51 protein-coding genes, 1 pseudogene and 1 riboswitch (2 of these 53 cut by a window edge) are annotated in these 57,671 nt (G+C 47.3%); of the genes and pseudogenes, 26 read left to right on the top strand and 26 right to left on the bottom strand.

Features of this window, described 5'->3' with window-relative positions; all coding sequences use genetic code 11:
• Together IEY09_RS03710 and IEY09_RS03705 are read right to left on the bottom strand one after the other, a co-directional pair.
• Nucleotides 1-755, bottom strand: the start of a protein-coding gene (locus IEY09_RS03710) for an ABC transporter permease (RefSeq protein ID WP_188869899.1). The gene continues 1,936 nt to the left of window position 1, outside the view; only the first 755 of its 2,691 coding nucleotides appear in the window; it begins with the start codon at nucleotides 753-755; its stop codon lies off the left edge, out of view.
• Between the two features lie 154 nt (nucleotides 756-909).
• Nucleotides 910-1,431, bottom strand: a pseudogene (locus tag IEY09_RS03705) (ABC transporter ATP-binding protein); the annotation flags it as partial.
• 378 nt (nucleotides 1,432-1,809) lie between these two features.
• A riboswitch (glycine riboswitch) is annotated at nucleotides 1,810-1,932 on the top strand.
• Between the two features lie 153 nt (nucleotides 1,933-2,085).
• Between IEY09_RS03705 and IEY09_RS03700 the strand changes: the two are divergent.
• The 3 genes from IEY09_RS03700 (at nucleotide 2,086) to IEY09_RS03690 (ending at nucleotide 9,937) form a co-directional block, all read left to right on the top strand.
• Nucleotides 2,086-3,444, top strand: coding sequence for an alanine/glycine:cation symporter family protein (locus IEY09_RS03700; RefSeq protein WP_144345424.1), 1,359 nt, complete (start codon nucleotides 2,086-2,088; stop codon nucleotides 3,442-3,444).
• Nucleotides 3,445-3,574: 130 nt separating this feature from the next.
• Nucleotides 3,575-8,860 carry a PAS domain S-box protein gene (locus tag IEY09_RS03695; RefSeq protein ID WP_188869897.1) on the top strand — a complete coding sequence of 1,762 codons (5,286 nt, stop codon included), beginning with the start codon at nucleotides 3,575-3,577 and terminating at the stop codon, nucleotides 8,858-8,860.
• Nucleotides 8,861-8,920: 60 nt separating this feature from the next.
• A complete protein-coding gene (locus IEY09_RS03690; protein ID WP_037414530.1) occupies nucleotides 8,921-9,937 on the top strand; it encodes a response regulator in 1,017 nt (338 codons plus the stop codon).
• A 55-nt stretch (nucleotides 9,938-9,992) separates the two neighbouring features.
• Here the strand turns inward: IEY09_RS03690 and ygfZ are convergent, their stop codons facing one another.
• Together ygfZ and serA are read right to left on the bottom strand one after the other, a co-directional pair.
• Entirely contained in the window at nucleotides 9,993-10,946 is a 954-nt protein-coding gene (gene ygfZ, locus IEY09_RS03685) for a tRNA-modifying protein YgfZ (RefSeq protein WP_055648171.1), read from the bottom strand.
• 135 nt (nucleotides 10,947-11,081) lie between these two features.
• Nucleotides 11,082-12,311: a phosphoglycerate dehydrogenase gene (gene serA / locus IEY09_RS03680; RefSeq protein ID WP_037414534.1), complete on the bottom strand. Its 1,230-nt coding sequence runs from the start codon at nucleotides 12,309-12,311 to the stop codon at nucleotides 11,082-11,084.
• 156 nt (nucleotides 12,312-12,467) lie between these two features.
• Between serA and IEY09_RS03675 the strand changes: the two genes are divergently transcribed.
• Nucleotides 12,468-13,076, top strand: a complete 609-nt coding sequence (locus IEY09_RS03675) for a DUF2238 domain-containing protein (RefSeq protein ID WP_188869895.1) — start codon at nucleotides 12,468-12,470, stop codon at nucleotides 13,074-13,076.
• A 365-nt stretch (nucleotides 13,077-13,441) separates the two neighbouring features.
• The gene (locus tag IEY09_RS03670) at nucleotides 13,442-14,113 is read left to right on the top strand and encodes a helix-turn-helix transcriptional regulator (protein WP_188869893.1); all 672 of its coding nucleotides are present in this window, start codon (nucleotides 13,442-13,444) and stop codon (nucleotides 14,111-14,113) included.
• A gap of 165 nt (nucleotides 14,114-14,278) precedes the next feature.
• Here IEY09_RS03670 and IEY09_RS03665 read toward each other — a convergent pair whose 3' ends face one another.
• On the bottom strand, nucleotides 14,279-15,784 hold the full coding sequence (locus IEY09_RS03665; protein WP_037414540.1) for a curlin: 1,506 nt from the start codon (nucleotides 15,782-15,784) through the stop codon (nucleotides 14,279-14,281).
• A gap of 14 nt (nucleotides 15,785-15,798) precedes the next feature.
• On the bottom strand, nucleotides 15,799-16,218 hold the full coding sequence (locus tag IEY09_RS03660) for a curlin (protein ID WP_037414543.1): 420 nt from the start codon (nucleotides 16,216-16,218) through the stop codon (nucleotides 15,799-15,801).
• Nucleotides 16,219-16,617: 399 nt separating this feature from the next.
• Between IEY09_RS03660 and IEY09_RS03655 the strand changes: the two genes are divergently transcribed.
• Nucleotides 16,618-19,125, top strand: a complete 2,508-nt coding sequence (locus IEY09_RS03655; protein WP_188869891.1) for a S8 family serine peptidase — start codon at nucleotides 16,618-16,620, stop codon at nucleotides 19,123-19,125.
• Between the two features lie 101 nt (nucleotides 19,126-19,226).
• Here the strand turns inward: IEY09_RS03655 and IEY09_RS03650 are convergent, their stop codons facing one another.
• The 8 genes from IEY09_RS03650 to sfsA all read right to left on the bottom strand — a co-directional run bounded on the left by IEY09_RS03650 (nucleotide 19,227) and on the right by sfsA (nucleotide 26,248).
• The gene (locus tag IEY09_RS03650) at nucleotides 19,227-19,754 is read right to left on the bottom strand and encodes a DUF4124 domain-containing protein (RefSeq protein ID WP_188869889.1); all 528 of its coding nucleotides are present in this window, start codon (nucleotides 19,752-19,754) and stop codon (nucleotides 19,227-19,229) included.
• A 299-nt stretch (nucleotides 19,755-20,053) separates the two neighbouring features.
• Nucleotides 20,054-20,899 (bottom strand): pantoate--beta-alanine ligase, encoded by an 846-nt coding sequence (gene panC, locus IEY09_RS03645; protein WP_188869887.1) that lies wholly within the window; start codon nucleotides 20,897-20,899, stop codon nucleotides 20,054-20,056.
• Between the two features lie 77 nt (nucleotides 20,900-20,976).
• On the bottom strand, nucleotides 20,977-21,771 hold the full coding sequence (gene panB, locus IEY09_RS03640; protein ID WP_069453503.1) for a 3-methyl-2-oxobutanoate hydroxymethyltransferase: 795 nt from the start codon (nucleotides 21,769-21,771) through the stop codon (nucleotides 20,977-20,979).
• A gap of 56 nt (nucleotides 21,772-21,827) precedes the next feature.
• A complete protein-coding gene (folK, locus tag IEY09_RS03635; RefSeq protein ID WP_088586095.1) occupies nucleotides 21,828-22,316 on the bottom strand; it encodes a 2-amino-4-hydroxy-6-hydroxymethyldihydropteridine diphosphokinase in 489 nt (162 codons plus the stop codon).
• Nucleotides 22,316-23,617, bottom strand: a complete 1,302-nt coding sequence (locus tag IEY09_RS03630) for a polynucleotide adenylyltransferase PcnB (protein WP_229777689.1) — start codon at nucleotides 23,615-23,617, stop codon at nucleotides 22,316-22,318. The genes folK and IEY09_RS03630 overlap by 1 nt, the downstream gene beginning before the upstream one ends.
• A gap of 283 nt (nucleotides 23,618-23,900) precedes the next feature.
• Nucleotides 23,901-24,797, bottom strand: coding sequence for a tRNA glutamyl-Q(34) synthetase GluQRS (gene gluQRS / locus IEY09_RS03625; protein WP_188870078.1), 897 nt, complete (start codon nucleotides 24,795-24,797; stop codon nucleotides 23,901-23,903).
• A gap of 139 nt (nucleotides 24,798-24,936) precedes the next feature.
• Nucleotides 24,937-25,380 carry an RNA polymerase-binding protein DksA gene (gene dksA / locus IEY09_RS03620; RefSeq protein WP_037414555.1) on the bottom strand — a complete coding sequence of 148 codons (444 nt, stop codon included), beginning with the start codon at nucleotides 25,378-25,380 and terminating at the stop codon, nucleotides 24,937-24,939.
• Between the two features lie 163 nt (nucleotides 25,381-25,543).
• Nucleotides 25,544-26,248, bottom strand: a complete 705-nt coding sequence (gene sfsA, locus IEY09_RS03615; RefSeq protein ID WP_188869885.1) for a DNA/RNA nuclease SfsA — start codon at nucleotides 26,246-26,248, stop codon at nucleotides 25,544-25,546.
• A 230-nt stretch (nucleotides 26,249-26,478) separates the two neighbouring features.
• Here sfsA and pepB point away from each other — a divergent pair, with 230 nt between their 5' ends.
• From pepB to IEY09_RS03600, 3 genes are all read left to right on the top strand, one after another.
• Nucleotides 26,479-27,771 carry an aminopeptidase PepB gene (gene pepB, locus IEY09_RS03610; RefSeq protein ID WP_188869883.1) on the top strand — a complete coding sequence of 431 codons (1,293 nt, stop codon included), beginning with the start codon at nucleotides 26,479-26,481 and terminating at the stop codon, nucleotides 27,769-27,771.
• Between the two features lie 210 nt (nucleotides 27,772-27,981).
• Nucleotides 27,982-28,479 (top strand): GNAT family N-acetyltransferase, encoded by a 498-nt coding sequence (locus IEY09_RS03605; protein WP_047540746.1) that lies wholly within the window; start codon nucleotides 27,982-27,984, stop codon nucleotides 28,477-28,479.
• 215 nt (nucleotides 28,480-28,694) lie between these two features.
• Nucleotides 28,695-28,874, top strand: coding sequence for a hypothetical protein (locus IEY09_RS03600; protein WP_188869881.1), 180 nt, complete (start codon nucleotides 28,695-28,697; stop codon nucleotides 28,872-28,874).
• Between the two features lie 200 nt (nucleotides 28,875-29,074).
• Here the strand turns inward: IEY09_RS03600 and IEY09_RS03595 are convergent, their stop codons facing one another.
• The 3 genes from IEY09_RS03595 to IEY09_RS03585 all read right to left on the bottom strand — a co-directional run bounded on the left by IEY09_RS03595 (nucleotide 29,075) and on the right by IEY09_RS03585 (nucleotide 31,285).
• Nucleotides 29,075-29,962 (bottom strand): phosphoribulokinase, encoded by an 888-nt coding sequence (locus IEY09_RS03595; RefSeq protein WP_011071167.1) that lies wholly within the window; start codon nucleotides 29,960-29,962, stop codon nucleotides 29,075-29,077.
• 84 nt (nucleotides 29,963-30,046) lie between these two features.
• A complete protein-coding gene (locus IEY09_RS03590) occupies nucleotides 30,047-30,292 on the bottom strand; it encodes a YheU family protein (RefSeq protein ID WP_188869879.1) in 246 nt (81 codons plus the stop codon).
• A 9-nt stretch (nucleotides 30,293-30,301) separates the two neighbouring features.
• Nucleotides 30,302-31,285 (bottom strand): hydrolase, encoded by a 984-nt coding sequence (locus IEY09_RS03585; RefSeq protein ID WP_037414562.1) that lies wholly within the window; start codon nucleotides 31,283-31,285, stop codon nucleotides 30,302-30,304.
• A gap of 111 nt (nucleotides 31,286-31,396) precedes the next feature.
• Here IEY09_RS03585 and IEY09_RS03580 point away from each other — a divergent pair, with 111 nt between their 5' ends.
• Together IEY09_RS03580 and IEY09_RS03575 are read left to right on the top strand one after the other, a co-directional pair.
• Nucleotides 31,397-31,903, top strand: a complete 507-nt coding sequence (locus IEY09_RS03580; protein ID WP_047539290.1) for a hypothetical protein — start codon at nucleotides 31,397-31,399, stop codon at nucleotides 31,901-31,903.
• 46 nt (nucleotides 31,904-31,949) lie between these two features.
• Nucleotides 31,950-33,545 carry a GMC family oxidoreductase gene (locus IEY09_RS03575; protein ID WP_188869878.1) on the top strand — a complete coding sequence of 532 codons (1,596 nt, stop codon included), beginning with the start codon at nucleotides 31,950-31,952 and terminating at the stop codon, nucleotides 33,543-33,545.
• Between the two features lie 116 nt (nucleotides 33,546-33,661).
• Here IEY09_RS03575 and IEY09_RS03570 read toward each other — a convergent pair whose 3' ends face one another.
• Nucleotides 33,662-34,321: a cupin domain-containing protein gene (locus IEY09_RS03570; protein ID WP_188869876.1), complete on the bottom strand. Its 660-nt coding sequence runs from the start codon at nucleotides 34,319-34,321 to the stop codon at nucleotides 33,662-33,664.
• Nucleotides 34,322-34,388: 67 nt separating this feature from the next.
• Nucleotides 34,389-35,171, bottom strand: coding sequence for an SDR family NAD(P)-dependent oxidoreductase (locus tag IEY09_RS03565; protein ID WP_188869874.1), 783 nt, complete (start codon nucleotides 35,169-35,171; stop codon nucleotides 34,389-34,391).
• 102 nt (nucleotides 35,172-35,273) lie between these two features.
• Here IEY09_RS03565 and IEY09_RS03560 point away from each other — a divergent pair, with 102 nt between their 5' ends.
• Together IEY09_RS03560 and IEY09_RS03555 are read left to right on the top strand one after the other, a co-directional pair.
• Nucleotides 35,274-35,609, top strand: a complete 336-nt coding sequence (locus IEY09_RS03560) for a winged helix-turn-helix transcriptional regulator (RefSeq protein WP_037414574.1) — start codon at nucleotides 35,274-35,276, stop codon at nucleotides 35,607-35,609.
• 88 nt (nucleotides 35,610-35,697) lie between these two features.
• Nucleotides 35,698-36,105 (top strand): GFA family protein, encoded by a 408-nt coding sequence (locus tag IEY09_RS03555; protein ID WP_144346678.1) that lies wholly within the window; start codon nucleotides 35,698-35,700, stop codon nucleotides 36,103-36,105.
• Nucleotides 36,106-36,358: 253 nt separating this feature from the next.
• On the opposite strand, the gene IEY09_RS03550 is transcribed toward IEY09_RS03555, so the two are convergent.
• Together IEY09_RS03550 and IEY09_RS03545 are read right to left on the bottom strand one after the other, a co-directional pair.
• On the bottom strand, nucleotides 36,359-36,820 hold the full coding sequence (locus tag IEY09_RS03550; protein ID WP_047539929.1) for a DUF2390 domain-containing protein: 462 nt from the start codon (nucleotides 36,818-36,820) through the stop codon (nucleotides 36,359-36,361).
• A 41-nt stretch (nucleotides 36,821-36,861) separates the two neighbouring features.
• Complete coding sequence (locus tag IEY09_RS03545; protein ID WP_188869872.1) at nucleotides 36,862-38,775, bottom strand: ABC transporter ATP-binding protein; 1,914 nt, start codon at nucleotides 38,773-38,775, stop codon at nucleotides 36,862-36,864.
• Nucleotides 38,776-39,051: 276 nt separating this feature from the next.
• Here IEY09_RS03545 and IEY09_RS03540 point away from each other — a divergent pair, with 276 nt between their 5' ends.
• The 7 genes from IEY09_RS03540 (at nucleotide 39,052) to dbpA (ending at nucleotide 47,731) form a co-directional block, all read left to right on the top strand.
• Complete coding sequence (locus IEY09_RS03540; RefSeq protein ID WP_188869870.1) at nucleotides 39,052-39,252, top strand: YheV family putative zinc ribbon protein; 201 nt, start codon at nucleotides 39,052-39,054, stop codon at nucleotides 39,250-39,252.
• Nucleotides 39,253-39,420: 168 nt separating this feature from the next.
• Complete coding sequence (aguA, locus tag IEY09_RS03535; RefSeq protein ID WP_188869868.1) at nucleotides 39,421-40,533, top strand: agmatine deiminase; 1,113 nt, start codon at nucleotides 39,421-39,423, stop codon at nucleotides 40,531-40,533.
• 73 nt (nucleotides 40,534-40,606) lie between these two features.
• The gene (locus IEY09_RS03530) at nucleotides 40,607-42,313 is read left to right on the top strand and encodes an amidase (protein WP_188869866.1); all 1,707 of its coding nucleotides are present in this window, start codon (nucleotides 40,607-40,609) and stop codon (nucleotides 42,311-42,313) included.
• Between the two features lie 679 nt (nucleotides 42,314-42,992).
• The gene (locus IEY09_RS03525; RefSeq protein WP_188869864.1) at nucleotides 42,993-43,391 is read left to right on the top strand and encodes a hypothetical protein; all 399 of its coding nucleotides are present in this window, start codon (nucleotides 42,993-42,995) and stop codon (nucleotides 43,389-43,391) included.
• A gap of 145 nt (nucleotides 43,392-43,536) precedes the next feature.
• On the top strand, nucleotides 43,537-44,352 hold the full coding sequence (locus IEY09_RS03520) for a hypothetical protein (protein ID WP_188869862.1): 816 nt from the start codon (nucleotides 43,537-43,539) through the stop codon (nucleotides 44,350-44,352).
• An 826-nt stretch (nucleotides 44,353-45,178) separates the two neighbouring features.
• Entirely contained in the window at nucleotides 45,179-46,036 is an 858-nt protein-coding gene (locus tag IEY09_RS03515) for a pirin family protein (protein WP_099456952.1), read from the top strand.
• A gap of 285 nt (nucleotides 46,037-46,321) precedes the next feature.
• Nucleotides 46,322-47,731, top strand: coding sequence for an ATP-dependent RNA helicase DbpA (gene dbpA / locus IEY09_RS03510; protein WP_188869860.1), 1,410 nt, complete (start codon nucleotides 46,322-46,324; stop codon nucleotides 47,729-47,731).
• Between the two features lie 179 nt (nucleotides 47,732-47,910).
• On the opposite strand, the gene IEY09_RS03505 is transcribed toward dbpA, so the two are convergent.
• Nucleotides 47,911-48,333 (bottom strand): VOC family protein, encoded by a 423-nt coding sequence (locus tag IEY09_RS03505; protein ID WP_037429007.1) that lies wholly within the window; start codon nucleotides 48,331-48,333, stop codon nucleotides 47,911-47,913.
• Nucleotides 48,334-48,479: 146 nt separating this feature from the next.
• Nucleotides 48,480-49,520 (bottom strand): NADP(H)-dependent aldo-keto reductase, encoded by a 1,041-nt coding sequence (locus IEY09_RS03500; RefSeq protein ID WP_099456951.1) that lies wholly within the window; start codon nucleotides 49,518-49,520, stop codon nucleotides 48,480-48,482.
• Between the two features lie 453 nt (nucleotides 49,521-49,973).
• Here IEY09_RS03500 and IEY09_RS03495 point away from each other — a divergent pair, with 453 nt between their 5' ends.
• From IEY09_RS03495 to nqrF, 6 genes are read left to right on the top strand one after another with little or no spacing between them, the layout of a single operon-like run.
• Entirely contained in the window at nucleotides 49,974-51,344 is a 1,371-nt protein-coding gene (locus IEY09_RS03495) for a Na(+)-translocating NADH-quinone reductase subunit A (protein ID WP_037429002.1), read from the top strand.
• On the top strand, nucleotides 51,344-52,558 hold the full coding sequence (locus IEY09_RS03490; protein ID WP_037429001.1) for an NADH:ubiquinone reductase (Na(+)-transporting) subunit B: 1,215 nt from the start codon (nucleotides 51,344-51,346) through the stop codon (nucleotides 52,556-52,558). Before IEY09_RS03495 ends, IEY09_RS03490 begins: the two co-directional genes overlap by 1 nt.
• Nucleotides 52,548-53,342, top strand: a complete 795-nt coding sequence (locus tag IEY09_RS03485) for a Na(+)-translocating NADH-quinone reductase subunit C (RefSeq protein ID WP_188869858.1) — start codon at nucleotides 52,548-52,550, stop codon at nucleotides 53,340-53,342. The genes IEY09_RS03490 and IEY09_RS03485 overlap by 11 nt, the downstream gene beginning before the upstream one ends.
• Nucleotides 53,339-53,959, top strand: coding sequence for an NADH:ubiquinone reductase (Na(+)-transporting) subunit D (locus IEY09_RS03480; protein WP_011621547.1), 621 nt, complete (start codon nucleotides 53,339-53,341; stop codon nucleotides 53,957-53,959). Before IEY09_RS03485 ends, IEY09_RS03480 begins: the two co-directional genes overlap by 4 nt.
• Before the next feature lie 9 nt (nucleotides 53,960-53,968).
• Nucleotides 53,969-54,577: an NADH:ubiquinone reductase (Na(+)-transporting) subunit E gene (gene nqrE, locus IEY09_RS03475; RefSeq protein ID WP_011071187.1), complete on the top strand. Its 609-nt coding sequence runs from the start codon at nucleotides 53,969-53,971 to the stop codon at nucleotides 54,575-54,577.
• Between the two features lie 51 nt (nucleotides 54,578-54,628).
• A complete protein-coding gene (gene nqrF, locus IEY09_RS03470; protein ID WP_037414599.1) occupies nucleotides 54,629-55,846 on the top strand; it encodes an NADH:ubiquinone reductase (Na(+)-transporting) subunit F in 1,218 nt (405 codons plus the stop codon).
• Nucleotides 55,847-55,947: 101 nt separating this feature from the next.
• Here nqrF and IEY09_RS03465 read toward each other — a convergent pair whose 3' ends face one another.
• From IEY09_RS03465 to IEY09_RS03455, 3 genes are all read right to left on the bottom strand, one after another.
• Nucleotides 55,948-56,265, bottom strand: coding sequence for an ankyrin repeat domain-containing protein (locus IEY09_RS03465; RefSeq protein WP_144374817.1), 318 nt, complete (start codon nucleotides 56,263-56,265; stop codon nucleotides 55,948-55,950).
• Between the two features lie 42 nt (nucleotides 56,266-56,307).
• Nucleotides 56,308-56,871 carry a hypothetical protein gene (locus IEY09_RS03460; RefSeq protein WP_188869856.1) on the bottom strand — a complete coding sequence of 188 codons (564 nt, stop codon included), beginning with the start codon at nucleotides 56,869-56,871 and terminating at the stop codon, nucleotides 56,308-56,310.
• A 560-nt stretch (nucleotides 56,872-57,431) separates the two neighbouring features.
• Nucleotides 57,432-57,671 carry the 3' portion of a hypothetical protein gene (locus IEY09_RS03455; protein WP_172587363.1) on the bottom strand. Its footprint extends 228 nt past the window's final position, so the window shows 240 of its 468 coding nt (coding positions 229-468); its start codon lies beyond the right edge, outside the window; the stop codon is at nucleotides 57,432-57,434.

Here is a 57,671-nt window from a genome sequence, read left to right as displayed (position 1 = left end):
AACGCGGCTAGCTTATCCCTATCGCTAAATAGGGCGATATAACTGAGTTTGCCCTGCATCCCAAGTAAGTTTTGGGCGAGGGAAATATCGGTCAAGATGGCGCTGCCAAGTCCCCAACTATCATCGACACGGCTCACTTTTAGGGTCGATGGTGTTATGGATTGAGCTAGGCTGAGCTGGCCATTGGGCGCGATTTTACTGGCTAGACTGTCACTCATCACCACCACGGGCTCACCGCTCATTAGGTCGGCAAGGGGCAGATCTCCCATTGAGACAGTAGAATTAGCCGTTGCCTTGTTATTTGAGGACGGTGAAGCGTTTTTTGAGGTTAATGTGGCAGTCAATGCCGCGACAATATCGCTGCCTTCAATTTGCCAATACTGGCCGTTTTGGCCAGCAACTCTGCCACTGACTACCGCAAGACTTTGGCTAATCCCAGCCTGCCTTAAACTGAAATACACCGATTCATCGAGATTATCTTGGCCAACGGGTGAGGTCAGCAGTACATCGGCCCGCTGACTTAAGAGCTCTGTGGCTTCGCTATAGCTACGAATCGCATTATCGTTGGTGGCTTTTACCCCGATGAGCAGCGTCACGGCGAGGGCGATTCCGAGTAAAATCGCTCCAGCCTGCAATGGCGCGTGGCGATAATGGGCTAAAAATACCTTGAGTACCCAAGTGATACGCAGCCATTGCCCACTCTTATTTAAGTTATTGTATGGATTGGCTTTATTTTCTGGTTGTGTGTTATTCATCATGTTAGCCGGAGATCGATACTGCGGCGTGGGACAGATGCCAGCGTTTGTTCATAAAGGCGGCGCACTCTTCGCTGTGGGTGACCATCAAAATGCTGGTTTGGCTCTCTTTGGCAAGTTCGCATAGTAGTGACATCACCTGTTTACCAGATTCGTCATCTAAGTTACCTGTGGGTTCGTCGGCCAGCAGTAAACTCGGATTGTGGGCTAATGCCCTGGCTATCGCGACCCGTTGTTGTTGTCCGCCGGAAAGCGCTTCAACCTGCCGGTTTAACAATGCCGCTAACCCGAGCTTTTCCACCAAATAATCGCACCAAGGATTCCAGCTATCACCGTTAAGGTGCAGGGAAAAGCCGATATTATTTTTAACATTCAGCGGAGTGAGTAAATTAAATTGCTGGAATACCACGCCTAAATGGGTACGCCTAAACTCACTCCATTGCTTATCTTGCCACTTGGTGGTGGATTGATGATTCAGCACTATCTGGCCACTGTCTGCCGTTTCAAAGCCCGCAATCAGATTCAGTAAAGTGCTTTTGCCGCTGCCACTTGGGCCGGTGAGTGCGATAGTCTCCCCTTGATGCAAAGTTAAATCGACCGCTTGCAGCACAGTGTGGCGCTGCTCGCCGTCGCGAAAACTTTTACTTACTTGGATAAGCTTGGCGACTTCTTTCATCTATCTCTTCCAATTGGGATTTTACCAACCTAGGCATTAGGCTAAAGATAAAGCATTTTATAATCCTATAGATACCGATATTTGGCCAAGTTAGATCAATTCACATCGATTAAGACTTAGGATTGAGCCTGTTTGAGTTTTCTGCGATTAACGGCTTGGCTCTCATTTCTGTGAGCAAATGGGCTTGAGCTATTGTGGTGTTTGTTGCATGCTGTGCGCCCTGTTAAAACGATAGCGGGCTATCGTTTTAACAATCCGTTCGGATGAAGGTAGCAGGAGAGTGGGGAATTAACCCCACACCGACGAGGCAACTTTGTTGTTGGAAGCATTCCATAAACAAAGCACTCTTTCAGGTGCCGCAAGGCGTGGACTGTTACTGGACGAGCCTCTGGAGAGACTACCGATTGCATTAACTTGCAATAATAGGTGGCGCCGAAGGCGAAAGTGTCGCAGTGTGTTAAGCGACGCGAAACGCTCAGGCAAAAGGACAGAGGAGAGGATGACTGCACAGTCCCTGTCGTTTGTCTTTGTGGACTATTTTCCTGCCGTTATTGGCTGGGGAGATGGTATTTCTTTAGGCTGGCAGCGATGTGTCACAGCCATTTCTTTTCCTCCTCCTTTATTAATTTAGTTGTTTAATAATTGAGGAATATCATGAGTTTTGAAGCCTTACTCAGCAGCCTAAACGGTATTGTCTGGGGTCCTATCACACTTTGTTTGTTAGTTGGCACAGGGATTTATCTCACTGCGCGACTAAAGCTTATCCAAGTATTTCGTCTGCCAATGGCGCTTAGCCTATTGTTCAAACCCGCTAAGGGGCATGGTGATCTATCGTCCTTCGCCGCGCTTTGTACTGCATTGTCTGCAACCATAGGTACGGGCAATATTGTTGGGGTCGCAACGGCGATTAAGATGGGCGGCCCTGGTGCGTTATTTTGGATGTGGCTTGCTGCCTTTTTTGGCATGGCGACTAAGTATGCCGAGTGTATGTTGGCGGTAAAATACCGCACTACGGATGCGCGTGGACAGATTGCCGGTGGCCCGATGTATTACATCGAGCGAGGCCTCGGTTTGCGTTGGATGGCGAAGTTATTTGCGCTGTTTGGCGTGGGGGTAGCGTTTTTCGGCATTGGGACTTTTGCTCAAGTGAATGCGATAAGTGATGCCTTAACTATCGCCTTTGATGTACCAACATGGGCGACTGCGCTAGTGCTAACCCTGCTGGTGGCGGCTGTCACCTTAGGTGGCGTCAAACGTATCTCCAATGTGGCGCAAAAGTTAGTACCGGCGATGTCAATTGGTTATGTGTTGGCCTGTGTGTGGATTTTAGTGGTTTTTGCCGATGCCATTCTACCCGCGTTGCAATTAGTGGTGGAGTCGGCTTTTACGCCAGTATCGGCTGCTGGGGGATTTTTAGGGGCGACCGTAGCGCAAGCGATTCAAATGGGGATTGCCCGCGGGGTATTTTCTAATGAGTCAGGCTTAGGTAGTGCGCCCATTGCTGCGGCTGCGGCAAAAACCAATGAGCCCGTCGAGCAGGGCTTAGTGAGTATGACGGGCACCTTTTTCGATACTATTATCATCTGCACTATGACGGGATTAGTGCTCATCATCACTGGGGTATGGAGCGGTGACACTGCGGGCGCGGCCATGACCAGTGCGGCGTTTAGCTTAGGCGGATCGGCTGCCATCGGCCAGTATTTAGTCACTATCGCCTTGGTCTGCTTTGCGTTTACGACCATTTTAGGCTGGCATTACTATGGTGAACGTTGCTGGTACTACTTAGTGGGCGAGCGCGGGCTGCGTGCCTATCAAATCTTGTTTTTAGGCCTGATTGCTGGTGGGGCTTTTATCAAATTGGATGTGATTTGGTTACTGGCTGATACGGTAAATGGCTTAATGGCCATACCTAATTTGATTGCGATTATTGGATTGCGGCACATTATCATTGCTGAAACGCAAAGCTATTTTGTTCGAACATTCACTAACCGTACGCTAAACCCTGTTTATTAATGTTGTGAAAACAATATATTAGTTCACATTATTTTAACTTTGAGATTGTCGCCACAGCGTTCTTCGTTTACTTTATAAGAGCTACCCCAAAAAAGGGGGGGACTTAAAACGGGGGCTTTGAGGCGACGCCATGGATAAAAGTAAACTTCGTACTTTCCGCAGCAAAATTTTATCCCATATTGCGCTGCCTTTGATTCTTATCATGGCGGCCGTTTATGGGATTACTTCATGGTTTAATTATCTTTCCCTTGAAAAGCGGCTTTACGATCATTTAGCTCAACAGTCGGCACATTCAGCCTCTCGATTGCAATTATTACTCGAACACGCTCAAACAAATACTCAAGGGCTTGCTGATTTTATTGGTTTTTTGGCTGACAAGAATGATATTAACGATTCTGATAAGCTGCAAAAAGTCTTAACTAATCGCCTCGAGCGTAACCCCGATTTTTATGGTTCTGCCGTTGCCTTTAAACCGGGCACTTTTCTCAATAAAAAACTTTTTTCTCCCTATGTATACCGCAGTGGTAATAGTTTCCATTATTTAGATATTGGCGCCGAGGGGTACGATTATACCGATGGGACTTGGGATTGGTGGACGCAAGCCATCAATAAGGTCGAAGGTTATTGGTCAAAAGCCTATTTCGACGAGGGTGCTGGTAATACTTTAATGATTACTTATGCGGTTCCTTTTGGAGTGCAGCCGAACTATTTTGGGGTTACAACCGTTGATTTGGCCTTAGATAGATTACCTGAGCAACTAGGGATAGCCCCTAATCGGCTGATGATATTAGATGAGCAAGGTCGGCTTATCTTTCATGGGGATAAAGAAAAGGTTTTAGCCACATCAGTCTCGGAATGGCTGGATAAAGGAAATCACAAAAATAATACCTTTGGCGCTTTGCTGGAAGATGGGCTGACTGGGCAAGCCAGTTTTGTTGATGATACTGGTACAGTTTATCTTGCCAGCATTGCAGAAGTGGCAAAGTTAAAATGGCACGTGGTTGTTATGGTGCCACAGCAGGAGTTATTTACCTCGCTACTGGACGATATTTCCTCAGTTGTCCTCAACTTAAGTTTATTAACCTTACTGCTGTTATTGACCTGCTATATCGCCGCTAAACGGTTAACTCGTCCACTGGAAACCCTTGAATCCGGCATTTTGGCTTTCGGTCAAGGTAAAACACAGCAGTTGGTTATCCCTAAAGGTGCGATTAGCGAGATAGTGACCTTAAGTGAAACCTTTAACAAAATGGCAGATCTGCTTGCTCAGCGTGAGCAAGCTATTTTAGATTCCCGCGGTAACCGCTTCGCTCGCTTGATCGATGGTATGAGCGATAAATCCTTTTATTGCTCACTTGATCCTGACGGACAACTTGCACAGGTCAGTGAAGGGGTAACCAAAGTATTGGGCATACCGCCCGAATTACTTAAGCGCAAATATCAAAGATTGTTTTCGGCCAATCCCCTTAATGAGAAAAACTGGGAATACACCGATCTGGCACTCAAAGGGCAGAACGTCCCTTCACATCAAGTTGAACTCATCGATTCAAAAGGTCAGTCAAGGCGGCTCGATGTTTTTATGCAGCCTTTAGTGTCAGATACTGGCGAGTTAATGTCGGTGGAGATGCTATTTACCGATGTGACAGAGCAATTTTCCGCCGCTGCTTGGTCTAGCGCGGTACTTGAGGCCGCACCTGAGGCCATGCTGATTGTCGATCAGAGTGGCCAAATAGTATTTAGCAATAGTCGCTGTCAGCAGCTCTTTGGTTATGACGCAAAAGCTATGTTGGGATTACAAATTGAAGCTTTGCTACCCGAAGATTTAAGGAGTCCCCATGCTAAAGAAAGATTACAGTTTCTACGTGAGGGGCGTGATAGGCCGATGGCAAATGCACGCCATGTGCGGGCACTTAAGTCTGATGGGGATGAGTTTGTTGCCGAAATCGCCTTAAGTATTTTACCGAGTGATTTTGATGGTCGTCGCCAAGTGGCCGCATCGATCCGTGATATGACCCAAAAAATAGCGGTTGAACAAAAAATCCGTGATAGTGAAGTTCGCTTCCGTGGTTTGGTAACCAATATTCCTGGGGCTGTCTACCGCACTCGCATCGGCGAGGAGTGGGTGATGGAATATGTCAGTGACAATATTGCCGATATTACCGGTTATGCCGCGAGCCAGTTTATTGAGAATCGTCAACGTAGCTTTGCTTCATTGATTTTGGAGGAAGATCGCGAGCTGTGTCATCAGCATATTGATAGAGCCCTCGCGCAGCAGGAAACCTTTGAGGTGGAATATCGTATTCGCCACCGTGACGGTAGCATCCGTTGGGTGCATGAAAAGGGCAAGGCGAGTTATACCGAAGAGGGTTTTCCCCTATGGTTTGACGGCAGTATTGACGATATAACCAAGAGTAAGTTAGCCATCGTCGAGCTTGAAGCTTCACGGCTGCAATTAACCAATATCACTGAGTCTATTCCTTGTACTGTGTATCAATTGCGCTGGGTTTCTCCTAGCGATCGCCGTTTTACCTTCCTTTCTGGCGCAGCATTTCACATGTTGGGCTTACACCGCGAAGATTTACTCAGTAACTTTAATATTATTGCTGAGCGGATTTTTGATGAGGAACGACCAGAAGTTATACGCGCGCTTGAGGGAATGAGTGACGATAAATTAAGCTGGATCCGCGAGTTCCGCTATCGTCATCCTAATGGTGGCATTCGCTGGATGGAAGCCGGAGCCAGTGGTCATTATGCCGATGATGGCGCCATTATCTGGAATGGCTATGTGATGGATGTGACTGAACGCAAGTCTATTGAAGAAGAACTTGCGGTCAGTGAGGCGCACTTTAAGGCCTTATTTGATGGGGCAACCATTGGTATCGTGAATGTCGATATCAAAGGACTTATCCTCGATTGTAATGATCAATTCTGTGAGGATATGGGGCTGAGCCGTAATGAATTACGTAGTACGCCTATTTTTGATGTCTTGAGTGCACAGGATAAAGAAGTTGCAAAAGCGCAGTTTAAGGAACTTGTAGAAGGTAAAGTTGATCACTACCGAGGGGAAAGAAGCTTTATTCGTCCCTCCGGTGAGCATTTATGGATGACAGTTAACGTTTCAAGCTTATTGGACAGCCAGAACCAATTTGAGTCAGCTGTGGTAAGCATGGTCGATATGACTGAGTTAAAACTGCTTTCAGAACAATTACTTGTTGCAAAGGAAGAGGCTGATGCCGCCAGTAAGGCAAAAGGCGACTTCCTCGCGAATATGTCCCATGAAATCCGCACGCCAATGAATGCCATTATCGGGATGTCGCAACTTTGCTTACAGACTGATCTAGACAAAAAACAGAAAAATTATCTCGAAAAAATTGAGCGCGCGTCGCAATCTTTATTATCAATCATTAACGATATCCTTGATTTTTCTAAGATTGAAGCTGGCAAGCTTGATATCGAAAATGTGCCTTTTCAACTCGATACCATGCTTGAAGATTTGAGCGATATCTTCTCCGAAAGGGCGGCTCAAAAGCAGATTGAATTGCTGTTTGCTGTCGCACCCAATGTTCCACGTTATCTGCTTGGCGATCCGTTGCGGTTGGGGCAAGTGCTGATCAACCTAATGAATAATGCGATCAAATTTACCGAAAGAGGAGAGGTATTACTGTCCCTCAGCTTGGTCGAGCAGCAAAACGATGATGTCATATTACGTTGTAGTGTGCGTGACAGTGGCATAGGGTTAACCCATGAACAACAAGCCAAACTGTTTAAGTCGTTTACGCAAGCAGACACGTCTACTACCCGTAAATATGGTGGTACAGGATTAGGGCTGGCGATTTGTAAACAACTGGTCGAATTAATGGGGGGAAGTATCGGGGTCGAAAGCCAGCAAGGCCATGGCAGTACTTTCTTTTTTACCGTTAAATTGCGCATCTCCAGTGGACAAAAGCTCATTGTAGGTCAAGAGCTTGAAGGTATGCTAGTATTAGTTGTCGACGACAATGCCACCGCAAGGGACATTATGCGAACCACTCTAGAGAGCATGGGCTTTCAAGTGGATACAGTGCGTTCTGGCGACGAGGCGGTGATGCGGTGCAGTCAGCAGGATTATGCTGTGGCATTGATTGATTGGAAAATGCCACATCTTGATGGGCTCGAAACCGCAAAACAAATCCTGCAACGGGCAAAAAAAGCGCCGCGTATCTTGATGGTATCAGCCCATGCGAATCAAGATTTCTTGACCCAAATCGAGCAACTTGGGTTAGCGGGCTACATCAGCAAACCTATCAGCGCATCAAGATTGCTTGATGGCATTATGAACGCACTTGGTCGCGCAGGGTTCCTACCCGTCAGGCGCCATCAAGACAGTATTGCGCCTGAGTTATTATTGCCCCTTAAAGGTAAGCGTATTCTGTTAGTCGAAGATAACGAAATGAACCTTGAGGTGGCGACCGAATTTTTAGAGCAAGTGGGGATTATTTTATCCATTGCCACCAACGGCCAAATTGCGTTGGATAAGTTAGCTCAACAGAGTTTTGATTTGGTATTGATGGATTGTCAAATGCCAGTGATGGATGGTTATCAGGCAACAAAAGCACTGAGACAAAGGCCCGAGTTAGCACAATTACCTGTGATAGCAATGACCGCCAATGCCATGGCTGGCGACAAGGAAATGTGTTTAAGAGCGGGAATGAATGATCATATCGCCAAGCCGATAGAGGTTAACTTACTGTATCAAACCCTCCTAAAATATTTAGGTGCACCGTTACCGCCTCAAGAGCTTATTAATGATTCACCTAAGCCTGTGAATATTGATGTTGATTCTGTCGTGAAATGGCCTGAACACCCTGAGCTTGATATTGATAGAGGCTTGCAGCTAGTGCAAAACTCCACGCGCCTTTACCAAAGGATCTTTGATCGTTTTGTGACTAGCCAACGTAATGTTGTCGAGCAAATCAACAAGGCCGTTGCCAGCAATAAACGTGAGGATGCGGTGCGAATGGCCCATACGCTTAAGGGACTTGCGGGCAATTTAAGTTCCACAACGCTTGCGGAATTGGCTCGGCAATTGGAACTTCACTTAAGTGAAAATACTGAGTTCCAAGCGGAGTTGGACCAAATCCAAACGTTAGTGGCATCGATTTGCCAAGCAATTGAAAAAGTTAAACCTGAGTTTGAAGAATCTAGTGGGCCGACGGCGGAGCATTTACCACCAGAAGCCCTCATTGAGGCCTTAACGCGATTACGCCAAAGTTTAGAAGAAGCGGATTCCGATGCAGTCGTCCAAATGGATGCACTTAAACCGCAAGTGAGTGCTCAGTTATGGCAGCAGTTGAGTCCAGCGCTAACGATGATTAATCAATATCAATTCGATGAGGCCGTCGAGTTGATTGATGAAGTACTTGTAGACTTAACGTAAAACGGTCAATTATGCGCAATATTGATCATTGATAAAGCCACTGGAAAGGTGAATGTGTTGATGGATAAGGCAACAATATTAGTCGTCGATGATACTCCAGAAAATATCGATATTTTGGTGGGCATACTCGGTGATGACTATAAGGTCAAAGTCGCGATTGATGGACCAAGGGCGCTAGCCCTTGTAGCCAAAACACTGCCTGATTTAATTTTACTCGATGTCATGATGCCCGGCATGAATGGTTATGAAGTCTGTAAGCAGCTTAAACAGGAGCCCTTAACTTGCCACATCCCTGTGATTTTTGTGACGGCATTATCTGAGGTTGCCGATGAAGCACAGGGCTTTGCCTTAGGTGCGGTTGACTACATTACCAAACCAGTCAGCGCTCCCGTGGTGAAGGCGCGAGTCAAAACTCATCTCGCGCTGTACGATCAAAAACGCTTGCTAGAGCAACAAGTTAAAGAACGTACCCAAGAGTTAGAAGAAACCCGCTTTGAAATCATTCGCCGTTTAGGTCGCGCCGCCGAATACAAAGACAACGAAACGGGTCTGCACGTTGTGCGTATGAGCCATTATGCGCGGCTGCTCGCTATCAAACTCGGTTTACCGAGTACTTTCTGTGAGTTGTTGTATAACGCGGCGCCTATGCATGACATTGGCAAAATCGGCACGCCCGATGCGGTACTGAAAAAGCCGGGTAAGCTCGATGCCGAAGAGTGGAAAATCATGCAGCAACATGCCGCCATTGGTGCTGAGATCATTGGTGAGCATGGCGACCCACTGCTGCAAATGGCGCGGCGTATCGCCTTAACCCACCATGAGAAATGGGATGGTTCGGGTTATCCTAATGGCTTGTCTGGGGAAAATATTCCGATCGAAGGTCGGATTGTGGCGATAGCGGACGTCTTTGACGCGCTGACTTCGCGCCGTCCTTACAAGGAGCCTTGGACAATAGAGGCCACGCTCGAGTTACTCGAAAGCCAAGCAGGGCAACACTTTGACCCTAAGCTGGTGGCCGAATTTAAGCAAATTCTGCCCGAGGTGGTGGCGATTCGAGATACTTATTTTGAACATTAAAGCAGAAAGGCGCCTAGGGCGCCTTTTTCAATACGATTCGCTTATCAGCGAGAAACTAGTCTTCGAGCGAGTAGGGCAATGCTTGAATATGTAAGCTAGATTGTTCGTCATCAGCGAAACGCAGTTTGGCGTCACTCTCGGTATCGTTGGCGAGCACTGCGGTGAGCAGCACTTGATTACCACGTTGAACAAATTCAATGATTTGTCCACCCTTGCGATAACCGTCTTCCAATTCTATCTCGATACCCGTTTCCAAATTGATATTTAAGGAAGTGGTGCCTTGAAGAATATAGAGCGCACGCTTGTTACCACCACGGTATTTCATCCGAGCCACAGTTTCTTGACCCATGTAGCAGCCTTTGTTAAAGCTAATGCCGTTAATAGCCTGTAGGTTACACATCTGCGGTACGTACTGATTAGCATGGCTTGGCGCTAGATTGGGGTAACCCGCAGCAATTTCTAATGCTTGCCAAGCACTGGCATCAAATACGGTATGCTCGGCAATGAGGGCGCTTGCGGCTTGTGGTTGTAGAACCAATATAAATCGATCCGCATCTTTTAAAATGGCGCCATGCTCGATGAGAGTGAGTTCCTGAGTGACTTCACCGTAGTGTTGGCTGACAAATTGTTTAGCCTGTTCACCCGCCACACCGAGTAATGTCCACTCATCAGAGGCATTGGTCAGGGTCGCCTTACTAAATACCGCATATTTTTGCAGTTGTGGCAGATCCACTGCAATAGTGTCCTTTGGCATCAACATCAACAGCGCATCTCGGATGGCAAAGGTGCGGAAGCTAGCCAGCATCTTTCCCTTAGGATCACAATGTGCGCCCCAGCGCCATTGGTTGGCTTCAAGTGAGCTGATATCTGTGGTCACTTGGCCATGGATAAAACTGCGGCCCTGTTCGCCAACCACTTTGATAAGGCCTAGGTGGGATAAGTTGGCGAGCATAAGTGGAGGCGTGGAGGCGTCCAGATCCCAATTGGGTGTCGAAACTGCAATAGTCATAGCGAGATCCTGAAAATGAAGGCGATGCAAGAGGCTTGATTGTAGCGGAATTCCTCTGGCCTCAAAAGCATAAGGCGCACATATCTTAAATGAAATGTGCGCCTTAGATGGGGGCAAACCCAAGCGGTTTAGGCTTTAGAACAACACGCGAGTACGCAGTGTGCCTTCAATGGCTTTAAGCTCAACCAAGGCTTCTTCTGCTTGGTGAGTGTCGACTTCCATTACCACATAACCGATTTCTGCCGTTGTTTGCAGATACTGAGCGGCAATGTTAATGCCTTTTTCAGAGAAGGCTTTGTTGATTTTGATCAGCACGCCTGGACGATTTTGGTGGATATGCAGTAGGCGAGAGGTACCTTTATGCATTGGCAGAGACACTTCAGGGAAGTTAACCGCAGATACGGTTGAACCGTTATCTGAGTATTTGGCTAATTTGCCTGCCACTTCGATACCGATATTTTCCTGTGCTTCGGCGGTGCTACCACCCACATGTGGCGTGAGTAGCACATTATCTAAACCGCGTAATGGGCTGATAAATTCATCATCATTCGATTGTGGCTCAATGGGGAAAACGTCAATCGCCGCGCCCGCAAGGTGACGCTCTTTGAGTGCAACCGTAAGCGCATCGATATCGACCACAGTACCGCGGGAAGCGTTGATAAAGATGCTGCCTTTACGCATAGCGGCGAATTCGGCAGTACTTATCATGTCTTTGGTTTGCGGCGTTTCAGGCACGTGCAAGCTTACTACATCGGACTGTGCCAGCAATTGCTCCATTGAATGGATTTGCTGGGCATTACCCAATGGCAATTTGTCTTCGATATCGAAGAACACCACACGCATGCCTAAGGTTTCTGCCAGGATCCCCAGCTGAGTTCCAATATGGCCATAGCCTATCACGCCTAAAGTTTTGCCACGGACTTCGTAACTGCCTGCGGCAGTTTTCATCCAACCACCACGATGGGCGATAGCGTTACGTTCAGGAATACCGCGCATCAGCATAATAATTTCGCCTAATACCAGTTCAGCTACGCTGCGGGTATTAGAAAAAGGGGCATTAAATACTGGGATACCGAGGGATTCGGCGGTCGCTAGATCCACTTGGTTAGTGCCGATACAGAAACAACCAATCGCAATTAATTTTTCGGCACGTTTTAATACATCGGCGGTGAGTTGGGTACGGGAACGAATACCAACAAAATGAGCATCTTTGATGGATTCATGCAGGGCTTCATCACCTAACGAGGCTTTGTGATACTCAATATTGGTGTATCCCGCGCGTTCAAACACATCTACCGCAGATTGGTGGACGCCTTCCAACAACAGGATTTTGATCTTATCCTTGTCAAGCGAATGTTTCGCCATGATATGGGTACCCTCTAATTAATTGAAGTGGTTCTTGTATGTTATGCTGACAACCTTGGCTCATCAAAGTAGCACTTTTTTTGCTCACTGTGGAGGGCTAGATGGCTAAAGTTAATATTCTAAAATTAGAACAATATCGCATAAGAGGAAGAAACATTGAATAATAAAATCGCTTGGTGCGGTATTTACCTCTCAGTTTTAGTCTGGTCGGCGATAAAACCTGCAGATACTTTCACTTGGTGGCTTGAAGCTTTACCTGCATTAGTGGCGGTTCCGCTATTATTTTTTACCCGCAAACGTTTTGAGCTAACCCCAATAGTGTATTTTTTAGTACTTGTACATTGTTGTGTGCTGTTTGTCGGTGCGCACTATACCTATGCTGAAGTGCCATTATTTGACACCATTGCCCAATGGATGGGCAGTGAACGTAACAATTACGACAAGGTCGGGCATTTCGCTCAAGGCTTTATTCCTACCATGTTGGCCCGTGAGATTATGTTACGCAATCAAGCCGTCAAACCCGGCGCTTGGTGCGCTTTTTTGGTCACTTGTTTTGTACTCGCTTTCAGTGCTTTCTATGAGCTTATTGAGTGGTGGGTGGCCGCTGCAACGGGGGAAGGTGCTGAGGCATTCTTAGGCACACAAGGTTACATGTGGGATACCCAATCGGATATGTTTTTAGCCTTGATAGGGGCCATTGTAGCGCTACTCAGTTTATCCCGTGTGCAGGATAAGCAAATCACTAAACTTCTGACTCAAGTCTAATCGTAGTCTTGAGAGCATCCAATCCCTTTTGAATGACATTCAAAGGGGATTTTTATTCCCCAAAATGTCATTTTTCGGTGTTAATTTTGTGTTTAAACTTTCGATTGATGTTTCCATTAACTAAGGTATAAAGACGAGTGTGATCTCCATCTCGTTTAGTATTAATTGCTAGCAATGAAATACTATTTAGGGAGTTAGTCGAATTTACTACATATAAATAGAGGTTATTAGTACATTTGGGTGATGGAATTCATATGGTAACTAGTCAAAATGGGCTATGTTAATGAGATGTACGCTGAGATTTAGGCAGATTTCATTAAGCCGGATAAAAAGATAATGGAATACTTTTCAGGGAGAAGAGTAAATTGGGTACTATCAATGAGTTAGTATTTTTACATCAAGTGGCGGCGCCTTGCCATTTAGCGATACTTGCTGAATCTATCGGATTGAAAACACGGATCGTTAAACATGCCTCAGCGTTAGAGTTAGATTTAGACAAAGGGCATCGCAGCTTTTGTTTAATCGCCCAGAAAGGTGCGGCCTTAGATAATAAAGGGATCCCTTTGCTGGCATCTCGTCTTGTCCCCCATATTCCTGTGGCTCTGTATCAAGTTGAGCGCAATTCCTTAGATCAAGAGTCAGCTATGCTGCTTGGCATACGCGGACTACTGTTTACTGACCAGCGTATGGATTTGATGTTGACCGGATTACGTAAAATGGTTGCCGACGAGCTTTGGTACGATAGAACTTTGCTCAGTAAGATGTTTCGTCGCGTGGTGCAAAAGTTGGATGGACAACATGATATGCCTGCCGACACTGTGGCCATGCTGCAAGCGCTTACCTCTAGAGAAAGAACCATCATTCAATTCGTTTCCAGCGGCGCGAGAAATAAGGAAATTGCCCATCGTCTTTGCATCAGTGAGCACACGGTAAAGGCGCATATTTCATCGATTTTCCGTAAAACCCAGTCACGAAATCGTGTCGAGTTATTAAGATGGGCTCAGACCTATCAAACCCATTTTGAGTTTTGTAGTTAATTGGTATCCTGTTTGAAAGCGAGCGGGTGCGTGGTGTGATACCCAAACGATAAGACGAATAGCGATGTACTTTTGCGTGTGATAGGCAAATAAAAACGGGAACATTATCAATGTTCCCGTTTTTATTTAGCCGCCTTCAACTTGAAGGCGACTCATATTTAAAGATTAGTACTGCACAACAGTCGCAACGTTCATATCACCATTTTGGGTTACGCTGATGCTGTTGTTGTTACCCGCTTGTGAGCCTAATACTAAGTTGTCATTACCTGTTTGGGAGATCATTAGGCTGTTGTTGTCACCACTCACGCCAAATGAGTTGGCAGCAAATGAACTACCGCTATCACCACCGACCCAGTTGCCGTTACCCGCTTGAGTGATTTCTGCTGAGTTTTCATCACCTTCGATGATTAAATCGATAAGGTTCAGATCGCCACGGTGTTGCAGTGCAGTTACATCGGCGTTGTTACCTGTTACGCTAATGATGGTCTCGTTTTGATCACCATCTTGCTCAACATCCACTTCGTTGTCGCTACCCACGGCATCCACATAAGCGAAGTTCGCATCACCTTCTTGACTGATTTCGATGCTGTTGTCTTCACCTGTTGCGAAGGCAACCAGCTCGTTGTTATCACCTTTAGAGGATAAGTCGAAGTCGTTGTCAGTACCGTAAGCGCCAAAGGTTGCGAAGTTAGCATCACCACGTTGTTTTAAGTCTACGTCGTTGCTATCGCCCCATACTTGGAACTCTGCACCGTTGCTGTCGCCTTTTTGCTTGATGGCAATATCATTATCATCACCTTGAATATCAGCAACTAAAGAATCACCAACTGTGTTGCTATCACCATCTTGAGCGATGTCGATAGTGTTATCATCACCCGTAGTCATAGAGAGGTAAGCAATGTTATTGCTGCCTTCTTGCTTCATGCTGATATCGTTTTCGCTACCGGCTAAGGCGTAAACAAAGCCAGTGTGGTTATCACCTTTTTGGTAGATATCAACACTGTTGTCGTTACCAGCGATGCCTTTGGCTGCACCAAAGTTATTGTTACCAATTTGTTCAACTGATACGTCGTTGTTGTTACCCACGTTGGCAGTCAGATCGAGTGCAATTAGACCCGCTTGGTTGCTGTTACCGTATTGTTTGATATCACCGTCGTTGTTGTCGCCTTGAACACGGAATACGGCAAGGTTTTCATCACCTTCTTGCTCAACAAATGCACTGTTTTCTGTGCCAGTGATTTCAACATAGCTTTCGTTCAGCTCACCTAATTGGCTAACTGAAACAAGGTTGTCGTTGCCCACGACATCGTTGCTGCTTTGGTTGAAGAAGCCGTCTTGAGTCACTTCAACTTCGTTATTATTGCCTTCCACATCAACAGAGGCTACGTGCCAATCTGTTTGTTGGCTAACAGTCACTTTGTTAGCATCGCCAGTTGAGTTGACTTGTGCTTCATGCCATACACCGTCTTGTAATACGGTGGCAACTTGGTCGTTACCCGTTTGGGTTACTGCTGCTGCGTTAATGACACCAGTTTGAGCGACTAAGGTATCTTGACCTTGGCCTGTTTGCTCAACGCTGATTTCGTTGACTGTGCTTGCTGCTAGCGCATTACCACTTAATCCCGCAGTAATGGCTAATGCAATCAATGACATTTTTGCTTGTGATTTCATGTGACTCTCCCTGTTTAATACTGAGTTATTGAGATTGCGGCACCGTCCGCAATCTGTTGAATCGAAAAATTGCCGCTTCCTAGCTGGTTCAATTGCACCAGGTTGTCATTACCAATCTGGGTAATCGAAGCCATATTTTTAGTGCCGACTTGTCGTAGTTGGACTTCATTATTGGTTCCAATCTGTGTCACAAGCGATACGTTATCGTTACCCGCTTGCGTCACATAGGCGCTGTTATCGTTCCCTGATTGAAACACTATCCCTTGGTTTGCCGTGCCTTGCTGCACTAGGTCGATAAGATTATCGCGCCCTGAACGCTCAATTAGCGCCTGCAGTGTGACGGGCAATTCACTGACATCTGCCGCATGGGATGATGTCAGGCAACTACATATCAAGAGCAGCAGTACCAAAAAGCGTGTTAATGGATTTGGCACAAGTGACTCCTTGCATGTATTGGTGTTTTGGTCAGAGCACAGACTCCTTCCAACTCAGGCATCAAGGTACGAGCCATAGTGCTTAGAGACAATTGGCCAAAAGGGTATTTATTTTTGAGGTGTAATTTAAATGCTAACCAGATTAACTTTTGTTAATTCCATGAATATCTTGTTTTTTGTCGATAAAACCCTGCGTTTAGGCAGTATTTACCTCACCGAGTTGGTCTAGTAGTTAAGTTGTATTTAGCGTGCAGCGTCTTTTTTAAATTGAAACATTATGGCAACAATTTGCAGGCAAACATGCTGGAAATTCGTCGTTTTTATCCATTTCACTTTGAATGGTGGCTGCGTAATTGCCGTTCCAGAATTTCAACGTAAAGGACTATAGGAAGCTTAAGTATGTCAATAAAACTCTCACCATTGGCGTTAGCAATTGCAGGAGCGATGACGTTGTCAGCGGTGCCTGCAATGGCAAAAGATGCACCAGTCTATGAAAAAGACGCCATCCTTGTGGTGTACAAAGATAATGTGACTAAAGCCGAACGTGCAGCAGCACAGCGTTTAATTCGCGGCACCTTAACCGATGCAAATGCTGATGGCGTAGACGATAAATTCCAGCATTTACTCAATGGTAAACTAGCCCGTTTAGCCCTGCGTAAAGGCGCTAATATTGAAGATGCGATTAAGGTGATTAGTCGTCATCCAGCGGTAAAATATGCAGAACCCAACTACATTCTTAAGGCGATAGGCACACCCGATGACCCAAGCTTTGCTAGCCTGTGGGGAATGAACAACACTGGCCAAAATGGTGGTACCGCCGATGCGGATATCGATGCGCCTGAAGCTTGGGAAATCACTACGGGTAGCTCAGATGTGGTGATTGGGGTTATCGATACTGGGGTAGATTACAATCACCCCGATCTGCAAGCCAACATGTGGGTTAACGCTGGCGAAATTCCAGGCAATGGTATTGATGATGATGGCAACGGCGTGATCGATGATATTCACGGTTACAGTGCGGTAAACGATAACGGTAACCCAATGGATGGTAATGGTCACGGTACTCACGTATCTGGCACTATTGGTGCTAAAGGCAACAATGGTGTAGGTGTCGTTGGGGTGAACTGGGACGTTAAAATTGCCGCGTGTCAGTTCCTTGATGCCGATGGCTATGGTTCTACAGCTGGCGCGATTGCATGTTTAGATTACTTTACGGATCTGAAGGTTAACCATGGCGTGGATATCAAAGCCACCAACAACTCTTGGGGCGGCGGTAGCTTTAGCCAAGCCTTAAAAGATGCGATTGAAGCGGGTGGTGAAGCAGGCATTTTATTCGTTGCAGCAGCGGGTAATGACGCGGTCGATAACGATGCGAGCCCACACTATCCTTCAAGTTACGATTCGGATGTGGTGTTGTCTATTGCCAGTACCGACCGTAATGACCGTATGTCAGATTTCTCCCAGTGGGGCTTAACCAGTGTCGATATGGGAGCACCAGGCTCCGCGATTCTCTCTACCGTTCCTGGTGGTGGTTACGCGACTTATTCTGGTACCTCTATGGCAACTCCACATGTCACGGGCGCCGCAGCTCTGGTGTGGTCGTTAAATCCAGACCTATCACCTGTGGCAATGAAAGAACTGCTGATGGCATCAGGTGATGCTAATGCAGATTTAACGGGTAAAACCGTGGCTGGTACTCGCCTCAATGTGGCTAACGCACTCGAGCAGGCTAACCCATCTCCTAGCTACAAGTTTACCGTATCGCCAGTATCACAATCTGTCGAAGCGGGTAGCACTGCAAGCTATAACTTTAGTGTTGGTAGCGTTGCTGGATGGGAAGGCGATGTGGCGCTTTCTGTCTCTGTTTCTCCAGCGCTAGAAGGTGTGTCCTTATCAGCCTCAACTGTTTCAGCTGGTGGTTCATTTACCTTAGATGTTGCGACAACGGCGCAAACAGCTTGGGGTGATTACAGCATTACAGTAACAGGTACCGATGGCACCATTGAAAAGGCTAAAGTCGTTTCACTGAATGTGTTCCCTCAAGGATTAAATGACTTTACCTATGGCAATGAGAATGCTGTTGCTATCCCTGATAACAATGCTAGTGGTATTGTGAGCACGATTGAAGTTACTGATGATGTGCAGATTTTTGGCGTGACCGCCGATGTCAATATCAGCCACACTTGGATTGGTGACTTACGCGTTGTGTTAACTTCACCAGCAGGTACTGAAGTGGTTCTACATAACCGTGATGGCGGCAGCGCTGACAACATTGTTAAGAGCTGGGACTTAAGCGCGTTTGATGGTGAAAACGCACGGGGTACTTGGTCATTATCAGTAGATGACAATGCAGCGGCTGACACTGGTACTCTTAATAACTGGGGCTTAGTGATCAGCGGCTTAGGCGAAGCATCTCCAGCGGCACCAGTGGCGGGCTTCGAGTATGCAGTTGAAGGTTTAAGTGTCGCCTTTACTAACACTAGTACCGATGCGAACGATGATATCGTGAGCTACAGCTGGGATTTTGGTGATGGTTCAACTTCAACTGAAATGAGCCCTAGCCATGTATTTGCTGCGGCAGGTACTTACACTGTGGCCCTCACTGTGACTGACTCAATGGAACACAGCAATACTGTGACCATGGAAGTTCAAGTTTATGAGCATAGTATCAACGCATCCGTCACTCGCGCATTGGTATCACGCCGTGGTAGCGCTATGGTAGATATTGAATGGGATAGTGCATTAGGCGAAAGTGTTGCTCTATACCGTGACGGTCAGTTAGTGGTGACAACTGAGAACGATGGCAACTATCGTGATCGCTTCACTACGTCAGCATCAAGTGTGACTTATCAAGTATGTGAAACCACTGGAACCTTATGTTCTGCGCCAGTAGTAGCACAATTCTAATTTAGTCATCAAAAATGAAGGCGACCTTTTGGTCGCCTTTTTGCTTTCAACCCCTAAACTAGCTGTTTAGTCGGTAGTGACCATTTACATTTAATGCTCAACTAATGCGTGTCATTTTTTTGGGGTTCTTCGTGTTCTACATTGGCATTTATTTGGGTTTTTCTATCCGATAATTGCTGTATAAGTTGGCTATTGATTGTGGTGAGTTTATCAAAATGATCATTAATCTTACTCAGTTGCTTTAAATAATCGGGATCACTTTTGTCTTTATTTTGCCAATATCGCTGCCGTTCTAGTTTCTGTAATTCACTGGCCCTTAGGATTTCAAAATAGCTATTCTCTTGTTTTAGGCTATAGATTTCACCGTCGAGTAATTGCAGCAGTTTCTTTGGGGGTAAGGAGTGATTATTTAACAAAGCTTGCAATGGGTCTACTTTGGTTTCACGTTTATCTGAATCAATTTCGTTGCTAATACCCAACTGATATTCAATTTTATGCTGACTGTATTCCTGCGGACAGGCGATTTGGCTAAAGATGACTTTATCGCCTTTGCGACATTTATAGACGGTATTTGCGAGCGCCGTGAGAGGCAAAAGCATACAAATAAGAGTCACTATGAGTCTTGCCATTCGACGACAAATCCTTTGTATACGCAATGAATGAAGTTATCACAATGGGTATTAAGCTAGAGTTAAATGGAGTTGTCTCACTTATCTCCCTTTAAACTTTAGCAGTTATAAATCCATGTAGTATAAACATATGTTACTTAACGTTAACATTGTTGAGTACTATGGCGTAAGTGAAAGAATAAAACCAGTTTTTTGACGCTGGAATTTATTTGACGCTTCACTGGAACGCCAGCAATACCAGCGTTCTGAGGTAATAAAAAAGGAGCCTAAGCTCCTTTTCTCAAATCTTAAATAGATGTTTAGCGATCAAAGCGCAGATTATCAATAAGACGCGCTTTACCTAAGTAAGCGGCCGCCAAAATCACCAGGGCTTGGTCCGTAGCTTCCGCATGGGCCAGTGTGGTGGCATGGCGAACTTCTAAATAATCCGGTGTAAAGCCTGCGGCGATAAGGCTCGCTTTGGCTTCTGCGGTGACTTGTTCGATACTCACGCCTTGCTTGATGCCTTGTGCCATGGCATCGATGGCCTTTTTCAGCGCGGGCGCTGCGGCTTTTTCTTCCGCCGTCAGGTAGCCATTGCGTGAACTCATGGCTAAACCCGAGGCTTCACGAATGGTATCAATGCCAATTATTTCAATCGGCAGCGACAAATCCTCAACCATAGTGCGGATCACTAACAGTTGTTGATAATCCTTGTTGCCAAAAAACGCGACATCGGGCTGCACTATGTTGAACAGTTTACAAACGATGGTCGCGACGCCACGGAAGTGGCCGGGACGACTGGCACCGCAGAGCACATCGGAGATCCCTGGGACTTCAACATAGGTTTGCTGCGTTAACCCTTTGGGGTAAATAATCGCAGGTGTTGGTGTAAACAACAGCTCGGCGCCCGCTGCGGTTAAGGCTTGGCTATCTGCCTCTAAGGTGCGCGGGTAGGCATCGAGATCTTCATTTTGCCCAAACTGCATGGGATTGACGAAGATAGAGACGACTACATGATCGCATTTCTTCGCCGCTTCTTTCACTAAGGTGATGTGTCCCTGATGGAGATTGCCCATGGTCGGCACAAAGGCGACAGTCTCGCCCTTGGCACGCCATGCTCGCACTTGAGTACGAATATCATCGATATGGGCGCTAGTGATCATTAACTCTTACCTTGCTAAAACCTAAAATGAGTAGTCTGTGTGCTTAGCACTATTTAGCTTAATGAGTGCTAGCACTCTTAGTTGAACGTGTGATCTGCACTCGGGAAGGTGCCATTGGCCACTTCTTCAATATAAGCGCGAACCGCCGAGCGGATTTCGCCCGTTTGCTTGAGGTAGTTCTTTGAAAAACGTGGAATATAACCACTCGAAATACCAAGCACGTCGTGCATCACCAGAATCTGACCATCGGTGCTGGCGCCCGCGCCAATGCCAATTACAGGGATAGTTAATGCTTGAGTAATGGCGGTAGCAAGCGATGCTGGAATACATTCAACCACTAACAGCTGCGCGCCTGCCGCCTCTAAGGCCTTGGCTTCATCGAGAATGCGCTGGGCATTTTCAGCATCGCGGCCCTGCACTTTAAAACCGCCAAAAACGTGTACCGATTGCGGGGTGAGGCCCAAGTGGGCGCAGACAGGAATACCGCGCTCGGTCAGTTTAGTAACCGTTTCGAGTAACCAGTGACCGCCTTCCAGCTTGACCATATTAGCACCCGCCTGCATGAGTGCGGTGGCGTTGTCCATGGCTTGTTCTGGCGTGGCGTAACTCATAAACGGCATGTCGGCGATCAGCAGTGATCGCTCGATACCGCGACGCACACAACGAGTGTGATAGGCGATTTCAGCTGTCGTGACGGGCAGTGTATCATCGTGGCCTTGCAGAACCATTCCCAAAGAATCGCCGACCAGTAGCACATCGATGCCTTCGCCGTCGAACGCGCTGGCAAAGCTGGCATCATAGGCTGTCAGAGCGGTGAATTTTCTACCTTCCTGTTTGTATTTCAACAGGGTTGAGCTAGTAACTTTAGACATATGGGTGATCTTCAAACCAAATGGAAGTGGTGTTATAAGCTAACTGGGGGCTGACTTCAATGATCATTGCCCAGTAGTTGTAACTCGGCCAAGAATTTTTCACTGATAAGGCTGTGTAGCGGCGTTTTACAGGGCAACACGAGATCGGGCGCAATGGCAGCTAAAGGAACTAGCACAAAGCTACGTTCTTTCATGCCATAGTGCGGCACTTTGAGTCTTGGCTCATCGATGATGGCGTCGCCATACAAGAGTAAGTCGAGATCTAATGTTCTGGGCCCCCAACGCTCTTGGCGTACACGGCCTTGGGTATTTTCAATGTGTTGCAGTGCATCTAATAAGGCCAGCGGGGCCAGCTGAGTTTCAAAGCCTGCAACAGCATTAATATAGTCAGGTTGCACAACCTCACCCATTGGCGTTGAACGGTAATAGGGAGATACCCTAAGACTTTGATTTTCAGCCAAGGTGGACAAGGCCGCTACGGCATTGTCCAGTTGTGCTTGGGGATCTTCAAGATTCGCTCCAAGGGCGACAAAGACTTGAGTCATTATTCTTCGGCTTTGGCTGCACTTGGGCGGCGACGGCGACGCTGAGGTGAATTGCGATTACGGCTGCTCGAGGCTTTATTACCGCTGCGGGCAATCGCCAAACGCTCGGTTTCATCCGCTTCAACAAACTGTTGCCACCAGGCTGCACTCTTGGCCAGATTGCCCCCTTCGACTTCGCCACGCAGTAACAGTAAGTCGTATGCCGCTCTAAACTTAGGATGCTCTAACAGTTTAAAGGCGCGCGTGCCTTGGCTGCGTTCAAAGCGAAGTTGTAGTTGCCAGATATCCTTAGCTGGTGTGCTAAAACGGCGAGGAATACTAATGGTTTGGCATTGCTGCTCCATCACATCGCCCATAGCGGCGAAAAAGGCATCATATAAAGTAAGGCCACTTTCAACAGCAATATCTTCGGCGCGTTGGCGCAGTGGATACCAGAGAATCGCCGCATAGAAAAACGATGGCGTGACGGGCTTATCTTCATTAACGCGATCATCCGTACTCTTCATAATGGCTTGCACCATCTTCATTGCCGGACCTTTAGGCGCTTCTTTTAATAGGGCGTTAACCTGAGGAAATAGGGGCGCAAACAGTTTATATTCCTGCATCATCTCAAAGTTTGCCATGGCTTTGCCTGCGAAGAAGAGTTTGAGCACTTCTTCATACATGCGGGCGGCAGGAATATCTTTGAGCAGTGGTGCTAACTGTTTGATTGGTTTAGCAGTTACTTCATCGATTGTCATGCTGAGCTTAGTGGCAAAACGCACGGCTCTGAGCATTCGCACTGGATCTTCGCGGTAACGGGTTTCGGGATCGCCAATCAGCCTTAAGGTGCCGGCTTTAAGATCTTCCATGCCACCGCCATAGCTGCGGATAGAGTAGTCGCTAATATCGTAGTAAAGGGCGTTGACGGTAAAATCGCGGCGCTCGGCGTCTTCGTCGATTTCTCCGTACACGTTATCCCTGAGCAAACGCCCTTCGGCATTGGCTTTGGAAATCTTTTCATTGCTTTCACCGTGGTGGCCACGGAAAGTCGCCACTTCAATCACATCGCGGCCAAACACAATATGGGCAAGGCGGAATCGACGACCAACAACACGGCAATTGCGGAACAGTTTTTTGATTTCTTCCGGCGTTGCATTGGTAACTACGTCAAAATCTTTCGGTTCAAGCCCAAGGAGCAAATCCCGTACACCCCCACCGACTAAATAGGCTTGGAAACCAGCTTTATTCAGTCGATATAGTACCTTAAGCGCATTTTCACTGATTTGCTTTCGGGAAATGGTGTGCGCATCCCGAGGCACGATCGCCAAGCTTAAGCCGCCAGATGTGAGTTCGGGCGTTTGGGGTTCAATCTGAGCTGGAGTTGGAGCGGTCGTTTTAGGCGCGTCTTCAAATAGCTGCTTGCAGAATTGGCTAATACGGCGAAAAATGGGACACCTCGGAATGTATCTGTTATGTGATTAAAAATCTGGCGGCTATGATATACCAATTGCGTCCCGATGGGTATATCGCGATTTTTGAGCTATGCCACGACTTAGCGCTGATAACATGATGCTTTTAGGTCGAGAACTTGCCCGTCAGGCTTTAAGGGGCGATCAGGATTTCCCGCTGTTTAGGGATTGCCGTCAGTTTAAACTGGGACACTGCCTGGGCCAGCATTTGCGGCGCAGTTGTGAGCTCTACTGGTGCTTGGCCCAAAAAGGCGAGGGCTGCATTGAGACTCGCTTGCGGATGCTGTTTATCGATAGCCTGCGCGTGATTTTGTTTTGACAGCTTAAAACCCGGACTTAAACTGGCGAGCGGTAAGTGCAACCACTGCGGCGCGCTTAGGCCAAAGGTTTGATATAGGCTTAATTGGCGACAACTGGCTTCGATTAAATCGTAGCCCCGCACCACCTCGGTAATGCCTTGGTAGGCGTCATCCAGCACTACGGCGAGTTGATAGGCATAAAGTCCATCACTACGTTTGATAATAAAATCTTCAGCAGCAAAGGCCCGATCTACAATCACTTTTCCCATCAGGTTATCGGTAAACTCGGCCACTTGAGCGCGATTAACTAGCCGAACCGCACCACTGTGATGTGGCGTGGCTAACCGATGGCAGCGGCCATCGTAAATCCCACCCATGGCTTGAATTTGTTTGCGGCTGCATTGGCAGAAGTAGGCGTTATCCTCAGCGAGTAACTCATCGAGTTTGGCCTGATAGGCCTCGGTGCGCGCACTCTGGTACAGCACCGCATCGTCCCATTCGAAACCATAAGCCTCTAAGGTGCGTAAAATATCATCGGCGGCGCCTGCAACTTCCCTAGGTGGATCAATATCCTCAACGCGTATTAACCACTTTCCTCCCTCTGAGCGCGCCCGCAGATAACTACCAAGGGCGGCGACTAGCGAGCCAAAATGCAATGCTCCTGAGGGCGAAGGCGCAAAACGGCCAACATAAGGATGTAAAGCGGAAGTGTTGCAAGAGTGAGTCGCCATCATAGGAATTTGCAGGAATAACCAGTCAAAGTGGCTGTATTTTAGGGGGATACTAACAAAAAAGCGAAGTGAAACGAGAGGATGTTTATGCAAGATGCACAAACAAGTAGGCGGGGAACTCCCCGCCTAGGATGGCCGATTAACCCGCCATTTGCTTCTCTTTGATCTCTGCAAGCGTTTTACAGTCGATACACTGATCGGCTGTTGGACGCGCTTCGAGACGGCGAATGCCGATTTCGATACCGCAAGAATCGCAGAAGCCAAAATCGTCTTCTTCGATTTTCTGGAGAGTTTTTTCGATCTTCTTGATCAGTTTACGTTCTCTGTCACGCGCACGTAATTCGAGACTGAACTCTTCTTCCTGCGCTGCACGGTCTACAGGATCGGGAAAGTTTGCTGCTTCATCCTGCATATGACTCAGAGTACGGTCGACCTCCTCACGCAACTGATTGCGCCAAGCTTCAAGAATGATCTTGAAGTGACCCAGTTGCTTAGCGTTCATATACTCCTCACCGGGTTTTTCCTGGTAGGGACTTACACCTGCGATAGCGAGTACGCCAAGTTTTTTGGTGCCTTCAGGCATAACGCATCTCCTGTCATCATTTGCGTTTGTAGGGCGTCCTTAAGAACGGCCGCTATCTATATCAGAATCTTTACAACGAGGCAAATTTTTCGTTTCACCTTGACAGAATTTTTTGACTGCCTTCGCTAATTGAAATGAAAAAGTATTTTACTCAATCTTAACATCATACTCGGACTGGGCATGATTGGGCCAGATGTATCTCATCGGGGGATATTTCGCAGCGATACGCTAGCACTTCTACACCTGATAAAATAGCTTTTTTCAATAGGTTAGAATACTCAGGGTCAATGTGTGTCGCTGGTGCAACACTCATAATGTCAGTATGTTGCACCACAAATAGCAATACGGCTCTGTACCCAAGGCTGGCCATGTGCATTAATTCCCGCAGATGTTTTTGGCCGCGAAGACTCACTGCATCGGGGAAATAACCTTGGCCATCCTCAAGCAAAGTACAACTTTTGACTTCTATATAGCAGGCGGGTTTTTGAGCGGCTTCCAGCAAGATATCGATACGGCTGTTTTCATCTCCGTACTTCACTTCGCGGCTTAAGCTGTCATAGCCTGCGAGTTCGGTGATGACACCTTTATTAAGCGCCTCCTCGACTAGGGCGTTGGCATTGCCCGAATGAATGCCAATAAGGCCACCTGCTGGTGTAGTCATTAACTCCCATGTGTTGGCATATTTGCGCTTAGGGTTGCTGGAGGTGGAAAACCACACAGTTTCACCGGGGAACAGGCAGTTGCGCATTGAGCCAGTATTGGGGCAATGCAGGGTGATTTCACTGCCGTCTTCGAGTTGAATATCGGCGAGAAAACGTTTGTAGCGCTTAAGTAGCTTTCCCGATTTCAGTGCTGGAGTAAAGTGCATGTGATCCCTGTAGCTAGTTGATTCTGGGGCCAAAGATTAACAAATTTCGCAAATGTTTACAGATTTTACCTCGGTAACTTAGGCCGATGGCTTTCAGTCCTGGGCCACTGGCAGTAAACTGCCGCCAACCCCGTTGTACTATGTATACCCCAAAAGCCTGAGGATGCCGGACGTCTCACCTCAACTTGCATGGGTATAAGAGCAAGAACAAATTAAAATAAGGACCCCTCATGAGTGAATTGAAAGTAACTGAAGTGATGAGCGTTGAGTTAACCAAAGATGCCCCCGCAGCCCATTGGGGCAAAGCCGATGTGACCTTCAATGGCGAAGGCGCATTAGTCCACTTAGGTGGCGGCGATGAGTTACGCCAAATTCAAATGGCGGCGCGTAAATTACGTAATCAAGGGATTAATACCGTCGCATTAGTGGGATCTCTTTGGGATCTAAATAGCCAATGGGTCTTCGCTCAAGGCTTTGCCACCGCTAAACCCGGTTACAAGATCCAATGGTGCGGCGATGCCGAAGTACAAGCCGAGTTACAACGTCGCTTAGACGTGGCGACATTTGCCCGTCAACTGATCAATGAGACTCCTGAAAATCTGTCTCCTGTGAAACTGGCGCAGCAAGCGGCCAAATGGTTAGCCGAACTCGGTGGTGCCAAGGTCAGTTACCGTATTATTGAAGGTGAAGCATTATTAGCAGAGCAATGGATTGGTATTCATGCTGTAGGTCGCGGCAGTGAGCGCCCACCTGCAATGTTAGAGCTAGACTTTAACCCGCTGTCAGCCGATGCCCCAGTATCTGTTGCCTTAGTCGGTAAAGGGATTACCTTCGACTCCGGCGGTTACAGCATTAAAGCTTCTGAAGGCATGCTGGGCATGAAGTGTGATATGGGCGGCGCCGCCACTGTTACTGCCGCTTTAGGTTTAGCGATTAAATCGGGCCTGAACAAACGCGTTAAATTATTCCTCTGCTGCGCTGAAAACCTGATCAGTGGCCGTGCCTATAAGCTGGGTGATATCCTCACCTACAAAAATGGCGTCACAGTTGAAGTGGTTAACACCGATGCCGAGGGGCGTTTAGTGCTGGCCGATGGTCTGCAAGCTGCTTCTGCGACGGGTGCTCCTTTTATTATCGATGCGGCAACCTTAACTGGTGCGGCGGTAATGGCGGTGGGCTCTAACTACAACGCGATTTTCTCGCCACAGACGGAAGTGTTACAACTGGCGCAACAAAAAGCCTCGACAGTAGCCGAGCGTGTATGGCCATTGCCATTGGATCCTTGGCATAAAGACATGTGCCCATCGGCCTATGCTGACACGGCAAACAGCCGCCCAGTGAAAGGCGGTGGTGCGGGTGGTGCCTCGAATGCCGCAGGTTTCTTATGGCGTTTCGTTTCGCCAGAAGCCAAATGGTTACACGTGGATTTAGCGGCCGCCTTCGAAGATTCTGCTTCTGCACTATGGGGTGCTGGCGCGACCACCCACGGCGTGCTGACCATCAGCGAGCTGATTAAAGGCTAAGTTTGCTTTCGCGACTGAGTTTGCTTTTGCGGCTAAGCTTGCAAGTAAAGCTTCTTATTGTATTAAAACCGCCTTCGGGCGGTTTTTTATTGCATAAAATTAAAGCGTGGGCAGTATGAGTCTTTATATGTTTATTTTATGATTCAGCGTATTAGCGGTTGGCTATGGTTATGGCCACAGCTAGGGCTAGGGCTATTTATCGGGATGACTATGCTAAGGATACGTAAAGCAACGCAATTAGATGCTAAGGCTTGCTGGGACATTCGTAATGCGGCGATTAATAAAGGCTGCGCCGGATTTTATGCTCAAGATGACTTGCAGATTTGGATGCAGGGCGAATTGACCGAATCTTTTCGTCGTATGGTGGGCGCGCATTTTTATGTGGCTGAAATCCTTGATGATGAGACTCAAGAAGGCACTTTGGTTGGTACCATTATGCTGGATGAACCCTATGCTCAGGTCGAGGCGCTGTTTGTTGCTCCCGAGGCGATGGGCTTAGGTGTCGGCAAGTCGTTACTGCAATTTATTGAAACAAAAGCCTTTAACTTAGGCATCGCCCAATTGCGATTAGAATCTACCCTCAATGCCGTGGGGTTTTATCGCCACTACGGTTTCGGCGGTGAAGGTTTTGAGGAAGAATCTATCTATTGCTCACCCCGCGGTATCGCCTTGGAATGTATGGTGATGTATAAAAATCTGGTTTGCTAGGACGCTGCAAAAAAACGCTGTTGCTAGAATCTAGGGCGTTGCTTTGCAACTGCGAGAGCGCTTGGCTGCTAGAACCTAGAACCTAGAACCTAGAACCTAGAACCTAGAACCTAGAACCTAGAACCTAGAACCTAGAACCTAGAACCTAGAACCTAGAACCTATTTGGTTCAGCGGTGCAGACATACCCAAGGGAATCAACAGTTCAAGCATTGAAGTGGAATTAACTGCTACAACTAAAAGCTTTGAAGGGGTTGCTGACATACCCAAGGGAATCAACAGATCAAGCATGGATGTGGAATTAATTGCTACAACTAAAAGCTTTGAAGGGGTTGCTGACATACTCAAAGGAATCAACAGATCAAGCATGGATGTGGAATTAACAGCTAAGACTTAACGCTGAATGGGGTTGCTGGCATACCCAAGGGAATCAACAGATCAAGATGGGGGAATTAACTCCCAAGAGTATGCCAACTATCGTTCTTTCGCCTGAAATCCCGATGCCAATAAGATTAACTTCAATGGCTTAAATCAAACTTAATCTATTGCTCAAAAAGGCTTTATTTCATTAGCCTTTAGTCAAACGTTAACGCTATCTCAGTTCGCCTGCGGACTATTAAGCTGTTGGCGTTTTTCCATTAAATCCTTAATCAGCGGTGTGAGTATAAGTTCCATCGCGAGGGACATTTTGCCGCCGGGTACAACTAGGGTATTGACCCGCGACATAAAGGATCCTTGGATCATGCTTAAATAATAGGGGAAGTCGACATTGTTGATGCCGCGAAAACGGATCACCACAAAGCTTTCATCTAGGCTTGGAATATCCTTGGCGCTGAAGGGGTTAGAGGTATCTACCGTCGGCACCCGTTGGAAGTTGATATGGGTGCGCGAAAATTGCGGCGTCATGTGTTTAATATAATCGTCCATACTGCGGACAATCGAGCCCATGACTTTTTCGCGGCTATGGCCACGCTCCGAAGTATCACGAATGATCTTTTGGATCCACTCTAAGTTTACGATGGGCACCATGCCGATCAGCAAATCGACATGCTGGGCTACATTGGCATCGCCCGTGACTACGCCGCCATGTAAGCCTTCGTAATAAAGCATATCGGTGTTTTCAGGCAGTGGCCGCCATTGGGTGAAGGTGCCTGGCATTTGGTTAAAGGGTACGGCTTCATCGAAGGTATGTAAATAGCTGCGGGTTTCACCTTGGCCGGTGGCGCCATAATCGCGAAAGCATTGCTCTAGGCGGGCAAAGTTATTGGCCTCGGGGCCAAAATAGCTCAGGTTACGATTCTCGGCTTGGGATTTACGGATCATCACTTCCATTTCTGCGCGGGTATAGTGATGAAAACTATCCCCTTCGACAAAGGCGGCATTAATTCCAAGTTGGCGAAAAATATGACTAAAGGCTGTGGTGGTTGTGGTGGTTCCTGCGCCGGATGAGCCTGTAACTGCAATAATTGGATGTTTTGCTGACATTTTTTCTACCTAGGAACCTAAAGAGCCGCTCAGTTGAAGCGATAAATCGTATAAGCTATTTATACGGCACAGGGATACTAATGGTCAATCTTGCCGTTTGGCCACTTGGTCAGCGTGACGAATGGCAAAAGACTCATCCTCTTCACTGTATTCTAAGACGAGTTTACCCTGTTTAAGTGCTTGTTGGCATTGCACTATTGCACCTGATAGTTCTTGCTCATCTAGGCTGGTAAAACTACCATCCTCCACTTGCCCTAACAGATATTCGCGGATCAAGTTGACTAAGGTCTCTTTGGGGAGTTGGAGTAAGGCATTGTAGGGGATAAGCATTCGGGTTCCTTAAGGTGCCGATGACGCATCATTGGCGAGTAAAAAGTCTAAAATGCGCCGCTCTAAATAATAGCGTGGCTTCCATGGCGTGCCGCCTTCGATAAAACCAACATGGCCGCCATGGGCATGTAACTCATATTCCACATGTTCGGAAAGCTGGCTGGGATGCGGGATGACCTCATCCGTCATAAAGGGATCGTCCTTGGCATGCATAATTAGCGTAGGCTTAGTGATTCGGCTAACAAAGGGTAAGCCGCTGGCGCGGGTATAGTAATCTTCTACACCTAAAAATCCATGGAGCGGGGCGGTGACTTTATCGTCAAAGTCATAAAAAGTATTGAGATTAGCAACTTGGATTGGGGTCAAGGTCATAGTGCCAGCAAGCTCTGGATCATTAAGCTTTTGATTGACCTTATATTGTAACTGCTTGATTAAATGGCTTTGATACACCTTTGAAAAACCATTCTCTAAGCGTTTTGCACAGGCCGATAATTGCAGCGGCGCCGACACGACTACAGCGCGACTCAACAGGCTGTGCTCTTGATATTCGCCTTGATATTTGGTCAATACATTGCCGCCTAAGCTGTAACCTACTGCCAATAAAGGTGATTGCGGATAGGTTTGTTGCAGCTGGCTTAGGCTAAACTGCAAATCGTCGGTGTCGCCACTGTGGTAACTGCGGGCGAGACGATTGGCTTCACCTGAGCAGCTTCTATGATGGTGAACCACGGCGGCTAACTCTTGTTCTTTACAGGCTTGCAGAATGCGTCTGGCATAATGGGACTGGGCACTACCCTCTAATCCATGAATGATAACCACAATGGGTTTACCGATTTCTGGCCTAGCTTGCCAATCTAAATCGATAAAATCGCCATCGGGAAGCTCGAGTCGCTGTCGCTTAAGCACAGGTTTGGCCACTTTAGTGAATACGGGCAAAATGGTTTGTACATGGGGACTTTTGGCCCACCAAGGCGGTGTAAAAGCGTTTGGCATGGGATCTTATCTTGGCATCAACTATTGCTGAAAATTAAAACGTGTGTTTAATTTAGGTTCGCGGTCATTGTAGCACAGTAATTTAACACTAAGCGTCTTGGGGAGACATTGATGAATAGACGAACCTTTTTACTGGGCGCGTTTGCTGGTACAGCGGCGATAGCCCTAGGGGTGAATCTTTATTCTCCCGAATTTAGTCTACCCGATGAAGGCGAGGGGAAAGACTACCGCTTATTATTCAGTGTGCTGTTGCCTGTGATGCTTGATGGGGCTTTGCCTGATGTGGCAACCCATAAGGTGGCGGCGCAAAATCGCACCTTAGATGCCATTAAACAATCGATTGCTGTGTTGCCAGATGAACAGCAGTCCGAGTTATTTGAACTACTCGATATGCTCGAGAATCGCCTTGGATTATTGCTACTGACCTCAAGCATGACGCCACTGTTAATGCGCTCTCCCGCCGAGTTGACCCAAATGCTGGAGACTTGGCGTCACAGCTACTTTGCGTTATTGCAAACGGCTTATTTAGGCCTGCGAGAATTAGTGATGGCCAGTTATTACGCTTGTCCTGAGCATTGGAGCCGACTCCACTACGCCAAGCCTGAGTTGTTCAAATAGGCCTAATTTCTAATAATAACAATAATGTGAAGATGGAGTATTCCAAGTGGCAATCATAGATCCCATAGTGACAGGCTTAAATTCCGGTTGGTTACATACCGATGCCAGTCAGCTGCAAGAAAACCAACAATTTGAAGCCGATGTGGTGATTGTGGGCACGGGCGCAGGCGGCGGCGTAGCGGCGGAGATTCTCACCCAAGCTGGGCTCAGTGTGATCATGATTGAAGCGGGACCGCTTAAATCCTCCAGCGATTTTAATATGGAGGAGCGGGTCGCGTATCCGAATTTGTATCAACAGGCGGCGGCGATGAAAACCGCCGATAAAGCGATTGGTATCTTCCAAGGTCGCGCCGTGGGTGGCTCTACGACCATCAATTGGACCACCTCGATCCGTACGCCAAAGGATGCCTTAGCCTTTTGGGCGCAGCATAAATCTGTAGCCGGACTCGATCCTGAAACCTTAGCGCCTTGGTTCGAGCTGATGGAGCAGCGGCTCAATATCCACGAATGGAATTATGAGCCTAACCGTAATAACGGCGCGCTCAAACAAGGCTGTATCAACCTAGGTTGGGATTACACTGTGATAAAGCGCAATGTCGCAGGCTGCTGGAATACTGGCTATTGCGGGATGGGCTGCCCAGTCAATGCCAAACAGTCGATGCTAGTAACGACAATTCCGAGTGCATTAGAGAAGGGCGCACAGCTGATTAGTCGCGCCAAAGTCGTTAAAATTGAACACCATAATGGCCAAGTCTTTGCCCTCAAGGCACAGGCGCTCGACGTTAATTTAAGGCCGACTGCGGTTGAGCTGCTGTTTAAAGCCAAACACTATATTTTGAGCGCTGGCGCTATCCACACGCCGACCTTAATGATGCGCTCTGAGGTGCCCGATCCCTACCAGTTATTGGGCAAACGAACCTTTTTACATCCCACTGTGCTTTCTGGCGGCGTATTTGCCGATGCGATTAATGCCCACAGCGGCGCACCTCAATCTATCTATTCCGATGAGTTTGTTTGGAAAAATGGCGCAGATGGCGAGTTAGGTTACAAGCTCGAAGTGCCGCCAGTGCATCCGATTTTGATCGCCTCTAAGACCATAGGTTACGGATTAAGCCATGCTGAGTTGATGGCGCAGTTTAATCAGTTGCAGGTGACTATCGCCTTGGTTCGCGACGGTTATCATCCCGACAGTCAAGGTGGACAAGTACATTTAACCCCAACGGGCTTTAGTTTGGACTATCCATTAACCGAGGCTTTTTGGCGGGCAGCGCGGCGAGCCTACGCCAGCATGGCCGAATTGCAATTTTCGGCAGGCGCATTAAAAGTGCTGCCTATCAGCGATGGTATGCCCTATTTGTCGTCATGGAAGGAAGCGAAAGAGAGCATTGCCCAAATGGACTTAGCGCCGCTAAAGACGGTGGTGGCCTCGGCCCATGTGATGGGTGGCTGTCCATTCGGCGAAGATGAAAAGCTCTCTATGGTCAATAGCTATGGGCAGTCACATTATTTGGATAATCTGTCGGTGATGGACGGTTCTATCTTCCCGACCAGTCTAGGGGCCAATCCGCAGCTATCGATTTATGGTATTACCGCGCGCAATGCCACCGCACTGGCGCAAAAGCTCACCGATGGCAAAAGTTGACTGTAACTCAATGTAACTGAAAGTAACTAAGCCTTGGATGAGCAACAATCGTTAAGCCGCACAAGTAAGTTGTTAAGACTTATGCGGCATAAAGGTCTATTCACCGCTGTATAGAGCTAAATCGGGCTGATAGGCAAATGGCCAGTTTTTACTAAGATAATGGTTTCCTCTTCGACAAAAGGAAAATGGCCGCTCATATGAGGGCTGCGTACCCAAGTGTGGCGTGGATATTCGCCAAATTCATCTTGAAACTTGCCGGATAACACTAAGATTTCCTCACCACCAAAATGCCGATGTGGCTGAAATCTCTCACCTTTAGGCCATTTTACTAGCGCGGTATGCTGATGCTCGAACTCGTGTAGCGGCATGACTTGTAAGCCGCCTATACCCGGTAACCATGGGGTTTGTTGAGTATTTATCCTTAAATGTTCGAGATCCCGCGGATCGAATTGGTTAAGTTTTACGAAAATCACGCAACCTGTTTGGCTAAAAGGGGCATGTTGGCTCCCTGGTGGATGGCGAAGATAACTGCCCGCGGGATAATCACCGTTTTCATCGGAAAATACGCCCTCAAGCACAAAGATTTCTTCGCCCAATGGATGCTTATGAGTCGCAAACTGCGAGCCCGCTTCATATTTCACTATGCTGGTGGTGTGCCCAGACTCCTTAGCCTCCCGTTCCAGTGGTTTACGCCACACCCCTTGAGCAGGGCTTGGCAACCAAGGTTGTGGCTGCGTATGGATAACGATACGCTGGTTAAAGTTCATATTAAGCATAGTGTTAGACCTGATTTAATCTTATGAAATGATTTATGTGTTGCTCGCAGTGCATTAACTCGCGAATTTAGTTACGTCCTGCCATCACACCACCATCAATATCCCAAATTGCACCTGTTACCCAACTCGCATCATCGGATAACAAAAAGCATACGCTATTTGCCACATCGGCAGGGGTGCCGACTCGTCCAATTGGATGAAAAGCATCAAAGCTTGCAAGCACTTGGTCTCGCTCTTCCTTTGGAATAAAGGCGTTATAGATTGGCGTATTCACTACCGCGGGTGAAACCGCATTGACTCGAATATGCTTGTCCGCCAGTTCTATCGCTAAGTGTTGGGTTAATGCGTGTAGCCCGGCTTTTGCCATTGAATATGCCGACGAAGGCGTGGCTTTAACCGCTTGTTTTGCCCACATCGACCCTATGTTCACTATACTACCACCGCCAGCATCGATCATCTTGTGGGTCACGGCTTGGGTAATCCTGAACAGCGCTTTATTTAACCCCATATACAGTTCGTAATCGGCTTCAGTGTGGTCAATAAAGGATTTGGGATTGAAATACCCCGCCGCATTGACGAGATAGCCGACCTTATGCTCGAGTTGGTTGATGTGTGTAATGAGTCGATTAAGATCCGCCGCTTGGTAAAGGTTGGCTTGAAACCCCTCGACCTGTAACTCGGGGATTGTATTTTCCTGTTTGAGTGCAGCGACGGCGGCGGTGAGTTTTTCTTGTTGATTACCCACGATAAGCACTGGTACGCCTTGCTTGACCAGTTGTTTAGCGGTTTCAAAACCGATGCCGCTACTACCGCCAATAATAATGGCCAGATTTGAGGTATTAAATTGCATTTGCTACTCCTATGTATTATCAAGGTGGTAATCTTATGGACTCAATAACTATCTGAACAGTAAGTACAAATTGGTTAGGCAGGTACTTTTTGGTACATCTTTATGAATAACAATGAAAAAATTATTTCTCGCAAATCGCCGCCTGAGCGCTCAGCCCGAATGGTCGAGACGATTTATGGTTGCAAATGGTCATTAACGGTTTATCAGTTGTTGGCCAATGGGATCCAAAGGCCTGGAGAAATGGTGCGCTCAGTCGAGGGACTCTCCACTAAGGTATTGAATCAATGTTTAAAAAAGAACATTGAATTTGGCATTTTAGATAAGGTCATTTATAACGAATTACCACCGCGGGTCGAATATCAAGTGACGGAGTTTGGCCAAAAATTTCTGCATATTTTAGATGAGCTGGAAAAATTGCAGCAAGAAATTGATGCGTAATGAGCTGTCTTGACTGGTCAGTTATACAAGATAATCAAGGTAACTTAATGTATTAGGTTTTTGCTCTGTTTGATGAGGGTTAATGGATATGTCTAAGATCTTGCAAGAGGGCGGTTGTTTATGCGGAGCGATTCGTTATCGGATTGAGGGCAAGCCCTTCGATGCGGATTATTGTCACTGCCGCATGTGCCAAAAGAGTATTGGGGCAGCCTTTGGTGCTTGGATGGATTTTAACGTGTCGCAGGTGACATGGCTTAAGGGCAACATCACTGAGTTTGCCTCATCAGAATATGTAAGACGCGGATTTTGCGCCCAATGTGGCTGCTCACTGACCTTTAGGCACACTGAGTATCCCGATTATCTCACCCTAACGATCGCCAGCTTAGATGATCCAAATTCAGTGCAGCCTAATTACCATATTTATACTGAGCAGCAGCTGAGCTGGCTTAACATTGAGGATAACTGCCAGCGTTATCCTCAAGCTCGCACTAAGTAAACCTGAGCTCGGGATAAGTAGAGCCGCTGAATAGGCATCTTTTCGGGCCTCTCTGCGTTGCTCTGTCTAACCATAGCTCGCTATGGCATACGACAGGGCGCCTTGATATGCGCAAAAATCTGCGCATTCAGTCAGAAAAAAGATTCTTCTTTTCAAAAAAATCATTTATAGCATTGATTTTGATTGTTAAATTTAGATTTTTCCGACACTCGTTATCCCGAGTTCAGGTTAAGTAAGCTGTGCGTGAGGCCAGTTAAGGTGCGATAAGATCTAGCCCAGTAACATCCGCAGCGGATAAACCAAATAGCGCGAGGTAACTCACGAGATTGGTTTGTTGACCGCTAGGCGATAAATCATTGACGGCATGTAAAATGGTGCGCTGCGCCTTGCGTTCCATCATCAACTCAACATCGAGCATTTGCTGATATTCTGCTGCATTCAGGCTGGCTTTGGCGAGACGACGCAAACGGCGATAGGGGGTGAGAAACTTTTCATCCCATTCCCATACTGCATTGACAAGTTGTTGCCATTGCTCGGTTGAATATTCCCGCGGCCCCGCCACATCACTGGTGAGATCTAAATACTGCGCTAGCAGTAATAGATTCACATTCACCTGACAATTATCCTGAAGCTCAAGGCAAAGCACTTTATTTTGCCCATAGCTCATATCACACCAATGCCAAATTTGGCAGTCTAGCGGGGTTACATCCGACATACGGCTTCCTTGTCTATTAGGCGTAGGCGACAGCAGACCGATTATTGGCCCATTAACTCAAGTTCCATTGCATCAATTTCTTCTTGTAGCTCAAGCCATTGCATTTCACTTTCTTCTAGCGTTTGTGTCAAGCTGGTGCGCTCACTGAGTACCGAGGTGAGCTTGGCTTTATTGTCTTGATCATATAATTCGCTATCGGCCAGCAAATGCTCCAGTTCGGCGAGCCGCTCACTGAGCTTTTGCTGATCGGTTTCAAGCTTCGCCTGTTTGCGTTTAAGTGGTGACACCTTTTGGCGTAGCTCAGCCTCTAAGCGCTTTTGCTGCTTCTTATCAACAGCGGGTTTAGTGTCATCGCTGTTGGCCGCTTGGTTGGCACTGGCGGCTTTCGCGGCATCAAGTAACCATTGGTGGTAATCGTCAAGATCGCCATCAAAGGCTTGTACTTCACCTTGGTCAACCAAATAGTAGTCGCTACAGGTTAAGCGCAATAAATGGCGGTCGTGCGATACAATCACCATTGCACCTTCAAAGGTTTGCAATGCCATAGTGAGCGCATGGCGCATCTCTAAATCTAAATGGTTGGTTGGTTCGTCAAGCAGCAACAGATTGGGCCGTTGCCATACCAATAATGCCAACACTAAACGGGCTTTTTCGCCACCAGAGAAGGGGCGTACTGGCGAGAGTGCCATATCGCCATTAAAGCCAAAACCACCGAGGAAGTTACGCAATTCCTGCTCGCGGGCATTAGGGGCAAGGCGCACTAAATGTTGCAGCGGCGTATCGTCTAAGCGTAAACATTCGATTTGATGCTGGGCAAAGTAACCGATATTCAGGCCGGGATTGGGCTCATACAATCCGGTCATCGGTGATAACTGGCCCGATAACAGCTTGATTAGGGTTGATTTACCCGCACCGTTACGGCCGAGCAACCCAATGCGCGCTCCAGGCACTAAGTTTAAATGCACTTTGCTGAGGATTTGCTTAGCGCCATAACCCACCGCCACTTGCTCCATCTTAATCAGCGGATTGGGCAGGGCTTCAGGCGGGCGAAACTCCATATAAAACGGGCTATCTGCTTGAGATGGTAACAGCTCAGTCATCCGCTCCAGCGCCTTTAAGCGGCTCTGCGCTTGTTTGGCTTTACTGGCCTTATAGCGGAAGCGGTCAACAAAAGACTGCATATGCGCCCGTTCTTTTTGTTGGCGTTCAAAGGCGACCTGTTGCTGTGCCATACGTTCAGCGCGGATGCGTTCAAAGGCACTGTAGTTGCCTTTGTAGAAGTTGAGTTTTTGATTTTCGACATGGACGATTTCATCAACGATTTCATCGATAAAATCCCTATCGTGGCTGATTAAAATCAGCGTGCCTTGATAGGACTTAATCCAACCTTCGAGCCAGTACATGGTATCTAAGTCTAAGTGGTTGGTCGGTTCGTCGAGCAGCAGTAAGTCCGAGCGGCACAGTAGTGCTTGGGCTAAGTTGAGGCGCATCCGCCAACCGCCCGAAAAGCTTTTCACGGGGTTATTTTGCTCGGCTTCGCTAAAGCCTAAACCTGCAAGCAGGGCTCCGGCGCGGGCGCGAATAGCATAACCGCCAATGGCATCGATTTTACCGTGCAAGGTAGCGATCGCATGGCCATCATTATGTTCCTGTGCAATGTGCAGATAAGCCTCAAGCTGGCGATATTCTTTATCGCCATCAAGCACATATTCAAGTGCAGACATTTCGAGTGCAGGGGTTTCCTGGGCGACGCTGGCAATCTGCCAACCCGAAGGCATACTAAACTCGCCTTTATCTAAGCTCAGGTGACCCATAATTAATGCGAGCAGTGAGGATTTACCCGTGCCGTTGGCGCCCACTAGGCCGACCTTATGGCCGGGATAAATGGTCAGAGAGGCTTCGTCGAGCAGGGTTTTGCTACCACGGATTAATTGTGCTTGGTTGATGCTGATCATTAACTACAACTTGGTCATATCATGAATGAGTAAGGGTTGTGATGATAACGTACAAGCTCATGGCAAACCACAACTTAGGCCGAGTTGCTGCGTATTTCTTCGACTTTTTATGGCCTAGTGCGATAGCGCTCGACCGCGTGGTCAGGGAGTATGGCAGCACAAGTTTATTCAAGGACTGGCAATAGCTGGGCAGTATGGCAAAATAGCGCCACATTTTCGCCTTAACGCCGATGATTCGCTTATCGCTGGGCGCGTAGCCATTTATAGGTTTGTATCATGACCACTAAAATAAAAAAACGCTTTGTTGCTGGCGCAAAATGCCCTAAGTGCGGCGCGAAAGACAGCATTTTGCTGTTTAAAGAAAACGGTATCGAAACCGTAGAATGTACTGACTGTAATTATCGTGAGCAGCAAACCGATATCAAAGTGACCGAAAAAGCCACGGGCGCCGTCATTGGGGTGTTTAAACCCGACTAGGCTCATCTTTATGAAGCGCTAAACACGTGCTGGCAAAGTATGTAAGAGATTTTATTAACCGCTGCCAATGGCCCTTGCATCGTTGCGGGGCTGATTTAACTGTATTCTGTCGTCCTATTTTAGGGGCGTACACCCTTATCGATTTCAGCATTACTGGAGACAAAACTCATGACAAACGTGAATGTGGATGTCACGCCGTTAACGACTAAGCCATCACAAGATGGTTTTTATATGCCCGCCGAATGGGCGGCGCAGCAAGCTGTGTGGATGATTTGGCCCTATCGTCCTGATAACTGGCGTGCTGCGGGTGCGTATGCTCAGGCGACTTTCGCTAAGGTGGCCGATGCGATTGGCGCGGCAACGCCAGTGTATATGGGTGTCCCTAAAGCCTTTTTAGCCGAAGCCAAAACGGTAATGCCATCCCACGTTATCTTGGTTGAAATGGACAGTAACGATTGCTGGGCTCGTGATACAGGACCTACTGTGGTCGTTAATGCCGAGGGCGAATGCCGCGGTGTTGACTGGGGCTTTAATGCTTGGGGCGGCCATAACGGTGGTTTGTACTTTCCATGGGATAAGGACGAGCAAGTCGCGCAGCAAATGCTTGCACAACATGGTTTTGCCCGTTATCGCGCGCCGCTGATCCTTGAAGGTGGCTCCATCCATGTCGATGGTGAAGGCACCTGTATGACGAGTGCCGAATGTTTACTCAATGCCAATCGTAACCCTGAACTGACAAAAGAACAGATTGAAGCCTTACTGCGTGACTATTTGAATGTTAAGCAGTTTATCTGGTTACAAGATGGCGTTTATATGGATGAGACCGATGGCCATATCGACAATATGTGCTGTTTTGCCCGTCCTGGTGAGGTTATTCTGCACTGGACTGATGATGAATCGGATCCACAATATCCACGTTCAAAAGCCGCGCTCGAAGTGTTGCAAAATACCGTGGATGCCCAAGGTCGTAAGTTAAAAATCCATCTGTTGCCACAACCAGGGCCGCTGTATTGCAGCGAAGAAGAATCAAAAGGTGTAACTGAAGGCACTGGTGTGCCACGTACGGCAGGTGAGCGTTTAGCGGGTTCTTACGTGAACTTTTTAATCACCAATCATCGCATCGTATTCCCGCTGCTTGACCCAGCAACCGATGATATCGCAGCCCAAAAACTGCAAGAAATTTTCCCTGAGCATGAGATTGTGGGGGTGCCAGCCCGTGAGATTTTACTAGGTGGCGGCAATATCCATTGTATTACTCAGCAAATCCCTGCTGGAAAGTAACCCAAGGAGAACAGCATGACGATTGATGTCACTGTTAATACACCACAATTGGCTTTCTGCGGGAGGGCGTAAGATGTTTGAAGTCACTGAAGTTTCTATTGCCGAGCTGCGTGCTGCGCTCGAATCTGGCCGTACCACCGCAGTGGAGTTGGTGAAATCGTATCTCGCGCGGGTTGAAGCGTATGACGGCCCTGCGACAAAAACTAAGCTCAATGCGTTAGTGGTACACAATCCCGATGCGCTGAAAGAAGCTGAAGCCTCAGATGCGCGCCGCGCTAGAGGTGAAACCTTAAGCCCGCTCGATGGTATTCCTTACACCGCTAAGGACAGCTATTTGGTGAAGGGACTGACGGCGGCGTCTGGCAGCCCAGCCTTTAAAGATTTAGTGGCCCAGTACGATGCTTTTGCCGTCGAGCGCCTACGCGCCGCGGGTGCCATTTGCCTAGGCAAAACCAATATGCCACCTATGGCTAATGGCGGCATGCAGCGTGGTCACTATGGCCGCGCTGAAAGCCCATACAATGCTGATTATCTTACAGCACCCTTTGCTTCGGGTTCTTCCAATGGGGCGGGCACGGGCACGGCGGCAAGTTATTCTGCTTTCGGTCTGGCTGAAGAAACTTGGTCGAGTGGCCGTGGCCCTGCGTCCAATAATGGTTTATGCGCCTATACGCCGTCTCGCGGCGTGATTTCCGTGCGTGGTAACTGGCCGTTAACCCCGACCATGGATGTGGTTGTGCCCTATACCCGCACAATGGCGGATATGCTCGAAGTGCTCGATGTGATTGTGGCAGACGACCCAATCACCCGTGGCGATCTCTGGCGTCTACAACCTTGGGTTAAAATCCCTAAATCATCGACAGTTCGCCCAGAATCCTATCTGGCGCTGGCGGCTAGCGCCGATACGCTCAAGGGTAAGCGTTTTGGTGTGCCGCGCATGTACATCAATAAAGATGAATTGGCTGGCACCAGCGAAAATCCGGGTATCGGGGGGCCAACGGGTCAACGGATTCATACTCGCCAATCGGTGATCGATCTGTGGGAAGCCGCGCGTAAAGCCTTGGAAGCCGCTGGCGCCGAAGTGATTGAAGTCGATTTTCCGTTGGTTTCAAATTGTGAAGGCGATCGCCCAGGTGCGCCGACGGTGTTTAACCGCGGTATCGTTACACCTCAGTTCCTGCATGATGAATTGTGGGAACTCTCAGGTTGGGCGTTCGATGAATTCCTGCGGGCTAACAACGACCCTAAACTGAACAAGCTTGAAGATGTGGTGGGGCATTTGATATTCCCCCATGATCTTGGCACCTTGCCAAATCGTGAAGGTGACTTAGCGGCAGGCATGGAAGAGTATGTCAACATGGCCAAACGCGGTCTGAAATCCTATGACCAGATCGACAGTATTCCCGATGGTCTGCGTGGTTTAGAGAAGACGCGTAAGTTGGATCTTGAAGACTGGATGGACGGACTTAAGCTTGATGCCGTGCTGTTCCCAACGGTGGCCGATGTGGGTCCAGCCGATGCCCATGTGAATCCAGCTTCTGCCGATATTGCGTGGAGTAACGGGGTTTGGGTCGCTAACGGAAACCTTGCGATTCGCCACTTAGGCGTACCGACTGTGACTGTACCTATGGGTGTGATGGCCGATATTGGCATGCCAGTGGGTCTAACCTTTGCGGGCCGCGCCTATGACGATAATAATCTGCTTAAATTTGCCGGTGCATTTGAGTCAACAGGTAACAGGCGCATTATTCCGCCGCGTACACCAAAACTGAGTCAATAAGCGCTAAACTGACAAATATAGACTTAGCTTAGTCTTAGGGATTTATCTTGTTAGAGATTTAGCCCCTTATAACGGCAAAGTGTAGAGTCATAAAAACGGGATAGGCCTTAATATGCCAATCCCGTTTTTTATGCTAACAAAAGCCTGATACGAGATTTCGCCATTTGCTGCTGTTTGCTACTGCGTGAGAGGAATACGGTCTCATACCAAGCAATTAAGAATCACACTAAATGGCAGCAATCTCATCAATACGCAGCCTTTGATAAAATGTTTTTGCCCCATTCCGTGTTTCGGCTCGTTAGCTCAACCGAAAATTTCCACTCCTGCTGCCATACAAATTCTTATCTATTTGCCTATGTTTGGCCTTACCAGAAATCGACTAACAATGTATGGGTATACAGTCGTATTTAAATTTAAGTGTTTTAGTATGATTTTTAGACAAAATCAGTGCGCACTAATTCCATCCGCAATAAATAAAACGCTATAAAATCAACTGACTATAGAGGATTAGTTTTAGTTAATAGGTTTGGAAAACGCGCATGCGCGTTTTTCCAGATGGTATATTAGGCAAAAAGCTGATAAGTTCTTTGTATACAGATAGTTAACTGTGCGCGTTTTCACTGGTCCAACGAGGTAAACGCGCATGCGCATGAATAAAATGTTATATGTGCTTTAAATTATGAGAAACATAGTATTAATACTCTTTGTATCATTGTCTATTGTGGCTTTTGCATCACCCACAATTCAATCCGTAAACTTGGACAAAGAAAGTGCTGAAAAGCTCGGATTTGTTTTAGAGATCACATCAGAGAAATTGGGAAAATATATATCATTATCTGGCCCAGAAGAGCTAAATGAAGGATGTAAGCCATCTAAAGCAGGAAGTTTTACGATTAACGCTGAAGGAAAAGATATTTCTGGGTCTATTTCAGACGTTAGGGGCGTTAAGGAACCAACAGTTTTTGGATATGTATCATCGAATACTGACAACAATACAATCGTTTTTATCGACTATCTGTGTCCAGGCTCTAGAGTGGCAGAGAGTAGGCGATATGAAGTTTCAACAGCACACATATAACAAGTTAAATCATCGGAAAACCACTCGCTGCGCTCGCGTTTTCCGCTGTTTAAAGCGTTAGCACTCTATTGGAGATCATCAGATTTTGTATAACGTCGAAGTGTTGAAAAAAAGATTCCTTTGGCAATCGAGAAGGATACGTTATTTGCTGAAGCGTTTTCATAAACGGAACTCAGCCTTAATAAGCTATCCGACATATATGACTGCATTGATAGTACTGGTGTTCGTAGCGACTTCATTTGCGAAGAATATTTTCGTAATGCCCATGAATGAAATAGGTGATTCATTGGCAGGGTTCGCGGGCGTACTTGCATTTTTATGGATTATTGTAACAGTTCTCTTGCAGAACAGAGACTTGAAATTACAGTACGAAGAAATAAAGGATATGAAGCAGGCAAGTGAAAGCCAAGCACGGTCGTTGAAATCAGCTGAAATATTTAAAGCCCTAGAATATATAGAGTTCAAGTTTGAAAGAATAAACCCAAGGATAGAAGAGTGTCGCGACAGGGTTAACAATGAAATAAAGGAATTTATTGAAACATACGAAACGGGTAGAAACCCACGCGCGCACTTCGATCCTGAAAAGGACATTTGTGAAATTTGGGGATATTTCAGAAAATCTGATGTAAAGAATGAATTTTTATACCCGTTTGAATCAGTTCGCGATAATTTTGACTATGTTGCGTATTTAAAACTTGAAACGATTGTACGCAATATGAAGTATGTCTTGGATGCTTTAGATGGCCTTACAAAAAATGCTGATTCTGAAATAAAAGCCGATCTATCAAGCACAATTGAAACTTGGGAGCAACTTCTACAGGTTCACTGGTATCGGGAGTGGAGAGTCTATTTGCTTCACATTGAAACAGTTGTGAAGAAGGCTATTGTTGAATATGAAATTGGAAATGATATCGTGCGGGCTGTAATAAAATGGAGCCTCGAGCGTGAAGAAGAGTGCTAACAAAGCGCTGCTACGGAAAATTTACTCGCTGGCGCTCCCAAATTTCCGCTGAGCGCGGCGTTATCGCCATATAAATTTTTATCCGAAATTCACCTGATGCAGCCGACGTCCTAACATGCTTTTGTCCCTTAGCTTTTTTAGACTCATACAGCAATTGGGTAGATGAAATTGGCATTGGGGCTGCAGTGACCGTCGGCGACATGGTTGCTCATTCACATCCATGTGATTGCAACATTCGTATATCCATATACAGCAGATGCCGCCGTCGAGCCTATAGGGACATATTCACGGCGTGTCACTGGGGAAACAATGACAATAAGCTCCCTCTGAGCAGATAAAATTGCTATTAAGCTTTTGTCCCATATCTTCGGATGACGAAACGGTTGTATGTGGTGTGTGAATTGCCATTGAAGCACCAGTAACCGTTGGCAATATGGCAGCTCATTCACATCCATGTGATCGCTGCATTAGTACATCCTGTACAGCAGATGTCGCCGTCGAGCCTCTGGGCTTTTTGTCAAAGAATGGGATGGCGTGTTACTGGGGAGACAATGGCAATTTCCTTTGTCCTAGTGATAAACAGTTCACACACTTTTTCACAAACGCTTTATTTCGAGAAGTATTGTTTAAGCAAGTTATAACGCCGTTTACTCAATTCCCAACCATTCTACTTTATCGAAAAATCTAAGCGTGATTTCGCGTTATTCTTTTGCAAATTTCCTTGTTATTCTGCCACCATCAGCATTGCCACAGTTTCACCCTGTCATTTGGGGAGCCAAAAGATAGCGAGTGCACAGGCTAATGCCTTACGAGTTAGGAGCATGAAATGAAAGTTTTAGGTCAGTTTTCTGCTAAACCTGCGATGGATGGCGACGGGGTGAATATTCGCCGTGTGGCGGACTTTGTCACTACCCATTTTGATCCGTTTTTGATGATGGATGAGATCAAATCCGATGATAAACAGGATTTTATTGGTGGCTTTCCACCGCATCCGCACCGTGGGATGGAGACCTTTACCTATATCCGTAAGGGCGGATTTGAGCATCGCGATCAGATGGGTAACGTCAAAGCGATTCGTGCTGGCGATGTGCAGTGGATGAGCACGGGTTACGGCGTGGTGCATTCCGAAATGCCGCTGGCCGATGCACTCAATGGTTTGCATGGCTTCCAAATTTGGGTCAATATGCCCGCGAAAGATAAACTGCGCCCCGCGACGTATCAGGATACGGCTTCAATCCCAAGCGTTGAAACCACTAATGACACAGGCGCAACCCTTAAAGCCTTGGCGGGTGATTGGGCTTTTGCGGGTAAGAGCGCCATCAGTGCCACCATCCAAGGATTAGCGGGCGAAGCGGCTATTGCCGACTTGATGATTAACGCTAATGGTGAAGCGCTGCTCGATTTATCCAAGCATGAGTTTGCCGCCCTCTATCTTTACCAAGGTGGCTTGAGTAAGGGCGAAGGCTCACAGTGGTCATTCAATGAAGGCCAGTTTTTAGTGCTCGATAGCCAAACGCCATTGCAGCTTAAGGCCGATGATCGCGGTGCGGGCATGTTACTGTTTGTGGGTAAACCGATTCGTGAAAAAATTGTGCAGATGGGCCCCTTTGTGATGAACACCCAAGCGGAAATTCAGCAGGCGATTCGCGATTATCAAGAAGGGCGTTTTGGCCAAATCGCTTAATCTGTTAAGTCTGCCGTGCTGATCAAAACCAAAGCCCTGTATCCTTGCAGGGCTTTTTTATTGCAGTTTACGCAGGCGATTTCGATTGTTTAAGGACTTGAGTTTAAGGACTTGAGGTAAAAGCTGCCCGTTGTTGCTACAATAGCGGTACTTTTGGGTTGAGCGAGCGCAGAACTGAATTCTTGCCTTACGTAAACCTGAATCTTGATAAACCCGTTTAATCGATAAGTAACGCAATTTTAGTAACCTAGCAGCCGCTTCGTTACCCACCACAGGATATTCGCCTTGAGCAATTCAGATACTAAGCCAACTCCATCACTGGCTTTCTCGACCCTTAAGCTAAAAACCGAACTGCTTGAGAACCTTTCTTCTATGGGCTACAACGAGATGACGCCCATTCAGGCGCAAAGCTTGCCAGCCATTTTAGCGGGTGAGGATGTGATAGGTCAGGGTAAAACGGGGTCAGGTAAAACGGCGGCCTTTGGTCTAGGTTTACTAAATAAATTAGACGTTAAGCGTTTTCGCATTCAAACCTTAGTGCTATGCCCAACCCGCGAGTTGGCCGACCAAGTGGCGCAGGAGATCCGTACTCTGGCCCGCGGTATACACAACGTGAAAGTATTAACCCTGTGTGGTGGTGTGCCAATGGGGCCACAAATTGGCTCTTTAGAGCATGGTGCCCATATTATTGTGGGAACACCGGGGCGGATTGTCGATCACTTAGACCGCAATCGTTTAGATTTAAGTCATCTGAATATGTTAGTGCTTGATGAAGCTGACCGCATGCTCGAAATGGGGTTCCAACCTCAGCTCGATGCGATTATTGAACAGTCACCACGCGAGCGCCAAACGCTGCTGTTTAGTGCGACATTCCCTGAGCAAATTCAATCGATTGCTAAACAAATCATGTATAACCCTGTGATGGTTAAGGCCGCGGTTACCCATGAAAAAAATACCATCGAACAGCATTTTTATCAGTTAGATGACGATAAGTCGCGCATGCAAGCGCTGCAATTATTACTGTTAGAACATAAGCCAGAAAGCGCCGTGGTATTTTGTAATACCAAGCGTGAAACGCAAAAAGTGGCCGACGAACTCGAGGATTTAGGCTTTAGTGTCTTGGCCTTGCACGGCGATTTAGAACAGCGCGATAGGGACGAAACCCTGTTGCAATTTGCTAACAAGAGCGCCTGCGTGCTGGTGGCTACCGACGTAGCCGCCCGTGGTTTAGATATTGATGCGCTAGATGCCGTATTTAACTACCATGTGGCCTACGATACCGAAGTGCACATTCACCGTATCGGCCGTACTGGCCGTGCGGGCAGTAAAGGCGCTGCTTATACCTTTTACAACGATCAAGACGGTTACAAGATTGCCTTGCTAGAAGAGTACTTAGATCGAGAAATTACCAGTGAATCACTGCCATCATTAAGCTTGCTTGGCAGTGCGCCTAATGCGCCAACCATGATCACTCTGCAAATCGATGGCGGTAAAAAAGAGAAACTTCGCCCTGGTGATATTCTTGGCGCCCTGACGGGTGATAATGGCATTGAAGGTACGCAGGTGGGCAAGATCCTCGTGACCGACTACCGCGCCTATGTGGCGGTAAACCGTAAAGTGGCTAAAAAGGCACTGAGCAAGATCACCAGCGGCCGCATTAAGGGTAAGTCCTACCGCGCGTGGTTGATGAAATAAACTGCTATTGAGTGAACAAAAAGCGAAGCCAAATGGCTTCGCTTTTTTGTTTTTATTGCATCTAAATCCGAGTATTTGGTCGTAACTAGCGACACTTGCCATTACTGCATCGGTGTCGATGCAGAGTATGATTGCTAAATGAGGGAAAGGCTGATTTACTTTTTTATTCAATCACATAGTTACTGACATCTTTTCGCCATGGGGTGATGAGGGCTGAGCTGCAATAAATCCCAACGGTTGCCATAGAGATCTTCAAATACGGCAACAGTGCCGTAATCTTGCACTTGTGGCTCGCGAATAAAATGAATGCCTATTGACCGCATATGCTCATAATCACGCCAAAAATCATCGGTATTTAAGAATAAAAACACCCGTCCTCCAGCTTGATTGCCGATAAATGATTCCTGCTCGGGTTTGGAGGCTTTGGCTAATAGTAGGGCGGTACCATGGGAATTAGGCGGCGCAACCACAACCCAGCGTTTATCTTGCTCGGGTTGATAACTGTCTTCAATCAATTCAAATTTGAGTTTATTAACATAAAAATCAATCGCCTCATCGTAGTCTCTTACTACGAGTGCGATATGGACAATAGTCTGTTTCATCTCGGTATCTCGGTTTTTGATCGCGACTACAACCGCTATTGTAATCGCTATCGCAACGGTTAGCGCATTGCCGCGACAGCACAATCAACTCATGGCGAAAGTGAGTGGCTTGAAGTCACTCACTTATTAGCTGCTCATTGTAAAAGCTAAGGGCAAGGTAATCTAAATTGATCTGAGAGTTCATTTAGACGGCTGAGTAACTCAGTGGAGAGGCTGACTTTTAAGCTGTCGATATTCTCTTTCAACTGGTATAAATCTGTGGCGCCAATAATGTTTGAGCCAACAAATTTACGTGAATTAACAAAGGCTAGCGCCATTTGCGCGGGGGATAGATTAAACTCGCGGGCTAAGTCTACGTAGGCCGCTGTGGCATCGAGTGCCATTTGCGAACCAGTATAACGGGCGAAGCGTTTAAACAGGGTTAAGCGCGCGCCTTCGGGCCATTGGTTGTTGCAATATTTGCCGCTCAGGGCGCCAAAGGCTAAGGGCGAGTAGGCCAGTAGTGGTAACTCTTCGCGGTGGCTGATTTCACTCATGCCCACCTCAAAACTGCGGTTGAGCAGGTTATAGGGATTTTGCACTGTGACTATGCGCGGCAGGCCGTGCTTTTCCGCCAGTTGCAGATACTTCATCAGTCCCCAAGGGGTTTCGTTCGACACGCCGATATAGCGCACTTTACCTTGGCGAATGACTTCGGCGAGGGCTTCGAGGGTTTCGAGGATCGGCGTTTGCTGCTCAATCTCTTGCTCGTCGTAAAATAATTCCCCGAAAAAGTTGGTATTGCGATCCGGCCAATGAACTTGATAGAGATCGATAGTATCGATTTGCAGGCGTTCGAGCGAGGCATCAACTGCTTGGTGAATGTTGTTCCAGTCTAGCGCCATATTTTTGCGAATATAGTCACTCTTGCCACCTGGCGCGGCAATCTTAGTGGCGATCACTAGGTCATCACGGTTGCCACGGGCCTTGATATATTGGCCCAAAATGCGTTCGGTTTCGCCTTGGGTTTCCGGCTTTGGCGGCACAGGGTACATTTCCGCAGTATCAATAAAGTTGATGCCACTGCCTATGGCGTAGTCTAGCTGTGCAAAGGCCTCGGCTTGGGTATTTTGTTCGCCCCAAGTCATGGTGCCTAAACAGATTTTGCTCACCTCGAGATTAGAATGCGGTATGCGTCTGTATTCCATCTATTTCTCCTACGGAAACTATCTTAGTTCGAGGCTATCAAGCTTTTGCTGTAAAGCAAAGGTTAATGCGGCGCTAAGAATGTTAGTGGGTTAAAAATAACCAATGCCTTGTGGGGATTTTGCTAGGTTTATTGCGACATATTGTGCACTAACTCGCCACTGACTCTGGGTTTTGTGCCTTTGCCCCGATTCGGGGTCTAAGAGGGGGATTTTTGTCTGTTTTTATATAGTTAAGTTATTTCTAAAACAGTTATGATGTAATTATGAATTATTTGTTATAAAACTACATTTGAAGTTTTTGTTCAGAATCTGACTCGATCTTCATCACAAAATAATGCAATTTTACGTATATTACTTACGAAATTGCGGCGGAATGTGACGCCACTATCGGATTATCTGTTAACAAACATCTACCCTAAATTTATCTAAAAATTTTCATGGTTGATATTTGTGATGGCAGATTTTTCAAACCAAGTTATAACGATCAAAAAAGGCCTCGACTTGCCGATTTCGGGTGAGCCTAGGCCGATCATCGAACCCGGTAATAGGCCATCCCAAGTGGCCCTGTTGGGTGAGGAGTATGTTGGCTTAAAACCGACGATGTTGGTGGAAGTCGGCGATAAGGTCAAAAAAGGCCAACCTTTGTTTGAAGATAAAAAAACAAAGGGCGTGCTGTTTACCGCTCCCGCCAGTGGCGAGATTGTGGCGATTAACCGTGGCGAGCGTCGAGTCTTACAATCCGTGGTGATCCGCTGCAATGGCTTAGACGCCGATGAGCAGATCCGTTTCGATATCCACACCGATTTACAGGCACTTTCTGCCGAGGTGGTTCAGGCGCAATTGGTTAACAGTGGTCTGTGGACTGCGCTGCGTACCCGTCCTTTCTCCCGTGTTCCCGCGTTAGATAGCAAACCCGCAGGTATTTTCGTGACGGCTATGGATACCAATCCACTCGCTGCCGATCCTAGGTTGATTATTGCCGAGCAGCGCGATGCCTTTAAGGCAGGCTTAGCGGTACTGAGTCATTTAACTGAGGGCAAGGTTTACCTTTGCCAAGATAAGGGCGAAGCCTTAGTCGGTACTGATTTACCAAAGGTTGAAGTGCGCCGTTTTGCTGGCGTGCATCCAGCCGGATTAGCCGGAACTCATATTCACTTTACCTTGCCCGTGAGCATTGAGCGTCAGGTATGGCACATCGGCTATCAAGATGTGATCGCTTACGGCAAGCTGTTCCAAACAGGTGAACTCTATACCGACCGCGTGGTGGCTTTAGGTGGTCCAAGTGTGCTTAATCCACGTTTACTGCGCACTCAGTTAGGGGCAGAGCTGAGCGCCTTAGTGGCCGATGAGATTAAACCCGGTAATAACCGTGTGGTGTCAGGCTCAGTGTTATCGGGCCATACCGCCCAAGGCGTACATGACTTTTTAGGCCGCTTCCACAACCAGGTATCGGTTCTCGCCGAAGATGCACAGCACCAAGTATTGCCTTGGGTGCGTGGCGGTTCGGACAAATTCTCTATCACCCGTGCGGTAACCTCCCGTTTATTTGGCCTGACTAAATCCTTCGAATTTACCACCCATCAGGGCGGCTCTCAGCGCGCCATGATGGCCTTTGGTCAGCTCGATCGCGTAATGCCATTAGATATTTTACCCACTCTGCTAGTGCGTGACTTAGTGGTGCGAGATACCGATGAGGCGCAGGCGTTAGGCGCATTGGAGTTAGATGAAGAAGATTTGGCCCTGTGTACCTTTGTGTGCCCTGGCAAGTATGACTTCGGTAAAGAGCTACGTGCTTGTCTAGATGTTATCGAGAGGGAAGGTTAATGACGACACAACCTAAAAAACCTGATTTACAGGACGACTACTACGCCACGGGTAAATCGATGAAGGGCTTTGTGCGCTCATTGGTGATCGCCAGTGGTCGTAGCACTAAGGGACAAGTGCACGTGCGTGACGCCATTGACGTAAAACGTACCATGACCTTAGTGGGCCTTTGTTTATTACCTGCCATTTTATTTGGCTTATATAACGTAGGCTTACAGGCACAGCTCGCACTAGCAAGCGGCTTAACGACGCCAGAAACCTGGAAACTCGCGCTGTTTAACGCTTTAAGCGGTGGCTTAAGTGCCGAGACGGGCGTGATTGGTTTATTCCTCTACGGCTTAAGTTTTTATCTGCCGATTTACTTAACGGCATTGCTGACAGGCCTGTTTTGGGAAGTGGTGTTTGCCAAGGTGCGTCGCCAAGAATTGCACGAAGGCTTCTTCGTCACTGCCTTGTTATTTACGCTGATTTTACCCGTTTCGATTCCGCTTTGGCTGGTGGTAATGGGGATTAGCTTTGGGGTAGTGATTGCCAAAGAGCTGTTTGGTGGTATGGGATATAACTTCCTTAACCCCGCATTAGCTGGCTTGGCCTTTATCTATTTTGCCTATCCATCTGAAGTCACGACCGTTAAGCAACTGGTTGCCGTGGATGGTTTTTCTGGCGCGACAGCCCTAGCGCAAGCCGCTGCCGGTAAGCTGCAATTTGCCGATTACGCTTGGTACAGCGCCTTTAGCGACCCTAACTGGTGGAATAATTTCTTCGGTTTTACCGTGGGCGCGATTGGTGAAACCAGCACGCTCGCTGTGTTGCTCGGTGGTTTATTGCTGCTTATCACCCGTTTAGCCGACTGGCGTATTGTGGTGGGTGTGATGCTGGGCATGATTGCCACTGCAACCTTGTTCAATGTTATTGGTTCAAGCACAAACCAGATGATGGCAATGCCTTGGACATGGCACTTAGTCACGGGCGGCTTTGCTATCGCGATGATGTTTATGGCGACCGATCCTGTCACGACCTCTTATACCCGCCAAGGCAAGTTCGCCTACGGCGCCTTGATTGGTTTTATGACAATCCTTATCCGTGTGGCTAACCCCAAAATGCCAGAAGGCGTGATGTTAGCCATCCTGTTCGCCAACCTGTGGGCACCGCTGTTCGATTATCTGGTGGCCCGTGCCAACATCAAACGGAGAGTAAAACGTCATGGTATTTAAGAAAGATACTGTGGTGGGGACCATGATCTTCACCATTACGCTCTGCCTTTTGTGCTCCTTTATGATCACCGGTACCGCAGGCGTATTAAAAGAACGCAAACTCGCGAAAAAACGCGATGAGTTACAACGTTATGTGTTGATGGCGGCCGATGTCAATTTAGGCCAAGGTAATGAGTTTAGAGAGATTTTTGCTAAATCCGTTAAGCCATTATTGATTAATCTCGACACAGGCAAAGTGGACTCTGATGCCAATGTACTCGACTTTGACGAGCGCATGGCAGCGATTAACCCTGAAACCTCAAGCGCCCCTAAAAAGGATATTGCTAAGATTAAAACCCGTGCTAACGATGCCCGTGTGTTTAAAGTGTTCGATGATAGCGGCAAATTATCCAGCGTGGTCGTGCCTTTCTACGGTAAAGGGCTATGGTCGATGATCTACGGTTACGTGGCCGTTGAGCCTGACTTTAATACTATTAAAGGTATGGTGGTTTACGAGCACGGTGAAACCCCAGGTATCGGTGACTTTGTGACTGACCCACATTGGTTATCCCTGTGGAAGGGTAAACAACTCTTTGATGAAAAAGGCAAGTTTGCGATGCGCCTCGTGAAAGGCGGTGCCAAAGAGGGTGATATCCACGGTGTTGATGCTGTGAGTGGCGCGACCATGACAGGCCGTGGCGTACAGCGCGCAATGGAGTTTTGGTTTGGCGTCGAGGGTTTCCAAACCTTCTTCAACCAATTAAAGGCATCGGCTGAGCAAGGTGAGTTGGGAGGTGCAAAATGAGCAACAGTTTATCCATGCGGGACATGCTAGCAGGCCCTGTATTTGCCAATAACCCAGTGGCGATGCAAGTGCTGGGCGTATGTTCGGCGCTGGCGGTGAGTAACTCCATGCAGACGGCCGTGGTGATGACACTGGCGGTGACCTTCGTACTGGTGTTCTCAAACCTTATCATCTCCGCCATTCGCAACTTTATCCCTAACAGTGTGCGGATCATTGCCCAGATGACGGTCATTGCCTCCTTGGTGATTATCGTCGATATGGTGTTACAGGATGTGGCTTACGAGCTATCTAAGCAACTCTCTGTATTCGTTGGGTTAATCATCACTAACTGTATCATCATGGGCCGCGCAGAAGCCTTTGCGATGAAGTATCCACCTCACTTAGCCGTGGTCGATGCCGTGGGTAACGCGGCGGGTTATGGCTTGGTGCTGATCAGTGTGGCCTTTGTGCGTGAGCTATTAGGCACGGGCAATCTGTTTGGCCATAGCGTGTTGACTACGGTTGAAAACGGCGGCTGGTACTTACCTAACGAGATGTTTAAGTTGCCCCCAAGCGCCTTCTTCCTGATTGGCCTGCTGATCTGGACCATTAACGTAATCCAGCGTAAACGCGGTTAAGGAGCGGATATGGAACACTATATTAATCTGTTTATACAGGCCACTTTCTTAGACAACATGGCGCTGTCGTTCTTCCTCGGTATGTGTACCTTTTTAGCCGTGTCTAAAAAGGTGTCGACCGCTTTCGGCTTAGGCGTTGCGGTTATCGTAGTGATGACCTTAGCCGTGCCCTTAAACCAACTGATCTATGCGAAAGTACTAGCACCGGGCGCTCTGGCTTGGGCGGGGATGCCTGGCATCGATTTAAGCTATCTGCAACTGATCACCTTTATCGGTGTGATTGCAGCCTTAGTGCAAATTTTGGAAATGTTTTTAGATAAATACATTCCAAGCCTGTATGACTCACTTGGGATCTTCTTGCCACTGCTCACCGTAAACTGCGCGATTTTTGCTGGAGTGATCTTTATGGCTAACCGTGATTACAACTTTGCCGAATCGGCGGTGTTTGCCATGGGTTCGGGCACGGGTTGGGCGTTGGCGATTGTGATGCTGGCAGGGCTGCGTGAGCGGATGAAGTTTCATGCGATTCCTGAAGGCTTACAGGGGATTGGTATCACCTTTATTACCACAGGGTTGATGGCACTTGGCTTTATGTCTTTCTCGGGGATCTCGCTGTAACGCGTGGCTGAGAAAGTAAAACCGCATTCTGTTTAGAAAAAGGGTTATCGAATGGAAATGGCAATAGGCATAGGCATGTTCACCTTAGTGGTGTGCCTACTGGTGATAGTAATCCTTATCGCCAAAAAGAAATTAGTGACTACCGGTGAGATCACTATCGGGATTAACGACGACGCCGAGAAAAGCATTAAAGTTGCCGCGGGCGACAAGCTGCTTGGCGCCTTGGCGAGCAAGAATATTTTTATTCCCTCGGCCTGTGGTGGCGGCGGTACTTGCGGCCAGTGCCGAGTGAAAGTCAAATCGGGCGGTGGTGATATTCTGCCAACAGAACAAGGGCATATCACTAAAAAAGAAGCCAAAGAAGGCTGTCGTCTCGCCTGCCAAGTGGCGGTGAAGACCGATATGGAACTTGAGCTAGAAGAAGAAATCTTTGGCGTGAAGAAGTGGCAATGTGAGGTGATCTCAAACGATAACAAGGCCACCTTTATCAAAGAGTTACTGCTAAAACTGCCCGAAGGTGAAGACGTGCGCTTTAAGGCGGGGGGCTATATTCAAATTGAAGCGCCAGCCCATGTGGTGAAGTACGCCGATTTTGATATTCCGGCTAAGTACCGAGACGATTGGGAAAAATACGGTCTCTTCGACTTAGTCTCCACTGTTAATGAAGATGTGCTGCGCGCCTATTCGATGGCGAACTATCCCGATGAAAAGGGCCGCATTATGCTTAACGTGCGGATTGCCACGCCACCATCGGCCAATGTGCCACCGGGTAAGATGTCTTCTTATATCTTTAACCTCAAGGCGGGGGATAAGGTGACTATTTCTGGCCCATTCGGTGAGTTCTTTGTGAAGGATACCGATGCAGAAATGGTATTTATCGGTGGTGGTGCGGGCATGGCACCGATGCGCTCACATATTTTCGATCAGCTAAAGAGTAAAAAGACCAAGCGTAAGATGAGTTTTTGGTACGGTGCCCGTTCGACCCGTGAGGTGTTTTACCAACATGATTTCGATGCATTAGCGGCTGAGAATGACAACTTTGTTTGGCATGTGGCGCTGTCGGAGCCGTTACCAGAGGATAACTGGACGGGTTACACCGGCTTTATTCATAATGTGATTTACGAAAATTACCTTAAACATCATAAGGCACCAGAGGATTGCGAGTACTACATGTGTGGCCCTCCAATCATGAACTCCTCGGTGATCCGTATGCTTGAAAGCTTAGGGGTCGAGCCTGAAAATATCCTGCTCGATGACTTTGGTGATTAAGCGGTAAGTGGAATAGAAAATCGCGTTAGGCACAGCTAGAACAGCGGAGCCTAACGCGATTTTTGTTTATAGGGCTTTTAGTTGGCTTTGATATCTAGCTACTAGCTAAAGGATTTACCGCCATGGCGGCTTAAATAGCTCACCATACGCTGACTCTCAGCGGTATAGCATCCCATGCGAAACTCTCCTTGCCAGTAAGCAATATCGAGCGGACGATACCCCAGCGCATTTGGATGATTCACATCGGCCCCTGCATCCACAAGTAGTTTGAGTATTTCAAAAGACTGTAGCTCACAGGCATGCAACAGTGCCGTCATCCCATTCTCGTCAACGCCTTCAAGATCAGCGCCATTGGCAATAATGCGCTTAACCGCAAGTGTATCCTTGGCTTTAACTGCATGGATGAGTTCAGTGCTCATAGGGATATTTAACCTGATCCTGTGAAGCAAATTTAAAGGAGGTCAATCAGAAACGCCCAAGTGAATAAATACAACTCCTTTCTTGCCCTCGATAGCAAAATCAACCCATTCCATCTCGTACCATTCATCCGTTATTAATGAAACAGCTAAAACCCTTTTGACCTCTACCAGCGCATCAAGTTGATCACTTATCTGTTTGATAAATTCGTCTCTAAAGCTTTTTATGGACATTGAAAAGGCGTTATCGACATCCTTAAGAGAAGTAAAAGCTGAGCCGCAACCGCCCTGTGTTGTAGGTAGGAGATAGGAAAAAAGCCAATCATGAAGTGCTGCATTGATCTCACTACGCCAGTCTATGACTTCACTAAAGCTAACCCTGGCATCCTTATAAAAACCCTTAAGATAATTTTCCGTTGCAATCTCTAATGGTTTTGATGCATCAATTTTAGTGATTTCAAACGTATAGCCGTGATTCGCTTTATTGTTTACATAGGATAGCCCTGTGAGTATCCCGTTTAACGTACCCAATTTATAGTCAAAGTTATCCATTTCAGTTACTACACGCCTTAGCCATTGAAAACGGCAACCAATAATTCTATCTGCCATTTTAAATCAACAACATAATCTGCTTTCGGCTTCCCCTCAAGCGAATAGTGATTGAGATTGCTTTAAAGACGTGGCAAAAGTGGCTGTTAACATTAGTCAATGTGAATAGGCTCGCCATGGCATTGACTCACCGACACGCAGCAAGTCCGTCCTTGGATGCTCGACCGCCCCGTCCATGGGGCGGACGGTCGTCTTGCCCATCACCATGGCTCACCTGTTTAACATCCGTGTCGCCTGTTTATTTTAAAGCAGATATGTTGCTCGTTTTGGGACAAAGCCTTGTTAGATAATTCACCCTTCTTAGCCAGATTCGGATTAGCTCTTCTAATAGCAACGCTTCGTTTGGCTACAAACCAACCAACACTCGATATCTCCAGTCGAAATAGGCATAACAGGGGCATGAACCAGTTTTCTAGAGAAATGATTCATCTTAAAGGAAAAACCGCCCAAAAATAGCTGCAAATGGCGGCCTAGGACGGTTTTTTGGGGGGGCGTGAATCAGTCTGGTGTAGAGTGATTCACGGGCATTATTTAAGACTAAATCATTAGGAGATCTACGGCTAATTCCTTGCTAAGCAATTATTAAAATATCCCTTCAAAAAGAAAAGAGCTTTAGTTATTTCTTCGCCAAAGTAAACAAACTGGTTTCCCTCAATTTCCATTCGTAAACATGAGATATCAAAACCATTAGAGAAGCCTGAAGAAAATGCTCCATTGTGTTTTTCCGTTGATTTTATCTCTGGTATATACCGAGTTATCCCTCGATGTTTACTTCCGTTTGCTACATCTTGCATGTAAGA

This window comes from Shewanella xiamenensis (genome assembly GCF_014647135.1).
Taxonomy (GTDB): Bacteria; Pseudomonadota; Gammaproteobacteria; order Enterobacterales; family Shewanellaceae; genus Shewanella; species Shewanella xiamenensis.
Note: the sequence above shows the minus strand (reverse complement) of the source record. Positions and strands in the feature narration are given on the sequence as shown.

Coding starts and splice junctions, on each gene's coding strand:
- IEY09_RS03700 (WP_144345424.1), top strand. CDS start 2,086: ATGAGTTTTGAAGCCTTACTCAGCAGCCTAAACGGTATTGTCTGGGGT.
- IEY09_RS03695 (WP_188869897.1), top strand. CDS start 3,575: ATGGATAAAAGTAAACTTCGTACTTTCCGCAGCAAAATTTTATCCCAT.
- IEY09_RS03690 (WP_037414530.1), top strand. CDS start 8,921: ATGGATAAGGCAACAATATTAGTCGTCGATGATACTCCAGAAAATATC.
- ygfZ (WP_055648171.1), bottom strand. CDS start 10,946: ATGACTATTGCAGTTTCGACACCCAATTGGGATCTGGACGCCTCCACG.
- serA (WP_037414534.1), bottom strand. CDS start 12,311: ATGGCGAAACATTCGCTTGACAAGGATAAGATCAAAATCCTGTTGTTG.
- IEY09_RS03665 (WP_037414540.1), bottom strand. CDS start 15,784: ATGAAATCACAAGCAAAAATGTCATTGATTGCATTAGCCATTACTGCG.
- IEY09_RS03655 (WP_188869891.1), top strand. CDS start 16,618: ATGTCAATAAAACTCTCACCATTGGCGTTAGCAATTGCAGGAGCGATG.
- IEY09_RS03650 (WP_188869889.1), bottom strand. CDS start 19,754: ATGGCAAGACTCATAGTGACTCTTATTTGTATGCTTTTGCCTCTCACG.
- panC (WP_188869887.1), bottom strand. CDS start 20,899: ATGATCACTAGCGCCCATATCGATGATATTCGTACTCAAGTGCGAGCA.
- panB (WP_069453503.1), bottom strand. CDS start 21,771: ATGTCTAAAGTTACTAGCTCAACCCTGTTGAAATACAAACAGGAAGGT.
- folK (WP_088586095.1), bottom strand. CDS start 22,316: ATGACTCAAGTCTTTGTCGCCCTTGGAGCGAATCTTGAAGATCCCCAA.
- gluQRS (WP_188870078.1), bottom strand. CDS start 24,797: ATGGCGACTCACTCTTGCAACACTTCCGCTTTACATCCTTATGTTGGC.
- dksA (WP_037414555.1), bottom strand. CDS start 25,380: ATGCCTGAAGGCACCAAAAAACTTGGCGTACTCGCTATCGCAGGTGTA.
- sfsA (WP_188869885.1), bottom strand. CDS start 26,248: ATGCACTTTACTCCAGCACTGAAATCGGGAAAGCTACTTAAGCGCTAC.
- pepB (WP_188869883.1), top strand. CDS start 26,479: ATGAGTGAATTGAAAGTAACTGAAGTGATGAGCGTTGAGTTAACCAAA.
- IEY09_RS03605 (WP_047540746.1), top strand. CDS start 27,982: ATGCTAAGGATACGTAAAGCAACGCAATTAGATGCTAAGGCTTGCTGG.
- IEY09_RS03595 (WP_011071167.1), bottom strand. CDS start 29,962: ATGTCAGCAAAACATCCAATTATTGCAGTTACAGGCTCATCCGGCGCA.
- IEY09_RS03590 (WP_188869879.1), bottom strand. CDS start 30,292: ATGCTTATCCCCTACAATGCCTTACTCCAACTCCCCAAAGAGACCTTA.
- IEY09_RS03585 (WP_037414562.1), bottom strand. CDS start 31,285: ATGCCAAACGCTTTTACACCGCCTTGGTGGGCCAAAAGTCCCCATGTA.
- IEY09_RS03580 (WP_047539290.1), top strand. CDS start 31,397: ATGAATAGACGAACCTTTTTACTGGGCGCGTTTGCTGGTACAGCGGCG.
- IEY09_RS03570 (WP_188869876.1), bottom strand. CDS start 34,321: ATGCTTAATATGAACTTTAACCAGCGTATCGTTATCCATACGCAGCCA.
- IEY09_RS03565 (WP_188869874.1), bottom strand. CDS start 35,171: ATGCAATTTAATACCTCAAATCTGGCCATTATTATTGGCGGTAGTAGC.
- IEY09_RS03560 (WP_037414574.1), top strand. CDS start 35,274: ATGAATAACAATGAAAAAATTATTTCTCGCAAATCGCCGCCTGAGCGC.
- IEY09_RS03555 (WP_144346678.1), top strand. CDS start 35,698: ATGTCTAAGATCTTGCAAGAGGGCGGTTGTTTATGCGGAGCGATTCGT.
- IEY09_RS03550 (WP_047539929.1), bottom strand. CDS start 36,820: ATGTCGGATGTAACCCCGCTAGACTGCCAAATTTGGCATTGGTGTGAT.
- IEY09_RS03545 (WP_188869872.1), bottom strand. CDS start 38,775: ATGATCAGCATCAACCAAGCACAATTAATCCGTGGTAGCAAAACCCTG.
- IEY09_RS03540 (WP_188869870.1), top strand. CDS start 39,052: ATGACCACTAAAATAAAAAAACGCTTTGTTGCTGGCGCAAAATGCCCT.
- aguA (WP_188869868.1), top strand. CDS start 39,421: ATGACAAACGTGAATGTGGATGTCACGCCGTTAACGACTAAGCCATCA.
- IEY09_RS03530 (WP_188869866.1), top strand. CDS start 40,607: ATGTTTGAAGTCACTGAAGTTTCTATTGCCGAGCTGCGTGCTGCGCTC.
- IEY09_RS03525 (WP_188869864.1), top strand. CDS start 42,993: ATGAGAAACATAGTATTAATACTCTTTGTATCATTGTCTATTGTGGCT.
- IEY09_RS03515 (WP_099456952.1), top strand. CDS start 45,179: ATGAAAGTTTTAGGTCAGTTTTCTGCTAAACCTGCGATGGATGGCGAC.
- IEY09_RS03505 (WP_037429007.1), bottom strand. CDS start 48,333: ATGAAACAGACTATTGTCCATATCGCACTCGTAGTAAGAGACTACGAT.
- IEY09_RS03500 (WP_099456951.1), bottom strand. CDS start 49,520: ATGGAATACAGACGCATACCGCATTCTAATCTCGAGGTGAGCAAAATC.
- IEY09_RS03495 (WP_037429002.1), top strand. CDS start 49,974: ATGGCAGATTTTTCAAACCAAGTTATAACGATCAAAAAAGGCCTCGAC.
- IEY09_RS03490 (WP_037429001.1), top strand. CDS start 51,344: ATGACGACACAACCTAAAAAACCTGATTTACAGGACGACTACTACGCC.
- IEY09_RS03485 (WP_188869858.1), top strand. CDS start 52,548: ATGGTATTTAAGAAAGATACTGTGGTGGGGACCATGATCTTCACCATT.
- IEY09_RS03480 (WP_011621547.1), top strand. CDS start 53,339: ATGAGCAACAGTTTATCCATGCGGGACATGCTAGCAGGCCCTGTATTT.
- nqrE (WP_011071187.1), top strand. CDS start 53,969: ATGGAACACTATATTAATCTGTTTATACAGGCCACTTTCTTAGACAAC.
- nqrF (WP_037414599.1), top strand. CDS start 54,629: ATGGAAATGGCAATAGGCATAGGCATGTTCACCTTAGTGGTGTGCCTA.
- IEY09_RS03465 (WP_144374817.1), bottom strand. CDS start 56,265: ATGAGCACTGAACTCATCCATGCAGTTAAAGCCAAGGATACACTTGCG.
- IEY09_RS03460 (WP_188869856.1), bottom strand. CDS start 56,871: ATGGCAGATAGAATTATTGGTTGCCGTTTTCAATGGCTAAGGCGTGTA.